The organism is Streptomyces sp. NPDC043861, assembly GCF_056435905.1.
In genome coordinates this window covers 24,037-79,669 of record NZ_JBWKDP010000006.1, presented here as the reverse complement: position 1 = coordinate 79,669, position 55,633 = coordinate 24,037, and the positions used below count along the sequence as shown (strand labels likewise).

Genomic DNA, 55,633 nt, shown 5'->3' with positions numbered 1-55,633 from the left:
CCGCAGTCGCCGGCACCTTCGGCATACTCGGCCTCACCGCGTGCGGCGCCGCCGACACCGGCAAGAGCAATGACATCGGCGGCAAGAAGACCGTCACCCTCACCGTCCCGTCCTGGGTCGGTGCCCAGGCCAATGTCGCCGTCGCCGAGCACATCCTGGAGAAGGAGCTCGGCTACACGGTCAAGGCCCAGCAGATGGGTGAGGTGCTGGCCTGGGACGCGCTGTCCAAGGGCGACGTCGACGCCGTCCTCGAGGACTGGGGTCACCCCAAGGAGGAGAAGCAGTACGTCGAGACGAAGAAGACCGTCGTCAAGGGCGGCGAGCTCGGCGTCACCGGCCACATCGGCTGGTACGTGCCGAAGTACTTCGCGGACGCGCACCCCGATGTCACCGACTGGAAGAACCTCAACAAGTACGCCAAGGACTTCAGAACCGCGGAGAGCGGTGACAAGGGTGAGCTGCTGGAGGGCTCGCCCGACTACGTCACCAACGACGACGCGATCATCAGCAATCTGAAGCTGGATCTGAAGACGAACTACGCCGGCTCCGAGGCGGCCCAGATCACGGCGATCAAGAAGTACGCGAAGGAGAAGAAGCCCTTCCTCACGTACTGGTGGACCCCGCAGTGGCTGAACAACGAGATCGACATGGTCGAGGTCAAGCTCCCCGAGTACAAGGAGGGCTGCGACGCCGACCCGAAGAAGGTCGCCTGCGCCTACCCGCAGACCCCGCTGCAGAAGTACTTCAACGCGGACTTCGCGAAGGACGGGGGCGAGGCCGCCGAGTTCCTGAAGAACTTCAAGTGGACGACCGAGCAGCAGAACGAGGTCGCGCTGATGATCGCCGACCAGAAGCTGTCGCCGGAGGCGGCGGCGGAGAAGTGGGTGAAGGCCAACGAGTCGACGTGGAAGGCGTGGCTGCCGAAGAAGTAGCCGGGGGCCTTTCGGCCACCCCGACTTCCCCCGTTCACTCGGCCGGGGTCTGTGGGCCCGGCGTGCGGCCCTCTGAACTCCGAGCCCTGCGCGGCGCCCGGCGTGGCGTCCCCGGTGCCCACCGTGCCCGGGGCGCGGGGACGTGTTCGACGGGGCGGCGCACACGTTCGCCCGTCCGGCGTCCGATGACGGGCAGGCGGGTGGCCGGCAGGTGGCGGTTCGTCCTCCCGCCCGCCGGTGCTGCCGCGACGCAGCGTGGCCCGCTGCCCGGTCCCGGCTCTGCTCGCTTCACGAGGAGCAGGACCGGGACCGGTCCCGTTGGGCGGCCGGGGTGGCCGGGTGGCGTCGCGGCCGGCCATGACGACGGGACACTCCGGGGCACCTCACCCGAGCCGCGAGACGGTTCCGGGGCCGTACGTGCGCGGGGCACCCCGTGGCCCCGGACCCGTACGGGGTCAGGTGTGCAGGGTGGCCGCGATGTCGCGGACCGCGTCGAGGGTGCGCAGAAGAAGGCCCGGCCCGAAGGTGATCCGGGTGGCGCCGAGGCGGCCGAGCTCGGCGACGGACGGGGCGCCCGCGAACTTCCCCGCGTTGACCGGCCCCGGAACGGCCTCGCGGAGCCGGGGCAGGGCCTCCGGCGGGGCGCCGATCGGGTAGACGCAGTCCGCGCCCGCGGCGACGTACAGCAGGGCCCGCTCGACCGCCGCCGCGGGATCGGTCACTCCGCGGATGAACGTGTCCACGCGAGCGTTGAGGAACAGTGCATCGCCCGCATCCGCACGTATCTCCGCGAGCCGGTCGGCCTGCCGACGCGGGTCGACGAGCGCTTTGCCCGGGCCCGAGTCCTCCAGGTTGATGCCGACCGCCCCGGTGCCGAGGACCCGCTCCACCAGCTCTGCCGAGGAGAGCCCGTAGCCCGCCTCGACATCCGCCGAAACGGGGACGTCAACGGCACGGACGATGCGTGCGACCGCCGCGAACATCTCCTCCGCCGGGGTCTCGCCGTCCTTGTGCCCGAGGGACGCCGCCACGCCCGCACTGGGCGTCGCGAGCGCGGGGAAGCCCGCGTCGGCGAACACCCGGGCGCTCGCCGCGTCCCATGGGCCGGGCAGGACCAGCGGGTCCTCGGGGGCCCTGTCGTGGTGCAGGGCGCGGAATTGGTTCACCGACACAGTACCGACCCCTCAGTGCCTGAACTGACCGGGCGTGTAGTGGCCCGGAGCCATCCGTGTCGAGACGGCGAACCGGTTCCATGCGTTGATGACCGTGATCGCCGCGATCAGCTGTGCGAGCTCCTCCTCCTCGAAGTGCCGAGCAGCCCTCTCGTACACCTCGTCCGGGACGAATCCGTTCGTCAGCACCGTGATCGCCTCGGTCAGTTCGATCGCCGCGGTCTCCTTCGGCGTGTAGAAGTGCCGCGACTCCTCCCAGGCGCTCAGCTGGATGATCCGCTCGACGGACTCACCCGCCGCCAGTGCGTCCTTGGTGTGCATGTCGAGGCAGAAGGCACAGTGGTTGAGCTGCGAGGCGCGGATCTTGACGAGTTCGAGCAGTACGGGGTCGAGGCCCTGCCCCGCCGCCGAGTCCAGTGCCAGCATGGCCTTGTAGACCTCGGGGGCCAGCTTCGCCAGCTCCATGCGCGGGGTGTGCTCGTGGTGGAACTCCGTGGTCGTCATGATGATCACCGTACGAGCCCCATGGCGCATCTGTATGGTCCATTTCCATGACGGATGACTGGGCCACTTCCGATACCGACCCCGAGGCCGCCCACGGCTCCCGAGCGGACTCCGAAGCCGGCGCCGAGGCTTCTCCCGCAGGTGCTTCGCGCGCCGCATCCGGGTCCCCGCTCGGCGCGGACTTCCATCTCGAGCTGCGTGGTTCCGGGCTTCGCACGGGCCTGATGGACGCGCTGCGCGAGGCCGTGCGCACCGGGCGCCTGGCGCCCGGCACCCGACTGCCCTCGTCCCGTGTGCTTGCCGCCGATCTGGGCCTCGCACGCAACACGGTCGCCGACGCCTACGCCGAACTCGTCGCGGAGGGCTGGCTCACGGCCCGGCAGGGCTCGGGCACCAGGGTCGCCCGCCGTGCCACCCCCAGCCGTCGCAGGGCCGCCGCCGCGCCACGGACGAGTCCGCCGCAACGCAGGCCCGCGTACAGCCTGATGGCCGGCTCGCCCGATCTTGCGTCCTTCCCCCGCGCCGAGTGGCTCAAGGCGGCCCGCCGAGCGCTGACGGCCGCCCCGCACGAGGCCTTCGGCTACACCGACACACTCGGGCGCATCGAACTGCGCACCGTCCTCGCCGAATATCTCGCACGGGCGCGCGGGGTCTATGCGGAGCCCGACCGGATCGTCGTCTGCTCCGGGTACGTCCACGGGCTGATGCTTCTCGCGAAGGTGCTGCGGCAGCGACGGGTGCGGGAAGTCGCCGTGGAGGCGTACGGGCTCGATCTCCACTGGAAGCGGCTCAGTGACGCGGGGCTGCGGCTGCCCGCGCTGCCCTTCGACGAACGCGGGACGCGGACCGAGGAGCTGGCCGGGCTGAAGGGCGTCGGCGCGGTGCTGCTCACGCCGGCGCACCAGTTCCCCATGGGCGTGGCGCTGCACCCGGACCGGCGGACCGCCGCCGTCGACTGGGCCCGGCGTACGGGAGGGCTGATCCTGGAGGACGACTACGACGGGGAGTTCCGCTACGACCGCCAGCCGGTCGGCGCGCTCCAGGGCCTCGACCCGGATCGGGTCGTCCATCTCGGTACGGCCAGCAAGTCCCTGGCGCCCGGGCTGCGGCTCGGCTGGATGGTCCTGCCGGAGAGCCTGGTCGCGGAGGTGGCCGCGGCGAAGGGCGAGGCGGACTGGGCGTCGGGCACGCCGGACCAGCTGACGCTCGCGGAGTTCATCGAGTCCGGTGCGTACGACCGTCATGTACGGGCGATGCGACTGCGCTACCGACGGCGTCGCGACCAGCTCGTCGAGGCCCTCGCGGAACGTGCCCCCGGCATCCGGGTCAGCGGCATCGCCGCCGGGATGCACGCGGTCCTCGAACTGCCCCCGGGCACGGAGCGCTCGGTCGTCCGGGCAGCGGCCCGGCAGGGCCTCGCGATCGAGGGCCTCTCCCGCTACCACCACCCCCGCACACCGGTCGCCCGGGATGCGCTGGTCGTCGGTTACGGCACCCCGTCGGACAGCGCCTGGCAGGGCACGCTGGACGCGCTGTGCCGGGTTCTGCCGTGAACCGGGACGCTGCCCCGGCTGCGGCTGCGGCTGCGGCTGCGACCGTGGCCGCGATGGCTACCCCGGAGCGGGCGGGCCACCGGGCACATCCTCCGGAGGGACGGGGCCCGGTTCCGCCGGGGCCGGGATCTCGCCGAAGCGGGCCAGCACCAGCGCCCCGGCCACCGAGATCACAAAGCCGGTGACCGCGAGCCAGGCGAGGCCCTCGCGCGTGCGGTCGCCGAGCCAGACGACACCGACGGCCGACGGGAGCAGGGTCTCCGTGAGGACCAGCCCGGCCGTGGCCGTGGTCACCGAGCCGTGGGCGAAGGCCGAGGTGAGCAGCAGGAAGGCCGCGGCCCCGCCCAGCAGCAGGGCGTACAGCGCCGGGTTCGTGAAGTCCACCGAGTCCAGCAGCCGGACCGCCACCTCGGGCACTCCGAAGCCGATACCCGCGCCCAGGCCCAGCACGAGCGCCCGGGAGCGCCCCGGCAGCCGGCCCGCTGCGGCGCCGATCAGCAGCACGCCGACCGCCGTACCCAGCAGCACCCATTTCAGTGCGGGCGGCGGGGTCTGGGAGCCCTCCGGCCCCGAGGCCAGCCCCAGCATCCCGAGGCCCGCGCAGACCACTGCGACCGCGGTCCATTCGATGCGGGTCAGCCGTACCGACAGCACCCGGGTCGCGGCCACCGCCGTCACCGCCAGGCTCGCCGCGAGTGCCGCACCCACGGCATAGATCGGGATCAGTCGCAGTGCCACGATCTGCAGTGCGAATCCGATCCCGTCCAGGGCGAGTCCCAGGATGTACCGCCACTGCCGCACCGCCCGCAGGAGCAGTGCGGTGTCGACCCCGGAGGCAGGGCCCGGCTCGACGACGGCACGGGCGGCGACTGCCTGGAAGACCGTGGCCAGGCCGTAGCAGACCGCCGAAGCAATTGCGCAGAACATCCCAAAGAACACAAAGCGACTCTAGTTGGGGAGGGTTCGTGGACCGGGCTTACGGACGGGCGGGGCCGCCATCTAATGTGTGCGGCGGTTCGTCGACTGGCTCGACATGCACAAGGACGGGGAGGCCGGGAAGATGGTGCGGCGCAGGCTGAGGTCGGGCGCGGTGGTGCTCGGCGGCATGGGGGTGCTGGCGGCGACACTGACGTCCTGTGGCTCGGAGCCCGACGAGCGGTGCATAGACCCCGTGACGGAAGAGGTACTGCCCGACTACGAGTGCGAGGACGACGACGGCCACGGCCGCTACTACTACGGCGGAAGCGTCCACGGCAACGGCAAGGTCTCCGGCGGCAGCTTCAACAAGGCGGCCGTCGACAGCGGAGGCTTCGGTTCCTCCCGCACCGGCGGCGGCTGAGCCACAGGGGCACGTACTGATGAAACGTCACACCATTGACCCGCGTCCCGGCTGGCAGGAGATCGTCGAGGAGCAGGGGCTCATCTATCCGCTCACCCGGTACCCGGACGGTTCCCTGCGGCCGTACTGGGACGAGAGCGCCTACTACGAGTTCTCGCTGCCCGAGGTCGAGGCGCTGGAGGAGGTGGTCGAGGAGCTGCACACCATGTGTCTGGCCGCGGCCGCGCACATCGTGGAGCACGACCGCTTCGCGGACCTCGGCATCACCGACCCCCGGCTCGCCGGACGCGTCGCGGAGTCCTGGCGGCGTCGGGCCGAACTGCCGTCGATCTACGGGCGGTTCGATCTGCGCTACGACGGCACGGGCCCGGCCAAGATGCTGGAGTACAACGCGGACACCCCCACGTCGCTCGTCGAGGCGGCCAGCCCGCAGTGGTTCTGGATGGAGGAGCGCTTTCCCGGCGCCGACCAGTGGAACTCCCTCCATGAACGGCTCGTCGATGCCTGGAAGCGGCAGGCACCGCTCCTGCCGCCGGGGCCGGTCCACTTCGTGCACTCCGACGGTGACCTGCTCGGCGAGGACCTGATGACGGTCGCCTATCTGCGGGAGACCGCACAGCAGGCCGGCCTCGCCACCGAGGCGCTCTCGGTCGAGCGGATCGGCTGGGACCGGTTGTCGAGGCGTTTCGTGGACGACCGGCTGCGCTTCATCCGCAGCTGTTTCAAGCTGTACCCGTGGGAGTGGCTGACCACCGACCGCTTCGGCCCGCATGTCCTCGACACCCTGGACAACGGCGGCGGCACCGGAACCACCTGCTGGATCGAGCCCGCCTGGAAGATGCTGCTGTCCAACAAGGCGCTGCTCGCCGTCCTGTGGGAGCTGTATCCGGGGCACCCGAATCTGCTCCCCACCTATCTCGACGGGCCGCGTGAACTCGCCGAGCGGAACGGCTACGTGGCCAAGCCGCTGCTGGGCCGCGAGGGTGAGGGCGTCACCGTCCATGAGCCCGGCGGGCAACCGGTGGTGCGGGAAGAGCCGTGCTGCTACCAGGAGTTGGCATCGCTGCCCGACTTCGACGGCAACCGCGTCGTGCTCGGTGCCTGGGTCGTCGAGAACGAGGCTGCGGGGCTCGGCATCCGGGAGTCGTCCGGCCTGATCACGGACGAATACGCCCGCTTCCTCCCGCACGTGATTCTCTGACCGCTCGTCTGACCGCTCTTCGAGCCCTGCGCCCGTGGCCGCACAGGCTGAAGACTCACGTGAGTGCCGTGACCGGAAGGTCCACCGGCCCGTGACGCCCTGCCAGGGCGGCGGGCCACGCCCGGCGGGATCCGCCCGCGGCGCCCGGGCACGGCCGCTGTGCCGTGGTCCGCTGGGCCATGGCGCCGTGCCCCGGTGCGCCGGGTCCCCCGCGGACCCGGCGCACCGCGACGGGTCACTCGCCGGCCAGCACCCCGCGCAGCTGGTCGAGGCCCCAGTCCAGGTCCTCCTTGCTGATCACCAGCGGAGGCGCGATCCGGATCGTCGAACCGTGTGTGTCCTTCACCAGAACACCACGGTCCATCAGCTTCTCGGAGATCTCCCGGCCCGTGCCGTGCGACGGAACGATGTCGACCCCGGCCCACAGCCCACGCCCACGCACTGCCTCCACGGCACCGCCGCCGACCAGCAGATTCAGTTCATGGTGCAGATGCTCGCCCAGCTCGGTGGCGCGCTGCTGGAACTCGCCGGTGCGGAGCATTCCGATGACCTCGAGCGCCACGGCACAGGCCAGCGGATTGCCGCCGAACGTCGAGCCGTGCTCACCGGGCCGGTAGACCCCGAGCACCTCGTTCGAGGAGACGACCGCCGACACCGGCACGACGCCGCCGCCCAGCGCCTTGCCCAGGAGATACATGTCCGGGACGACGCCTTCGTGCTCGCAGGCGAAGGTGCGGCCGGTGCGGCCCAGACCGGACTGGATCTCGTCCGCGATGAACAGCACATTCTGCTCGCGGGTCAGCTCCCGCACCCCGGCGAGATAGCCGTCCGGCGGTACCAGGACCCCCGCCTCGCCCTGGATCGGCTCCAACATCACGGCCACCGTGTTCGCACTGACCGCCCGGTGCAGGGCGGTGAGATCGCCGTACGGGACGATCTCGAAACCCGGCGTGTAGGGGCCGAAGTCGGCACGGGCCTCCGGGTCGGTCGAGAAGCTGATGACCGTAGTCGTCCGGCCGTGGAAGTTGTTCGCCGCGACGACGATCTTCGCCTGTCCCGGCGGAACGCCCTTGACCTTGTATCCCCATTTCCGTGCCGTTTTCACGGCGGTCTCCACCGCCTCCGCCCCGGTGTTCATGGGGAGCACCATCTCCATGCCGCACAGCTCCGCGAGCTGGGTGCAGAAGTCGGCGAACCGGTCGTGGTGGAACGCCCGGGACGTCAGCGTCACCCGCTCCAGCTGGGCCTTGGCGGCGTCGATCAGCCGCCGGTTGCCATGGCCGAAGTTGAGCGCCGAGTACCCGGCGAGCATGTCGAGGTAGCGCCGCCCCTCGACGTCCGTCATCCACGCGCCGTCGGCCGAGGCGATGACGATGGGCAGCGGGTGGTAGTTGTGGGCGCTGTGCGCCTCTGCGGAGGCGATCGCTCTGTCCGTAGCAGACACGGGTTCTCCGTTCGTCCTGCGGCTTGGTCGTCGGACCGGGGCCGGGATGAGGGCCCGGACCGGGGCCTGGGCGGTGGCTCCTTTCTATCGTCGCTCGGCCGTCGGGTGAAGAAACATCGGGCTTCGGACCCGATTCACCGCAGACCTTTCCGTTTCCCCGTAGTTTCGGAACCCGCGACCGGCCCCCGGGGCTGCTGCGAGTAGGGTTGAGGGCACGCACGGCGACTGGCGTACGCGGAAAGGACCGCGGGGAAGCCGTGCGCGGCAGAACGACGAGGTGCCGCTCGCCTGGGCACCCCGGGACCGTGAATCCCACCGACTGCCTGCCCGGAGGACGCCATGACTCTCCCCGCTCAGCACAACCACCCCGCCCTCACCGCGACCGATCCCGAGCTGGCCGCGCTCGTCGGTGCCGAGGAGCGGCTGCAGGCCGACACACTGAGGCTGATCCCCAGCGAGAACTACGTCTCGCAGGCGGTCCTCGAAGCCTCCGGCACCGTCCTGCAGAACAAGTACAGCGAGGGCTACCCCGGGCGCCGCTACTACGAGGGCCAGCAGAACATCGACCAGGTCGAGCTGCTCGCCATCGCCCGTGCCAAGCAGCTCTTCGGCGTCGAGCACGCCAACGTCCAGCCCTACTCCGGCTCCCCGGCGAACCTCGCCGTCTACCTGGCCTTCGCCGAGCCCGGTGACACCGTGATGGGCATGGCCCTCCCGATGGGCGGCCACCTCACCCATGGGTGGGGCGTCTCGGCAACCGGCAAGTGGTTCCGCGGCGTGCAGTACGGCGTTCGTCAGGACACCGGCCTCATCGACTTCGACGAGGTGCGCGAACTGGCGCTCAAGGAGCGGCCCAAGGTCATCTTCTGTGGTGGCACGGCTCTTCCCCGCACCATCGACTTCGCCGCCTTCGGGGAGATCGCCCGCGAGGCAGGCGCCGTGCTGGTCGCCGACGTCGCACATATCGCGGGTCTGATCGCGGGCGGCGCCCACCCGTCGCCGGTGCCGCACGCGGACGTGATCTCCACGACCACGCACAAGACGCTGAGGGGGCCGCGCGGAGCGATGCTCATGTCCCGCGAGGAGCACGCCAAGGCCATCGACAAGGCGGTCTTCCCCGGTCTGCAGGGCGGTCCGCACAACCAGACCACGGCGGCGATCGCCGTGGCCCTGCACGAGGCCGCCCGGCCCTCCTTCCGTGACTACGCCCACGCGGTCGTCGCCAACGCCAAGGCACTTGCCGAGGAGTTGCTCGCCCGGGGCTTCGACCTGGTCTCCGGCGGTACCGACAACCACCTGATCCTGATGGACCTCACGCCCAAGACCGTCCCGGGCAAGGTCGCGGCCAAGGCGCTGGACCGTGCCGGGATCGTGGTCAACTACAACACCGTTCCCTACGACCCCCGGAAGCCCTTCGACCCCTCCGGTGTCCGGATCGGCACCCCCTCCCTCACTTCCCGGGGCCTTGGTACGCAGCACATGTCCACGGTCGCCGACTGGATCGACCGGGGTGTCACCGCCGCCGGGACGGGCGACGAGGATGCCCTGGCCGTCATCCGCGCCGAGGTCGCGGACCTGATGGCCTCCTTCCCGGCGCCCGGCCTTCCGGCGTAGCCGGAAGGCGCGACGACGGCTCGACCGGTCTCCGGAGGGGAAAGTGCCCCCTCCCCGTCGTGCGGGCTCTTCCGTTCGGCCCTGGCGGGCCCGGGGAGACCCCTGCACCGGAGGCCGCGAGCTTCCCGGCAACGGTCACAGCACTAGGCATCCAGCAGCTGCTGGCGCGGCCCGGTCTCCCGGTCTTCGCCGCGTCCGCCGAACGGCGGACGCGGCAGCCGGGCCGCGAGCGGGCGCAGGGCCAGCCCCAGGACGGTCCCGGCCACGAGACCGGGTATCGCCCACCACCATGCGACGGGACCGCCGGCCTCCCCGGCTGCCCCGGCGGCCGGTGAATCCCCCGACACCTCTGCGGATTCCGCGCTGCCCGCACCGGACGGCTCCCGAGAGCCGCCGTGGACGTCCTGCCCGCCGGTCTTCCTGCCCATGACGCCGACCTTCTTCAGCAGCGCGGTCAGCTCCGCCGGCTTGTCGGCCTTGTGCCACAGGCCCTCGTACGACGTCGGCAGTCCGACTGCCGTGTGGATCCAGACCGTGCTCGCGTCGTCCGACGGATGGATCTCGTCCACCCGCCAGGGACTGATGTCGTGCGCCATCCAGGTCACATTGATCTGCCGCAGTCCCGTCACCGAATCCAGGGACGGAGGCCGGTCCGTGTCACCGGACGAGCCTTGGCCCAGCAGATCCGTGAGGGCCTGGTACTCCTGAGCGGAGTAGTAGTAAGCAGCTGCCTCGCTGCTCTCCGGAGAGACGATCAGCACACTCGTGGGACCCCCGGCCACCGCTCCGGGGGCGAGGAACAGTCCCGCACCCAGAGACATGGTCAGCAGCCCCGTCACGGCGGCGAGCCGTCGTAGCAGTCGCATCGGTCGCATGCTTCCCCCTGCCCAGCCGACGCCCGGTGCGGACCGTCCGCACCGTCCCGCGTCACTTCTGGTACACCGCCCGAGCCGGTCCGGTTCCCGTTCCGCGGGCGGGGATTTCAGGGGGTCGATTCCGCGATGCTCCGCGCCCGGTCCAGGTCGGCCACGCCCTCCAGCCGCAGCGTCGTCCGCTGGTCCGCCGACATCCACAGCAGGGTCGGACCTGCCGTGCGCCTCGACTCGGTCCACTGCTCTCCGGTCTCACCTGTGAGCGGGAACCGCAGCACATGCGGCCGGGCGAACCACAGGCCGTTCCGGCCGCCGGACAGCTCCAGCCACTCCGGGTGGACCCGCACCTGCTTGGCGAACCCGGGGTCCAGCCGTGCCGGGAACTCGTCGAGCCGGAGCGTCCCCGACCGCTCGTACCAGCAGAGACTGATCACCCGGCGCCCGCCGGACGCCACGCCCACGGAAACAGCGTCCGGCTCGCCCAGTCGCTCCGGGACCCGGGCGCCGAAGCCGGCCAGGTGCCCGGCCTCCGCCAAGGGCACCGGCGATGCGCACGAGGGCACGGCGGCCCTGGGCGGGGGCGTCGCCGAGGGGTCGTACCGCACCTGGACACCGCCGAAGCCGAACCAGTCCGCGACGGTCGCCCGCACCGGGGGAGTGAGTACCAGCACGATCAGGACACCGGACAGCGTGACGCCCAGCGCGCGCCGGCGCCGGCGCACCCAGCCCCCCAGCCTGCGCGTCCGCCCGGCGACCGGCACCGGAGCCGGCACCGACTCGGCCACTATCCGGGCCAGCACCCGCTCGGCCATCGTCTCGCCGTCGACATCCGGGACCGGCAGCCGCTGTCCCAGCCTCCGCAGCTCCTCCGGCAGCCCCCCGGACGGCTCGCGCTCAGCCATGCTCGTCACCTCCCTCCTCCGGGCCTTCCGGCAGCAGACGTCCCAGCTTTTTCAGCGCTCGGTTCAGCCGCGACTTGACCGTCCCCCTCGGCCAGCCCAGCGCCTGTGCCGTCTCCGTCTCGTCCAGTTCCAGCAGATAGCGGTGGACCACCACCTGCCGCTGCTCCTCGCCCAGTTCGTCCAGGGCGGCCAGCAGAGCGGCCCGGCGTTCCTCCGCCACGGCCGCTGCCGCAGGCTCGGCGGAATCCGGTATCAGCGGCTCGGCCGCCCCCAGCAGCATCGCCTCCCGTCCGGCGAGGCTGCGCAGACGGACTGCCGACCGCACTGTGTTCTTTGTCTCATTTGCGACGATCCGTAGGAGCCAGGGCCGGAATGCCGAGCCGTCCCGGAACCGGTCCAGCGACCGATAGGCCTTGAAGAAGGCGGACTGCACCACGTCCTCGGCGTCCGCCCCGGCACCACAGGTCACCGCCGCGCGCAGCGCCACCTTTGTGTACGCACGCACCAGCTCCGCATACGCCTCGGGCTCCCCGGCACGTACGCGCGCGATCACCGCGGCCTCGTCGACGACGGTCAGAGTGCGGCCCCCCTCCAGGGTCCCCTTCCGCATGCTCACACCCTTGGTACACCGCCCACCGCCGATCGGTTCCCCCCTGAACCCCCTTGAACTTCCCGGGAACTCCCTCGGAACTCCCTCGAACCGGACGGGAACTCCCGTGTCCTTCCGGAGATCGGTTCCCGTCCTGTCGGCGGTACCTGAGAGAATGCTGAGCATGGCCTCTGACAGTCCCCGTGTGCTCTCCGGAATCCAGCCCACCGCAGGCTCGTTCCACCTCGGCAACTACCTCGGAGCGGTCCGCCAGTGGGTCGCGCTGCAGGAGACGCACGACGCCTTCTACATGGTGGTGGACCTGCATGCGATCACCGTCCCGCAGGACCCGGCCGAGCTGCGGGCCAATACCCGCCTCGCCGCCGCCCAGCTGCTCGCCGCGGGCCTCGACCCCGAGCGGTGCACGCTGTTCGTCCAGAGCCATGTGCCCGAGCACGCCCAGCTCGGCTGGGTCATGAACTGCCTCACCGGCTTCGGCGAGGCCTCGCGGATGACCCAGTTCAAGGACAAGTCCGCCAAGCAGGGCGCCGACCGTGCCACGGTCGGCCTCTTCACCTACCCGATCCTCCAGGTCGCCGACATCCTGCTGTACCAGGCCAACGAGGTACCGGTCGGCGAGGACCAGCGCCAGCACATCGAGCTGACGCGCGATCTCGCCGAGCGCTTCAACGGCCGGTACGGGCAGACGTTCACGGTCCCCTCGGCGTACATCCTCAAGGAGACGGCGAAGATCTACGACCTCCAGGACCCGTCCAGCAAGATGAGCAAGTCGACGGCCAACCCCAAGGGCCTGATCAACCTGCTCGACGAGCCGAAGGCGACGGCGAAGAAGGTCAAGAGCGCGGTCACCGACACGGACACGGTGATCCGCTTCGACGCCGAGAACAAGCCGGGCGTCAGCAACCTGCTCACCATCATGTCCACCCTCACCGGTACGGCTGTCGCGGATCTGGAGCGGAACTACGAGGGCAAGGGCTACGGTGCGCTGAAGACCGACCTCGCCGAGGTCATGGTGGACTTCGTCACGCCGTTCAAGGCCCGGACACAGGGATACTTGGACGACCCGGAGACGCTCGACTCCATCCTCGCCAAGGGAGCGGAGAAGGCCCGGGCCGTTGCCGCCGAGACCCTCGCGCAGACCTACGACAGGGTGGGCTTCCTGCCCGCCAAGCACTGAGTCCAAGGACTCTGGCGGGATGCCCGCCGCAGCCGTCACACTGGCGGCTGCGCGGACATTCCGGCCCGGGGGCCGGACGCGGCTCCCGGGACGCGGGGACCCGCAGCAGGAACGCACCACAACGCCAGATCATCGAGAACCGTCATCGAGAACCCGGATAGGAGAACGACGTGGGGACCGTAACGCTCGGCGTTTCGATCGCGGTCCCGGAGCCCTACGGCAGCCTGCTCCAGGAGCGGCGCGCGGGCTTCGGGGATCCCGCCGCGCACGGCATCCCCACGCACGTCACTCTTGTTCCGCCCACCGAGGCCGACGCCTCGGCCCTTCCGTCCGTCGAGGCGCATCTCGCCCGCGTGGCAGCGACGAGCAGGCCGTTCCCGATGCGTCTGTCGGGAACCGGCACCTTCCGTCCCGTCTCGCCCGTCGTCTTCGTCAAGGTCGTCGAGGGTGCCTCGGCCTGCACCAGGCTCCAGCAGCGGGTCCGGGACAGGTCGGGGCCACTGGTCAGGGAGCTGCAGTTCCCGTACCACCCGCATGTGACCGTCGCCCATGGCATCGCGGACGAGGCGATGGACCGGGCGTACGAAGAACTGTCCGGGTACGAGGCGGAGTGGACCTGCACCTCGTTCGCGCTCTACGAGCAGGGCCCGGACGAGGTGTGGCGCAAGCTCCATGAGTACGCCTTCGGCGGCGGAACGACGCTGCCCAACGTGCCCGCTCAGGGGACGTCGGTCGACGAACCGGCCACCACGCCTCGCTAGCCCTTCCACGACACGCTCGGGCTTCCGGGGCCCGGGAAGCGCGGAACCGGGGCTCCGGCCCCCGTCCCGCCCGCGCCCGGCGCATCCGTTCCGGGCGTCCGGTCACACGGGCAGCCGGCGGAAGACCGCTCGCGGTACGTGCCGCAGCACCGACATCACCACACGTAGCGGGCCGGGCACCCAGACCGTCTCCGAGCGCCGTCGCAGCCCCGTCTCGATCGCCAGAGCGACCTCCTCCGGGGTGGTGGCCAGTGGAGCCTCAGGCAGACCCGCCGTCATCCTCGACCGCACGAAGCCCGGCCTGACCACCATCACGTGCGCACCAGTCCCGTACAGGGCGTCGCCCAGCCCTTGGGCGAAGGCGTCCAGACCCGCCTTCGACGACCCGTAGATGAAATTGGCCCGCCGCGCCCGCTCGCCCGCGACCGAGGACAGCACCACGAGCGAGCCATGGCCCTGGGTCTGCAGGGCGCCCGCGCAGATCAGTCCCGACGAGACCGCTCCGGTGTAGTTGGTCTGGGCGACCCGGACCGCCGAGAGTGGCTCGGCCTCGTCCCGCGCCTGGTCGCCGAGGATCCCGAAGGCGAGCAGCACCATGTCGATGTCGCCCTCGGCGAAGATCTTCCCCAGCACCTCTTCGTGCCCGGCGGGATCGAGTGCGTCGAAGGGGACGGTGCGCACCTCCGCACCCAGACCGCGCAGCGAGGCCGCAGCCGACTCCAGTGCGGGGGACGCGCGCCCGGCCAGCCAGACCTTTCGGGTGCGGCGGACCACCAGCCGGCGTGCGGTGGCGAGGCCGATCTCGGACGTACCGCCGAGGACCAGCAGGGACTGGGGGAGGCCGAAGGCGTCCTTCATCGGGAGTGCTCCTTCATCGTCGGAGTTCGTGTCGTCGTGCGGGCGGCCGGAGGGACGCGTCCGCGGTCAGAGGCGAAGACGGCGGGCCAGGTCCGACATGAACACCCCGCGCGGGTCGAGTTCGGCGCGCAGGGCCCGGAAACGGTCCAGCCCGGGATACATCGAGGCCAGCAGTTCCGGCCGCAGCCGCGAGTCCTTGGCCAGGTACACCCGCCCCCCGGCCGCGGCCACCTGCTCGTCCAGGTCGTCGAGGAAACGGCCGAGCCCCGGCAGTCCGGCCGGGATGTCGAGGGCGAGCGTCCAGCCGGGCACCGGGAACGACAGCCAGCCCGGATCGCCGCTGCCGAACCGCTTGAGCACGGCCAGGAACGAAGGACAGCCGTGCCCGGCGATCCGCCGCACCATGCCGCGCAGTGCCTCCTCCTGTCCGTACCCGACCACGAACTGGTACTGGACGAAGCCGCTCCGTCCGTAGATCCGGTTCCAGTGCGGCAGTCCGTCGAGCGGATGGAAGAACGTGCCGATCCTCTGGAGCTCACCGGTGCGTGAGCGAGGCGCCCTGCGGTACCAGAGCGCGTTGAAGAGGGACACCGACGTCCGGCCGAGCAGCCTTTCGGCCACCAGGTCCGGAGCGTGGCCCACGAAGCCGGGAGCCGACGGGAGCCGACCGGGACGGAACCCCAGGGGCCGGCGCCGAGCGCGCGGCGGAAGTGCGTCCAGGGGCGCGTGCTCCCCGCGGGTGAGGACCGAGCGTCCGGTCGCGGCCCCGCGCGCGAGCAGATCGATCCAGGCCACGGAATAGCGGTAGCGGTCGTCGGTCGCGGTGAGCCGCGCCATCAAGTCGTCGAGGTCCGCGGCCCGTTCGGTGTCGACGGACATCAGGGAGGTCTCGACGGGGTGCAGCTGGAGCGTGGCCGAAAGGATCAGCCCGGTCAGGCCCATCCCGCCCGCGGTCGCGTCGAACAGATCGGTGCCGGGCAGGACCGTACGCACCTCACCGTCGGCGGTGAGCAGTTCCAGCGACCGCACATGGCGGGAGAACGAGCCGCAGACATGGTGGTTCTTGCCGTGGACGTCTGCGCCGATGGCCCCGCCCACCGTCACCTGGCGGGTTCCCGGTGTGACGGACACGAACCAGCCGAGCGGCAGCATCACCTTCATCAGCCGGTGCAGGCTCACACCCGCGTCGCACACCACGACGCCGGCCTCCGCGTCGACGGTGCGGATCCGGTCGAGGCCGGTCATGTCGAGGACGACGCCGCCCGCGTTCTGTGCGGCGTCACCGTAGGCACGGCCGAGGCCGCGTGCGATGGAGCCGCGTTGACCACAGGTGTGCACGACCGCCGCCGCCTCCTCGTAGGTACGGGGCCGGACGAGCAGCGCGGCCGAAGGGGCGGTGCGGCCCCAGCCGGTCACGGTCACGGGCAGATCGCCGGTCATGGCACGGCCGGGAGCGACACAGGAGTCGGCAGACATATGCGCGACGCTATCGCCACATATAGGTGAATTGCTCCAATGTCGGCTGACTCGCCGAAATGGGTGATTAAACGAGTGTCATCAAAGATTGCCGTGAATGAGAGCGTCCGGTTGAGAAGAGTCGCCCCTGGTCCAAGTGAAAGGGGTGGCAGATGCGATGCCTCGAGTGGGCGCACCGGGCAGTGGGCTCGGCGACGGGCCGCGCGGCCGGCGGTCCGGGCCGGACGACGGGTCGGGCGACGGGCCGCGCAACGCACCGGGCGGCACACTGGAAGCGCTTGGCGGATGCCGATCACCGGCTGCTCGCCGCCCTGCGCGACTGCGGACGGGAGCCGAAGGTGGCCACCGCCGCCCGGGCGCTCTCGCGCAGCGGCGAGCACGGCGCACTGTGGATCGCGACGGGTCTCCTGTGCGCGGCTGCCGACCGGGAGCGCTGCCGCGGCTGGCTGCACGGCACCGTGCTGATCGGCGTTGCCCATCTGGCCAGCATGGCCGTCAAGCTGGTGGTACGCCGTCCGCGGCCGCGGCTGCCCATGCGGGAACCGCTCGTGCGCACCGCTGGCCCGCACTCCTTTCCCAGCTCCCATGCCACTGCCGCGGCGGCCGCGACCGTCGCCTTCGGTGCGCTGCGCCCCGCCGGCCGCCGATTGGTGCCGCCTCTGGCCGCGGCGATGTGTGTGTCCCGGCTCGTCGTCGGCGTGCACTATCCGACCGATGTGGCCGCCGGCGCGCTCCTGGGTGGGCTGACGGCACGTCTGGGGAGGACATGGCTGCGGTCCCGGCCGGAGGCGGACGGTGCGCAGAGCAGGACCGCCGGCCGCGCCCTGCACAGGGCGGTGGGCAGGACCGCGCGCGGCGCCGCAGGTCCGGTCAAGGGCTCGGCCACGGGCCCGCTCGCGCGCAGGTCTGCGGGTGTGGTCAGCGCGGTCGTCGTGAACCGCTCCGGTGCCGGGGGCACTCGTGGCTGAGCGCAGCACCGCGGTCCTCGACCAGCCGGAGCGCCGCCCCGACGGCCCGCCGCCCACGCGTGCCCCCCGCCCCCTGAGGCTGTCCGCCGGGCTGATCAGGACCGCACGGCCGCGCCAGTGGATCAAGAACGTGCTGGTCGTGGCGGCCCCCGGGGCCGCCGGCGAACTGGCTTCCCGGCAGACCGCGGTCCAACTGGCCGTCGTGTTCACCCTTTTCACGGCGGCTGCCGCCGCCGTGTATCTGATCAATGACGCGCGGGACGCCGAGGCCGACCGGGCGCACCCGGTGAAGTGCCTGCGTCCGGTGGCCGCCGGAGAAGTGCCGGTGGCCGTCGCCTATGCCGCCGGTGCCTTCCTTGCCGTCGCCGCGACCACCGCGGCCGTGGTCCTGTGCAATGCGATGACGGCGGCGCTGCTGGCCGCGTACGTCACGATGCAGCTCGCGTACTGCGTCCGGCTCAAGCACGTCCTCGTTGTCGATCTTGCCGTCGTCACCACCGGGTTCCTGATGCGGGCCATGATCGGCGGGGTCGCCCTGTCCATCCCGCTCTCCCGTTGGTTCCTGATCACCACCGGTTTCGGCGCGTTGTTCATGGTGGCGGCCAAGCGCTATTCGGAAGCCGTGGAGATGGCGGGCGCGGGCGGCGCGACCCGGTCGCTGCTCACCGCCTACACCACCGGCTATCTGCGGTTCGTCTGGCAGTTGGCCGCTGGGGTGGCGGTGCTCGGTTACTGCCTCTGGGCCCTGGAGGGCGACGGCACCGCGGACGGCTCCTTGCTGCCCTGGCGTCAGATCTCGGTGATCGTGTTCATCCTCGCGGTGCTGCGGTACGCGGTGTTCGCGGACCGGGGGACGGCCGGTGCCCCGGAGGAGGTCGTCCTGCGCGATCGGCCGCTCGCCGTCATCGGACTGCTGTGGCTGTCGATGTACGTCATGGCCGTCATGGACCTGTGACGGATCGGGATCGGTCCGGCCGAGAAGGGGCAGGCGTACGACATGGACTGGCTGAGCCGACTTCCCGTCATCGGCCCGCTCGCGCAGCGGCTGATGAAGACCCACGCCTGGCGCTCGTACGAGACCCTCGAGCGGGTGCACTGGACGCGGCTGGCCGCCGCCATCACCTTCATCAGCTTTCTCGCACTCTTCCCGCTGATCACGGTGGGTGCCGCGGTCGGCGCGGCACTGCTCAGCAAGGACCAGCTGGCGAAGCTCGAGGAAAAGCTCTCCGATCAGGTGCCGGGTATCTCCGACCAGCTCGACATCGGGGCGCTGGTGGCCAACGCCGGAACGGTCGGGCTGGTCGCGGGTGCACTGCTGCTGCTCACCGGCATCGGCTGGGTCGGTTCGATGCGGGACTGCCTGCGCGCGGTCTGGGAGCTCGACGACGAGGACGAGGGCAACCCGGTCCTGCGCAAGGGCAAGGACACGGTCGTGCTGCTGGGACTGGGCGCGGTGGTGCTGGCGTCGTTCGCCGCCTCGGCCGTGGGGTCCAGTGCCGTCGGCTGGAGCGCGGACCGGCTCGGCATCGACCGTGGCGGGGCGAGCGGTGTGCTGCTCCAGATCTTCGCCATCGCCATCGCGGTCCTGGCCGACTTCCTGATGCTCCTCTATGTGCTGACGCTGCTGCCGGGAGTGCAGCCGCCCCGGCGCCGGCTCGTCGTTGCGGCGTTGCTCGGGGCGGTCGGCTTCGAACTGCTGAAGCTGCTGCTCAGCGGCTATATCTCGGGTGTCGCGACCAAGTCCATGTACGGCGCGTTCGGTGTGCCGGTCGCACTGCTGCTGTGGATCAATTTCACGTCGAAACTGCTGCTCTACAGCGCCGCGTGGACGGCGACGGGAAGCGCCGCCGCCCAGGGCGAAGAGCCTTCTAGCGACGGGGCAGACGGCGGACCAGATCCGGCAGCGGCCAGCGCCGGTTGACCAGGAACGCCGCACCCGCGAGCAGGACCAGCACACCGCCGGTGATGCCGAGTGCGACACCGACTCCGCTCGAGCCCTGGTGGGCGGCAGCGGATGCCTTCGCCGGTCCGTGCTGGTTGGCCTTGCCGTCCTTGCCGGGGCCGCTCGCCGCGCCGCCCGTCGGCTCGGAGCCGTTGGAGGGACCCGTGGGGGCGGACTTCGGGGCGACCAGTTCGCCGACCGGCTCCACCTTCCCGGCCGCCTCGAAGCCCCAGTCGAGGAGGCGCGCGGCCTCCTTGTAGACGGCCTGCGGCTCGTCCGACGACGGGTTCATGACGGTGACGAGCAGCACCCGGCCGTCCCGCTCCGCGACGCCGGTGAAGGTCGCGCCCGCGTGCGTGGTGTTGCCGTTCTTGACGCCCGCGATCCCCTCGTACGGCTCGATACCGAAGTCACCGGTGAGCAGCCGGTTGGTGTTCTGGATCTCGAACGTCTCGCGCTTCTTGCCCGGCTTCTGCTCGCCGGGGAAGTCGGCGCGGACGGTCGAGCAGTACTCCCTGAAGTCCTTCTTCTGCAGTCCGCTGCGGGCGATCAGGGTGAGGTCGTATGCGCTCGACACCTGGCCCGTCTCGTCGTAGCCGTCCGGCGTCACCACGTGGGTGTCGAGCGCCTGCAGTTCCTCGGCGTGGTCCTGCATGTCCTCGACGGTCTCCTCCACACCACCGTTCATCGCGGAGAGCACATGGACGGCGTCGTTGCCCGAGCGGAGGAACACGCCCAGCCAGAGATCGTGGACCGTGTAGTCCTGGTCCTCCTTGACCCCGACGAGGCTGCTGCCCTCGCCGACACCGGCGAGCTCGTCGGTGGTGACCGTGTGCTCCTCGTCCTTCGGCAGCTTGGGCAGCAGGGTGTCCGCGAAGAGCATCTTCAGGGTGGAGGCGGGCGGCAGGCGCCAGTGTGCGTTGTGGGCCGCGAGCACATCACCGTTCTCCGCGTCCGCGACGATCCAGGAGCGGCCCGTCACCTTCTTGGGGAGGACCGGGGCGCCGGAGCCGAGATCGACCTGGGTGCCTGGTTCGCCGAGCAGTTCGCCGCCGACCGTGGACATGACGGCCGGGGGCTTCGGTGCCTTGTCATCGGTCCTGAGGGTGCCGGCGGCCGTGGCCGTGGGGGTGGCGGCCATTGCGGGCGCAACGGTGAGGCCAGGCAGCAAAGCGGCAGCAGTGACCGTCAAAGCGGTCTTTTTCAAAGCAGACACGATCGAGAAAGTACATGGAGTTGTCAGCGAAACGGTCACCGGCGGGATGACCCGCCGCGAGCTCCGCCGGTACAGCCCATCGCCCGGACCCCGCCGCACCGGTATGGAGCACAGCGGTGATACTGAGTCCATGAAGCTCAGCCGCCCGGTCTCCTGGTTCCTGCTCGCGTTCGGGGTGTGGAGCTGGGTCATCTGGGTCACTTTCGTCAAGAACCTTTGGCAGGACGCCAGCGGGCTCGCCTTCGACGACGCGGGTGACCCGACTGCGTATTTCTGGGTCCATCTGCTGCTCGCCATCACGTCCTTTCTCCTGGGGACGGTGGTCGGGGTCATCGGGTTGCGTGGCGTACGCGCGTTGCGCCGCGAGCGCGAATAGAGGAACGGTGCCGTGCTGGTTGTCCTGTTGGTGATCGCTGTCGTCCTCGCCCTGCTCGGGGGCGTGCACTGGTACGTGTGGCGTCGTCTGGTCCGCGACACGACGCTCGCCGGGAGCGGGGTGCGCCGCATGGGCACGGTGGCGGTCGTGGTGCTGCCTTTGCTGTCGGTCGGCGCCCTGACCTCGGGGCGGGCGGGCGCGCCTTTCTGGCTCCAGCAGGTGCTGGCATGGCCGGGATATCTGTGGCTCGCCACGCTGCTGTACCTGACGCTGGCGCTGGTGGTCGCGGAAGCCGTCCGCCCGCTGCTGCGTCGGGCGCTGCCGCGTCGGGCTGCCGCACGGTCGGACACCGGTGCGGTCGCGATACCCGCGGAGAGTGCGCCGGTCATGCCGACGCCGACGCCGACGGTGGCCGTCGCCGGCGGTGGAGGGTCCGGCACGGACGCAGGTCCGGGCGGATCCCTGGCGACGGCCGACACCCCGGATACGGACGTCCGCACGGCCGACGACGACGGTGGCGACCCTGAAGTGCACACGGCCCTCCCTGCCGACGGGCGTCCGGAGTCCGCCCCGGGCGACATCTCCCGGCGGCTCTTCGTCGCTCGCGTCGCCGGCGGGGCCGCGGCCGCGGTCGCCGCCGGTACGGTGGGGTACGGGACATACGGCGTGATGCGCGGGCCCCGGGTCAAGAAGGTGACCGTGCCGCTCGCGAAACTCGCACGCGGGGCGCACGGCTACCGGATCGCCGTCGTCAGTGACATCCACCTCGGACCGGTTCTCGGCCGGGCCCACACCCAGCGGATCGTCGACACGATCAATGCCACGCAGCCCGATCTCGTCGCCGTCGTGGGCGACCTGGTCGACGGCAGCGTGGCCGATCTGGGCCGGGCCGCCGAGCCTCTTGCGCAGCTGAGGGCGCGGCACGGCTCGTACTTCGTGACCGGAAACCACGAGTACTTCTCGGGCGCCGACGCGTGGGTCGACCATGTGCGCGAGCTCGGACTCACTCCGCTCCGCAACGACCGTGTCGAGATCGCGGGCTTCGACCTCGCGGGCGTCGACGACGTCGCGGGGGAGAACGAGGGGCAGGGCCCCGACTTCGCCCGGGCCCTCGGTGACCGCGACCGGACCCGGGCCGCCGTGCTGCTCGCACATCAGCCGGTGGTGATCCATGACGCCGTACGCCACGGTGTGGACCTCCAGCTGTCCGGTCACACCCACGGCGGCCAGCTCTGGCCCGGGAACCTCATCGCCGACCTGGCCAATCCGACCCTCGCCGGCCTGGAGCGGTACGGCGACACCCAGCTCTATGTCTCGCGCGGCGCGGGCGCGTGGGGTCCGCCGGTGCGGGTCGGTGCGCCGTCCGACATCACCGTCGTGGAGCTGGCGTCCCGTCAGGCCTGACCGTCGTCACCGGAGGGTCCCGTGCGCTTGCGGTTCGCCGTGCCCCGGGGCCTGCCCGATGCGGCCATGCCCGCCGCCGTCGGCATGAAGTCGCTGAGCAACTCGTGCACTTCCTTGACCAGGGGGCGCAGCAGGCGGAAGCGGGAGAGGGAGATCGCGCGGGCCGTGACCGGAGCGAGCCGCTCGACCAGGCGGCGGCTGTTGGCGCAGCCCTCGGACCGGTCGTACACCCAGAACAGCACGAGCCCCATCTGCTGGAGCCACAGCAACCGCGGCAGCGGCTCCGCGAGTTCGGGATCGACCTTGACGTCGGCGCCCGCGATCACCCGGCGGTGGACCTCGATGGCCGCCTCCCGCGGCTCCTCGGACTCGGGGGAGAACGGGCTGAGCGGGCTGTCCGGGTCGGCGGCGTTCTTGAAGAACTGGGCGGCGAACTCGTGGTACGGCGCCGCGATGTCCAGCCAGCCCAGAAGGACCCCGCGGATACGTGCCGTGAGGTCCTTCTCGCCCCCGTCCAGGATGTCCGCGACCGCCGCCCGGTGCTGCTCGGCGATCCGGTCGTAGAAGCCCTGGACGAGGTGTTCCTTGGAGGCGAAGTAGTAGTACGCGTTGCCGACGGAGACGCCCGCCTCCTGGGCGATGGCCCGCATCGTCGTCCTGTCGTATCCGCGCTCCTGGAAGAGGCGGAGCGCGGTCTCGAGGATGAGGGTGCGGGTCTGCTCGCTCTTGGCGGGCTTGGCGGCGGGCTTGCCGCGCTTGTCTTCCTGGGGGTCGTTCGCGTCGGTCACGGTGCCCGAGCCTAACGGGGCGCGGCCGGCAGCTCGCACCGCCCGTCGTCGCAGGAAGCCGCCGTCGCCTCCCGGTACTTCGCGGCTGCCAGGACGGTCACCCGCGCAAAGGGCGCTCCCGCGGGTGTCGCCAGCCAGTGGGCCTTGGGCCTGTGGTCGGCCAGGGCCCAGAGGCAGACGATCCATGCGGCGGTGGACCGGTAGACCTGGCCCCGGTCCCCGACCACGGTGATCTCCCGGAGGGTGCTGTCGTGATCGAGGTCCGGGAAGCGCCGCCTGGCCTCCTGCGAAGCGGCCGGTACGAGGTCCAGCGGGACCAGTTGGCGCTGTCGCAGCAGCCAGTGCCGCAGATGGACGCAGAGCGAGCAGTTCGCGTCGTACAGCACGGTCAGACGACTCACCGGTACGCCGGTCATGCCGCTCAGGCCCCGGTGGCGGGCGCGGCCCAGGGCCCCTTGCCGGCGGGTCCGGTCCAGCCCTGCGGCGGGACGGGCGGGGTCTGCTCGCGCTCCATCACTCCGCGTCGGCGGATCTTGTTGAGGACGTAGACGTTGCCGAGGTGCATGATGCCGAGGACGAGGAGCACCACGCCGAGCTTGACCGAGAGCGCCTCGAAGAGCCCGCGGGCGGTGGTGACGGCGTCGTCCTGGCCCAGGTAGAGCGCGACGAAGCCGAGGTTGACGAGGTAGAAGCCCACCACCAGCAGGTGGTTGACGGCATCTGCCAGCTTTTCGTTCCCGCGCAGTACATCGGCGAGGAAGATCCGTCCGTTCCGGCTCAGCGTGCGGGCCACCCAGACGGTGAGTGCCACGCTGATCAGCAGGTAGACGGCGTACGCGACAACAGTGAGGTCCATTCCCCACCCTCCCTTGAACACGTTCAAAAGGTCTTGTCATGGACTGTAGACCTGTTCCTGAACGTGTTCAAGTCGTCGGGAAATCGAATGACGCCGCGGGGCCGGTGGGCCTAGGGTCGGACGGATGACAATTTCTTGTGATGTGGCGGGGGACGGCCCCGCGGTGGTGCTGCTGCACTCGTCCGTCGGCGACCGGCGTATGTGGGACGCCCAGTGGGGAGCCCTGGTGGACGCGGGTCACCGTGTCGTGCGCTGCGACTTCAGGGGATTCGGCGACACCCCGGCCGAGGCGGTGCTCCCGTACCGGGACGCGGACGATGTGCTCGCCCTGCTGGACACGCTCGGCATCGGCCGTGCCGCTCTCGTCGGGGCGTCCTTCGGCGGCCGTGTCGCCGTCGAGATCGCGGCCCGCCGCCCGGACCGGGTGAGCTCGCTCGTCCTGCTCTGCGCCGGGCTGCCCGGACATGAACCGGGGCCGGAGCTCGAGGAGTTCGATGCCCGGGAGGACGAACTGATCGAGGCGGGCGACCTCGACGGCGCCGTGGAGCTGAACGTGACCACCTGGCTGGGCCCCGAGGCGGACGAGCCGGTGCGTGAGCGTGTACGGGTCATGCAGCGCCATGCGTTCGAGGTGCAGCTGGCGGCGGACGAGGAGGCGGAGGCGGCCGGGACGGGGTCTCAGGACGAGGAGGAGCCCGCCGGGCCGCGCATCGACCTCGCGGCCGTGGAGGCGCCGTCTCTCGTCGTCACCGGCGCGCACGACCTGGAAGACTTCCGTGCCATGGGTGCCCGGCTGGCCGGGGTGATCCCCGGTGCCCGCGCCGTTGAACTCCCCTGGGCCGGTCATCTGCCGTCCCTGGAACGCCCGGCCGAGGTGACGCACCTCGTCGAGGGCTTCCTCCGCGAGCACGCCCCCGTCGAGCGGGCCTGAGGGGCGAGGGCCTTCCCCGCCCTGCCCGCCCCTTTTGGCGCCGGGGCCTCGTACGGCTGGACGGCGGCTGCCTGTGTTCGCGGCCGTCGTCCCGCCCCTGTCCGCACCGGTGCGCGAACCGCGGGCGGTGTCGTCCGTGGAGTGGAAAGTCGCGGTGTCGTCCCGAGGGCCGGCGCGGGACGGCGACCCCACTGGCAGCGGCCCTCCGGGGGCAACGCCGCCGTCAGCCGCGGACGCGGCGGACCCGGTCCGTCCCCGTCACCGACATCACCAGCGAGTACAGCGATGTGGTCGCGGTGATGAACAGCCGGTTGTTCTTGGGGCCGCCGAACGCGAGGTTGGAGACGGGCTCCGGCACGAGCAGTCGGCCCAGAAGGGTGCCGTCCGGGTCGTAGCAGTGCACGCTGTCGCGGAGCGCGGCCGCCCACAGACGCCCCTGGTCGTCGAAACGGATGTTGTCGAAGCTGCTCCGCGCCGCCTCCGCGAAGACCTTGCCGTCCGACAGCGTGCCGTCGTCGCGCACATCGAGGACGCGGATGTGCCCGGCGCGGCTGTCCGACACGTACAACTGCCGCTCATCGAGGGAGAAGACCAGTCCGTTGGGCCCGGAAAAGCCGTCCGCGGCCAAGCGGACCTCTCCGGTCCCCGGATCGATCCGGTAGACGTTGCACGCGCCGATCTCGCTCTCCGCGCGGTGTCCTTCGTAGTCGCTGGTGATGCCGAAGTCGGGGTCGGAGAACCAGACCGAGCCGTCGGAGCGCACCACCGCGTCGTTCGGCGAGTTGAGCCTCTTTCCGCCGAACCGGTCCGCCAGGACTGTGAGGGAGCCGTCGTGCTCGGTGCGGGTGACGCGCCGGTTGCCCTGCTCGCAGCTGATCAGGCGGCCCTCGCGGTCCAGCGTGTTGCCGTTGCTGTGGCCTGCGGGGGTGCGGAACACACCGACGGTGCCGGTCGGCTCGTCCCAGCGCAGCATGCGGTCGTTGGGGATGTCGCTCCAGATCAGCTGGCGCCAGGCGGGGAGATAGACGGGCCCTTCCGCCCATCGGCAGTCACCGAAAAGCTGCTCCAGCCGGCTGTCGCCGTTGGTGCACCGTCCGGTCCGGAACCGCTCGTCCAGGATCTCGTACCGTCCATCTTCGATTTCGCCTGACACAGTCCACTCCTAGTTCTTATTTACCGAATGTCATTCGGAGTGATCTGAGTATGACAGAACGGGATATGGTTATGGCATGGCTGTGGACAACCTGGACGAGACCGACCGTGCGCTGCTCGCACTGATGCAGCAGGACGCCGGGCAGGCCTACGCGGTGCTGGGCAAGGCGGTCGGTCTCTCGGCAGGCGCCGCCCACGAACGCGTCCGCAAGCTGCGGGATCGCGGGATCATCCGGCGTACGACGGTCGAGGTCGACCCGGCGGCCATCGGCCTCGGTGTGCTGGCCTTCGTCATGGTCGAGTCGTCGGCCTGGATGGGGGACTCGGCGGAGGCGTTCGCGGCGATACCGGAGATCGAGGAGGCCCACATCATCGCGGGCAGCGCATCGGTCCTCGTGAAGGTGCGCACGGCGACCACCGAACGGCTCCAGGACGTCCTACGGCGGCTGTATGCGATCGACGGGGTGAGCGGCACCCAGGCGACGGTCTCCCTGGAGACCTTCTTCGAACGCCCGCCCGCACCCTGAAGCGTGTTGCGGTGCCGCCCGGCCCGGTGTCCGAGGTCTCGTCCGGTCCGTGCCGCCGAGCCGGTGCCGGGTGCTCCGGCAGTCGTTGGGCACGAGCCCGACGACATGTACCGGCTGTGTGAACTCGCGGTAGGCCCCGGCGTACTGGTCGCACGGGTCACGGAGCCGGCATACCCGGCTCCGCAACTCGGGGAGCAGGCACCGCAGTTCCACCTGGTCCGGTGCTGCCGGCCTGGGGATCGCCGCCATCGGCCGCGGACCGCCGGCCGTCCTCCGCTCCCCGCCGCCCGGACCGGCTCAGGAGCTCAGCGACCGCGCGTAGTTGATCTGGCCCATGACCCAGTGGATGGTGTCCGGGCGGGTCGCCGGGATCATCGTCATGTGGTGGCGGCCCCCGCTGCTGACGGTGATCTGGATGTAGCCGGTCATCCTCTTCTCCTTCATCAGGAGGAAGAACAGGCCCACCAGGCACAGCAGCGAGAACACGACCGCCAGGACGACGGCATGCGTGGGGACGTACTCCTCGGTCCGCGACATGTCCATCGCGTTCCACACCGCGCCCTTCAGTGGCAGCGTCCCATTGGGCGTGACGATCGAGTCCTGGAGGATCGTGATGTCGCCGAGCACCAGCAGCGGAACCCCGGCTCCGCCCAGAGGTGCCAGCGGACCCTGCGGATACCCGTAGCCGTTGGCGGAGCCGTACGGGTGGGCAGGGCCCCACTGGTAGTCGCCGTTGTCCAGATAGGGGTTCGGGTTCGGCTCGGTCATCGGTCCCCGCTTTCGTCCGGCTCGTCCGGAAAGGCCGCACGACGAAGGCCCGCTTCCGGTACGGCGAGCGTACAGAAACGGGCCCCTGTCGGTGCGTTGACCCGACGGACAGTCGCCGCCGGGTCGGCGCGGGTGACTCAGAAGCGGCGGGTGATCAGCGCGCGCTTGACCTCCTGGATCGCCTTCGTGACCTCGATGCCACGCGGGCAGGCGTCCGTGCAGTTGAAGGTCGTGCGGCAACGCCACACGCCGTCCTTGTCGTTGAGGATCTCCAGGCGCTGCTCGCCCGCCTCGTCGCGCGAGTCGAAGATGAAGCGGTGCGCATTGACGATCGCGGCCGGCCCGAAGTACTGCCCGTCGTTCCAGAACACCGGGCAGGACGACGTGCACGCGGCGCACAGGATGCACTTGGTGGTGTCGTCGAACCGCTCGCGGTCCTCGGCCGACTGGAGCCGCTCACGCGTGGGCTCGTTGCCGGTGGTCACCAGGAACGGCATGACGTCCCGGTAGGCCTGGAAGAACGGCTCCATGTCCACGACCAGGTCCTTGAGGACCGTGAGGCCCTTTATGGCCTCGACCGTGATGGGCTTCTCCGGGTTGATGTCCTTGATCAGCGTCTTGCAGGCGAGCCTGTTCTTGCCGTTGATCCGCATCGCGTCGGAGCCGCAGATGCCGTGCGCGCAGGAGCGCCGGAAGGTCAGCGAGCCGTCGACGTCCCACTTGATCTTGTGGAGACCGTCGAGCACGCGCTCCTTCGGGTCGATCTCGATCTGGAAGTCCTGCCACTCGGCCTCGGCCGAGACCTCGGGGTTGAAGCGGCGGATCCGGAAGGTGACCGTGATGTACGGGGAAGAGGCGGCCTCCGCCTCCACCTTGTCCATGGTCGGGGTAGCCATCAGTACTTACGCTCCATCGGCTGGTAGCGGGTCTGGACGACGGGCTTGTAGTCGAGACGGACGGTCTCGGAGCCGTCGGCGCCGACCTCGCGGTACGCCATGGTGTGGCGCATGAAGTTGACGTCGTCGCGGTTCGGGAAGTCCTCGCGGTAGTGACCGCCGCGGGACTCCTTGCGGGCCAGCGCGGAGACGGCCATGACCTCGGCCAGGTCGAGCAGGTTGCCCAGCTCGATGGCCTCCAGCAGGTCCGTGTTGAACCGCTTGCCCTTGTCCTGGATGGACACGTTGCGGTAGCGCTCGCGAAGCTCGGCGATCTTCTCGACCGCCGTCTTGATCGTCTGCTCGGTGCGGAACACCATCACGTTGGCGTCCATGGTCTCCTGCAGCTCCTTGCGGAGCACGGCGACCCGCTCCGAGCCGGTGGAGTTGCGCAGCCGCTCGACCTGCTCCTCGACGAGGGACGCCGGGTTCTCCGGCAGGTCGACGTAGTCGGCCTTCGCCGAGTACTCGGCCGCGGCGATACCGGCGCGCTTGCCGAACACGTTGATGTCGAGCAGCGAGTTGGTGCCGAGGCGGTTGGCTCCGTGCACCGACACGCACGCGACCTCGCCCGCGGCGTACAGACCCGGGACGACGGTGGTGTTGTCGCTGAGGACCTCACCCTCGACGTTGGTCGGGATGCCGCCCATGGCGTAGTGCGCGGTCGGCTGGATCGGGATCGGGTCCGTGTAGGGCTCGATGCCGAGGTACGTGCGCGCGAACTCGGTGATGTCAGGGAGCTTGGCGTCCAGCTGCTCGGGCGGCAGGTGGGTGAGGTCCAGGAAGACGTGGTCGCCCTCGGGACCGCAGCCGCGGCCCTCGCGGATCTCCGTGTAGATGGAGCGCGAGACGACGTCGCGCGAGGCGAGGTCCTTCATGACGGGGGCGTACTTCTCCATGAAGCGCTCGCCGTCCTTGTTGCGCAGGATGCCGCCCTCACCGCGGGCGCCCTCCGTGAGGAGGATGCCCATGCGCCAGATGCCCGTCGGGTGGAACTGGAAGAACTCCATGTCCTCCAGCGGCAGACCGCGCCGGTAGCAGGCGGCCTGGCCGTCACCCGTGAGGGTGTGCGCGTTGGAGGTCACCTTGAAGAACTTGCCGGTGCCGCCCGACGCGTAGATGACCGCCTTCGCCTGGAAGACGTGGATCTCGCCGGTGGCCAGTTCGTAGGCGACCACACCGGCCGACTTGCGGACGCCGTCGACCTCGGTGATCAGCTGGTCCAGGACGTAGAACTCGTTGAAGAACTCCACGCCCTCCTTGACGCAGTTCTGGTACAGCGTCTGGAGGATCATGTGGCCGGTGCGGTCCGCGGCGTAGCACGACCGGCGGACCGGGGCCTCGCCGTGGTTGCGGGAGTGGCCGCCGAAGCGGCGCTGGTCGATGGTGCCGTCCGGGGTCCGGTTGAACGGCAGGCCCATCTTCTCCAGGTCGAGGACGGCGTCGATGGCCTCCTTCGCCAGGATCTCGGCGGCGTCCTGGTCGACCAGGTAGTCACCGCCCTTGACCGTGTCGAAGGTGTGCCACTCCCAGTTGTCCTCCTCCACGTTCGCCAGCGCGGCGGCCATGCCGCCCTGCGCGGCGCCCGTGTGGGAGCGGGTGGGGTAGAGCTTCGTCAGCACGGCGGTGCGGCTGCGCTTCGTCGCCTCGATGGCGGCGCGCATACCGGCACCACCTGCGCCGACGATGACGGTGTCGTACTTGTGGATCTTCATCAGTGTTTCGCCTCAGCCCCGTGCCTAGCGGATGTTCGGGTCGAAGGTGAAGATCACCAGCGTGCCCAGAAGGATGGTGAACACCGTGGCGGTGTACAGCAGGCCCTTGAGCCACAGGCGCGTGCCCGGCCGCTCCGCGTAGTCGTTGATGACGGTACGGAGGCCGTTGGCGCCGTGCAGCATGGCCAGCCACAGCATCAGCAGGTCCCAGATCTGCCAGAACGGGGACGCCCAGCGGCCGGCCACGAAGGCGAAGCCGATCTTGGAGACGCCGCCGTCGAGCACGAGCTGGATCAGCAGGTGGCCGATGACGAGGACGACGAGGACGACACCGGACAGGCGCATGAAGAGCCACGCGGCCATCTCGAAGTTGCCGCGGGTCGACTTCGGGGTCTTCGCGGTGCGCTTGCGCGGCGCCTCGATGACGGGAGCCGGGTTGTCGGCGTCGTACAGTCCGACGCCCTCGACGGCCCCGATCGCGGAAGAGGTCTCAGCAGACATGTGTGACGTCAGCTCCCGAACAGTTCACGTGCGGCGTGGCCGAGGACGGGGTAGATGGCGCCCGCCATCAGCACGACCCAGATGCCCATGACGGTCCAGAGCATCTGCTTCTGGTAGCGCGGGCCCTTGGACCAGAAATCGACGGCGATGACACGAAGGCCGTTGAGCGCGTGGAAGAGGATGGCGGCCACGAGGCCGTACTCCAGCAGCGCGACGAGCGGCGTCTTGTACGTGGCGACGACCTCGTCGTACGCCTCGGGCGAGACGCGGACGAGAGCGGTGTCCAGCACGTGTACGAACAGGAAGAAGAAGATGAGGACGCCGGTGACTCGATGAGCCACCCAGGACCACATACCTTCCCGGCCGCGGTACAGCGTTCCAGCCGGCACGGAAAAACCCTCCGGGAGCGGGGATTGGAGCCGGCCGCCAGCGTTCTACCAAAAGTGACAGCTCTGTCGGTCTGGCCCGGCCGGGTACGGTCCACCGGCCCCGGCCATCGTAGCGACGAGTTGTCGGTTCCCTCGCCCGGGGTCGTTATGTGTGATCAAACAGGCACGGACGGGCTATCAGGACGGGTTCCACGGCGGCTGGAACCGCTGCTTTCCGGGTGATTGGCCACCATGTGCGCCAGCCGGGTGCGGGCGAGTCGGCGCAGCTCGTCGGCGGCGACGACCCGCTCATCGTCCGGATCGTTGCCGAGTCGTGAGCGGATCGCGGCCAGCACCTGGTCGGGCTGCTCATCGGGGCGGAAGCCGTCGAGGCAGATCACGAAGGCATGGCCGAATCTGCTCTCGTACGCGGCCTGCGCGGCGCTCAGCGCAGTGTGGGCGCTGGCCGGTGCACTCGGGTGCAGTGCCGAGGGCGACTCGTCGGCGAGGGCGTCGTCCAGATCGGCGGGTGCGAGGTCGTAGCCGGCCTCGTCGGCGGCGGCGAGGAGGACATGCAGATCCGGGTACGGCCGGTGGGCGACGATGCGCCGGCACCATCGGCGGCTGCCGCAGCAGGCGAGCAGGGCCGCCTCGGCTGCGCCGGCGGGGGCGGTGTTGAACCGCTCGAGGCCGGGCAGGGGCGCAGGACGGGAGGGCCCGGCCGGGGCCGGGATCCGCAAGAGGCCGGTGTGCGATTCGCTGGACAGCGTGTGCTCCTCGGCTCCTCGGCTGCTCCACCCGGGCACGGAGGTGCCTGGGAATGGTGGGGTGGGTGAGCCACAAAGCTATCCATCTGCGGCGGAAGCTGTCCGGCTGTTGCACGATTTTCACCCGGACGGGAAGGTTCAGGCGCGCATGATAGACGATCCCGCCCGACTTCACCCGGTTCATCTTGATTAGTCATACTTCACCGGGAAGAGGAGGCTGATGGGATGACATGGCAGTGCAGGAGCGCACGGCTCGCGGGTTCGGTGACGGCGGCCGCTGCGGCGCTGACCACCCTGGTGTCCTGCTCGTCGGGCGGCTCGGGCGGCGGCACGTCGACGGGCGCCCGCGGCGACGCGCAGCCACCGGCGGCCGTCACCCCGTCGCCGACACCGACGCCCACGAAGAGCTACCCGCTCTCCACGGTGCCCCGCACCATCCCCTCCGTACGGACGCACGAGGCCGCGCGCGGACCCGGCTGGAAGCCCGGGCCCGGCAGCGCCGTCGTCGTGGCCAAGGGCAGCGAGACCCTCGCCGACGAGGCCCGGCTGCTGTCCCGGGAGCTGAAGACCGGCGTACGCAACAGCGGCCCGGTGCGGGCCGGTGACATCGAGCTGGCACTGGGCTCCGCGCAGCCCGACGCCCCTGAGTCGTACACCATCACGACCCGGGGCAACCGTGTCCGGATCACCGGCCCCGACGAGGCCGGGGTCTTCTACGGCACCCGCACCCTCAAGCAGTCGCTGCGCTCGGGCGGTGTCATGCCCGAGGGCGTCGTACGCGACCGGCCCGACCGTCCGCAGCGCGGACTCAACCTGGACATCGCGCGCAAGCACTACACCGCGGGCTGGATCGAGGCCAGGCTGCGCGAGATGGCCGACCTCAAGCTCAACACGCTCGGGCTGCACTTCTCGGACGACCAGGGCTTCCGCATAGCCTCCGACTCCCATCCCGAGGTCGTCTCCGCACAGCACCTCAGCAAGGCCGAGGTGCGCCGGATCATCGCGCTGGCGCAGAGCCTGCACATCACGATCGTGCCCGAGATCGACTCGCCGGGGCATCTGGGCGCGGTCATGCGGGCCCATCCACAGCTCCAGCTGCGCAATGTCGACGGTGTGCCCCGGCAGGGCGCCATCGACATATCCAAGCCCGAGTCGGCACAGATCGTCGACGATCTGCTGCGGGAGTACGCGGCGCTCTTCCCCGGCGCGTGGTTCCACGTGGGCGCCGACGAGTACCAGGCGCTGACCGTGAGGAATCCCGCGGCCTCGTATCCCCAGCTCGCCCGGGCGGCCGTGCAGAAGTACGGACCCGACGCCGGCGTGCAGGACCTGGCGACCGGCTGGCTGAACGACCGGGCGGCGGTGGTGCGCGCGGCGGAGAAGAAGCCGAAGGCCTGGAACGACGGGTTCTTCCGTGGTGGAGTCACCTCCGCGGACAAGGACATCGAGGTCGAGTACTGGACCGGCAAGGAGATCGGGGCACGGCCGCCGCAGGAGTATCTGGCGGAAGGCCGCAAGGTGGTCAACCTCAACGACGAGTACCTCTACTACGTGCTCGGCCAGCCCAACCAGTTCACCTACCCCACGGGCCGCCGCATCTACGAGCAGTGGAACCCGCTCGTCCTGCGCGGCACATCGGCGGTCCCCGCACGCTACTCGGACCAGATACTCGGCGGCCGGCTCGCCATATGGAGCGACCTCGCCCAGGCCCAGACCCAGGACCAGGTGGCGGCGGGCGTCCGGATGCCGCTGCGGGCGGTCTCCCAGAAGCTGTGGACACCGGGACAGCCACCCCTGGACTGGGCGGCGTTCATGGCTCTGGCGAACCGGCTGGGCTGAACCGCCGCTGCCCCGCGGAACCCGCTGGACGGCGATCGCCCGTGCCACGTATCGTCCGCGGGCGGCCGAGGGCGGCCGTGTCGTGCGGCCCCGGGGGGAAGTAAGGGGCGCACTCGACCGGTTCGTTCATGGGGGATCCTCGACCGTGCTCTGCTCCAACTGCTCCCTGCACAAGGCCACGACCGGCGAGGGGCTCTGCGACGGCTGTGCCGTCGCGGCCGGCAACACCGCGCCACCGCCGGCCGCGCCGCCGGTGTCGACATCCGGGCCGCGGCCGGTGCTGCGTTCGCCCGTGGGCCTCTCCCGTGCCGTCCTCGCCCTGCTCGGTGTCGTCGTGCTCGCCGATCTGTCGAGCATCGCCGCGGCCACCCATGTGCGCGGGCTGATGGACGACCTGACGGCGCACACGGAGGACGAGCTCGACCGGGCCGATCTGTGGATGGCGGGTTCCGGATTCGCCTACTCGGTCGCCCTGCTCCTGACGGCCGTCCTCTTCGTCATCTGGTTCCACCGCGTGCGCATCAACGCCGGAGTCCTCAGGCCCGATCTGCAGCGGCGCGGGCCCGGCTGGGCGATCGGCGGCTGGTTCATCCCGGTCGCGAACCTCTGGATCCCCCGCGGGATCGCGGGCGATGTCTGGGACGCGAGCCGGCCGGCGTCCGGTGGACGGGGTTCGTCGCATGCGTTCCTCAATGCCTGGTGGACGATGTGGGTGGTCGCGCTGCTGATCGACCGGGTCGCGGCCAGGGCGTACGACAAGGCCGAGGACCCCGAGGCGATCCGCATGGCCGCGGGGCAGCTGATGTTCTGCAACCTCGTCGATCTCGCGGCGGCGCTGCTGGCGATGGTGGTCGTCCGGAGGCTGACGGCGATGCAGCACGCCAAGGCCACGGGCGAGCCGGTACCGGCCGCCGTGTGAGCCCAGCCCCGGCGCGGCACGGCTCACAGCTGCTCCGGGCCTGCGCCGCAGCACCTTCGACGGGGCAGTCGTGGACGCCTCGCTCGGTGCGTGGCGGCCGGCCGTTCCGGGAGTGCCGCGCCCGGCACCGTGAGTCTGCCGGTGACCGTTGCCCGCACGACCGCTGCCCGCACGCCGTGGAGCCCGCACCGACGGGGTGTCGCTGATCCGCGAAGGTGTCGCCGGACGCGTTGGTACGGACGGCCCTGACCGTGACCGGCTCCGTGGGCGGCGGGCCGTCCGGCCGTGGACGGCCCTTCGGGCGCAGCCGTCCACCCCGCGGCAGGGGCCGCCGGGCCGAGGGTCGGTGGTCGGTGGTCGGTGGTCCGGTGGGCGGCGGGCCGTCGAAACGGGAGTGAGCACGAGGTGAGGGGCAGGGACACCGCCCCCTCCATCGTGCTCCCCGTGCCACCCGTGATCGCCGACGGACGTGAGGCCGGCCGGACGGGCGGGAGTGCGCACGGCCCGGTGGCCGGAGTTCTCGGGCGGAACCTTTCCCGTGTTTTCTCGACTGAGCTCCCCACAAGCCCTGTTGAATGTGCGCAGAATGTAACGGAGCTGTGGTGCAAGTGTGTTGCACGTGAACGGTGTGGCGCGGTGCAACGCGCCACCCATCACGCTGGAGTCGGGAGCGGAGCTGAGCAGGGGGCAGGCATGGGCTTCTGGGGCTATTTTCTCGTGGGCAGGGGCGAGCGGCCGCTGGCCGAGCAGGACGCACTCGGGCATGTACGGGGCGGGCTTGTGCCGCACCGGCCGCGTCCTGGCGGCTGGCAGGTGTGGCGGGCTCCGAGTGAGCCCGACCTGGGTGACATGACGGCTCTGGCCCGGTCGGCCGGTGCGCCGGTGCTCTTCGGCTTCGTCATGGACAGCGCCTGTGTGGCGGTGGAGGGGGCGGCGCCGGGCAGTGGCGCCTGGTACGCCTGTCTGGCCAGGGAGAACATGGCCGGATTTCTCGCCGCCAGTGGCACGGCTCTCGATGACCTCTACCCCTCCGCCGAGGATGCGGCACAGCGGGCCTCCGAGTGGGCGGCCGAGGCCGGGACGGCGGCGGAAGCCGGGGCGCTGCAGGAGATCCTGCGAGCGCCACGGCCCGAGCCGCTGGCCGCCACTGCCGAGGAGCTCTTCTTCGGCTTTCTCCACCGGCTGGGCATTCCGGACGAGTTGGGTGATTCGGATGACGTCCGGTGACGATTTTGAGCCATCCGGCGCAGTAAGGAACAACTGCGTCCGCACTGTCGGGAGGCGTCGATGAGCCTGGTGGAACTGATCGCTGAGGCGGATGAGCGGAGCCTGGCCGCGAGCGGTCTGGCCTGCCTCGACCGCTGCCTGCCCCTGCTCGTCGACGAAACGGATGTGCTGCGCCCGCTCTGGGCGGGTATCGCCGACGGCGAGGACGGCTGGGCGGGGCGCCTCGCGACCACCAGGGCCACGCTCGACGACACGCCCGTCGCCGACGAGGCGGCCGCTCCGGTGCGGAAGATGATCGGCGCCGCTCCTTCGGAATGGGCCACCGCGCCGCTGGCCGAATGGGCCACGGCCTGCTCGGCCCTGGCGCTCCGGCTCCACCAGGAACTCGACCCCTCGCGTGGCACGGAGGGCCCGCTGGTCGCCGGCGAGCAGCGCCGCCAGGTCCAGATCCTCGAGGTCCTGTCGGCCACCCCGGGCGGTGCGGGTCTGCGCAGGGCCCTGGACCTCTCGGTGGAAGGCCGGCGTGTGCTCCGGGCGGCTCTCTCCCGCCGGGCGAGGGCCGCGCAGGACCAGGACGCCGGCCGGGCTCCGTCCGGGCGTCCCTGACCGGGGGCGACCGCCGCCCCGGCAGGCGCTGCGTGGCCGGCCGACGAGAAGGCCGATGACGCCCGTGAAGGGACCGTCGCGCTCCTCGTGACCGGCGGGCGGAGCGAACGCTCCGCCGGAACGGGCCCGGTCTCCGCCCGGCCGCTCGGGCCGGACGGAGATAGGGCGGTCACAGCAGCAGGCACGGACGAGGACCTAGGGTCTTTCGTCCGGGTCGGGCTGGATCAGTGGCCGGGGCGCGCGAGCCCGGCAAGATCCGAACGAGAGGCCCTAGACGTCCGCGGGCTCCACGCCGTCCGGGCCGCCCCTCGCGATGACCACCCCGCCGGCGACGACGTCGTCGTACCCGTCACCGTCGGTGTCGCGCGTGGTGAACGACGGGACGGCTCCCCAGTGGCCGTCGAGCGTCGGTGCGCCCGTGGTGGTGAGTCCGTGGGCCGAGCCGTGGAAGGTGTCGATCCCGTGGCCGGTCAGGACGACGAGGTCGGCGTACCCGTCCCCGTTGAGGTCACCGGAGGCCACCGCCTGGCCTCCCGCGCCGTGCAGCACCGCGGGCGAGCCGGTGTCCAGACCGCTCGCGGTGCCGTGCAGCAGCACGAGCGGCATGGCACCCGCCGCGGTGCGGTGGACGACCACGGCGTCCGGGAACCCGTCCGCGTCGAAGTCGCCCGTCGTGACGTCGACGAGGCCCGAGAGCAGCCCACCGGCCAGGCCGGCGCCGGGGTGGGCGTCCGGTGTCACGCCCGGTTCCGGGGCGGCTCCGGCGGCGACGGCCCCGGCGAGAGTACGGATCTCCGGCAGATCGGCATACAGGCTGTCGCCCGGGCAGTCGGTCGCCGAGCCGTCCCGGTGTCCTGAGATCCGCTTGAGCCTGACTCTGTCCCCGGCCTGGAAGTTCCCGTTGTCCGCGCCCACGGTGAGAACGACGGAACCCGCCGGATCATGTCCGTAGAGCCCGAGCTTCCAGGCCGCCACCGAGGCGATCGCCTTCTTCACGGCCGGGACCGCCTTGGCCGTCATGTAGTCGCCGAGGACCGAGATGCTGCTCGTGTCGACATTGAGGCCGTAGGTGTGCGCGCCCTGGATCGGCCGGTCGATACCGCCCGCGCGGCCCTCGAAGACCCTGCCGCACTTGTCGACGAGGAAGTGGTAGCCGATGTCGTTCCAGCCCTGGCTCTGCACGTGGTAGCGGAAGATGGCCCGGATGATCGAGGGCGACTGGGCGCACGTGTAGTTGTTCGTCCCCGCGGTGTGGTGGACGAAGAGCGCCTTGGTGCTCCTGTTGTAGCGGGGCGGGTCCTTGACGAGCGATTCGTCGGCGCCCCACCCCGCACGTGAGATGACGGGCGGCGCGCCCGCGGGTGCCTGGGCGAGGGACGGCGCGGGCGTGGCCGGAGCTTCCTGGGGCGGTACCGGACCGGACGGGGACGACGGCGACGGGGGAGTCGTCGGGGTCGCGGACACGGACACGTCGTCGCCGGCGCCCGGGTCGATCAGCTCGACGCGCAGCCCGTCCGGCAGGGTCTCGCCCCTGGCCCGCAGCTGGACCCCGTCGGACGGTCCGGTCCACAGGGGGGAGGTCCCGCCGCGCAGCGCGTTCCCGGCCTGCTCGCGTCCCGATTCGGGGGCGCGGACGTCGGCGTCGAGCACACGCCATCCGGACCAGACGCCGGTACGGCTGTCCCGGGTCCGGACCTCGGCGGTGCCGTTCAGTTGCTCGGCGGGGTCGTCCCAGGTCAGACCCATCATGCTGAACGGCTGTGTCGTGCGGGCGGGGAGCAGCCGGAGCGCCGGGTCGTCGCCCGCGGGCACGGGCAGGCTGTGAACGTCGCCCCCCTGTTCGGCAGGGACGGGAGCGGGCACAGCGGGTGCCGCAGGCCCTGCGAGCGAGAACCCCATGGCGACGGCAGCGGCGAGCACGGTATTACGGGAGCACCTCATGGCGCGGCTGGTCATGGGGCGCGAGCATAGGGAAATGCAGGGCGGTCCGAGGACGCGACCCGGCCCGCACAGTCGTTGATCGCCCGAAATGAGGAAGTGATTGACGGGCCATCGGGGTGACGCCCGCTCAGACGATGTTGGTACGGTCCGGGCATGGCCGATGATCACGTGCCGACGCGCACGCCCGTCACTGCCGATGATGTGCAGCACGCCGTGCGGCTCGCGCTGACGACGCTCCGGGCCGGGCTGGGTGCCGACTGGGAGGCCAAGGCCGGGCCCTTGGAGTGGACGTGCTGGGAGACGGCGGAGCATCTCGCCGACGACCTCTTCGCGTACGCCGCGCAACTGGGCCCGGAAGCCCCTCCGCTGGATGCCGAGGTCCCGTTCGACTGGGTGTTCCGACGTGAGGGCGGCCCCGCGAACGTCACCTTCGCGGACCGGGGCACGGGACCGGCGGGGCTGCTGCTGGTGCTCGAGGCCTGCGGTGCGATGCTCACGGCGATGGTCCGGACGGCACCGCCCGATGTGCGGTCGTTCCACGGCTTCGGGGTCTCCGACCCCGAGGGTTTCGCCGGTATGGGTGTGGTCGAGACGCTCGTGCACACCCATGACATGGCCGAGGGGCTCGGCGTCTCCTGGACACCGCCCGCGGGTCTCTGCGACCGCGTCCTCACCCGTCTTTTCCCGGACGCGCCGACCGACACCGACCGCTGGGCCACCCTGCTGTGGGCGACGGGACGCGGCGAACTGCCCGGGCGGGGGCGGCTGGAGTCCTGGCGCTGGCACGGCGCGGTTCCCGACTGAACGGTCCTGATCCCGCGCAGGCGGCCGGGCGCCCCGGACGGGATCCCGGCCGCGGCCCTCATGGCGGCAACCCTGGTCTGCCCGTCAGCGCCAGGCCTCCCGGGCCATGGCGAGGCCGGGTGCGAGGCGCACGGGACGCGCAGTTGCCCACGGGCTCGCAGGCGGGCCCAGGACGCACCGGTGCGCCGGCGGCCGACGCCGCCCGTTGTCGTATGTGTGTCTCACCACCCCGGAGCGGCAGGACGAACCGCCCGGTGCGGAGCCCGCGGGCGGTGGCCGGAGGGTGTGGCAGGCCATGGTGAGTGCGCATACGCGGCCGGGAAGCGGCAGAAGGGACCGGGGCAGGCGCCCGGTTGGAGTTCACCGGGCGACTCCGGGTACGAGCGGAAGGAGGCTCCTGCAGCGGAGCCGGGGAAAAGGGCTCCAACCGTGGAGCCGACCGTTGTTGACGAGCCGTCAGGCCTCCGCGCCTGGAGCGGAGGGGGACGCGCCACGTGGGGCAGAAAGGACGACCGGGGCCGCCACCCCCCACAGGAGAGGCCCCGGTCGTCGTCCGCCGGGGCCGCTGGGCGGCCCCGTACTACCTTCAGCGCCGGGGATGCGTTTTCTGTCACACGTATGGCTCCAGCAGAATGTTGCAGGTTGTACAAGACATGGACGTACGCAGCGGTAGGCACGTAGCGTGCTCCTGCGCGATGGGGCGCGCGGTAGGTGTGACCAGCCGCGATGACGAACGGGTAGTGGGAGTGCTGGGGGACGACGCGGAGCTGACCACCGCGGTGCTCGCGGCTCAGGACGGGGACGAAGACGCGTTCCGGACTGTGTACCGCGCGGTGCATCCGCGACTGCTCGGCTACATACGCACGCTGGTCGGTGAAGCGGACGCCGAGGATGTGGCGTCCGAGTCCTGGCTGCAGATAGCGCGGGACCTGGAGAGGTTCAGCGGGGACGCCGACCGGTTCCGAGGCTGGGCGGCGAGGATCGCCCGCAACCGTGCTCTGGATCACATACGGATGCGCGGCCGACGGCCTGCGATCGGTGGTGACGAGACGGAACTCACAGGGAAGCCCGCCGAGTCCGACACCGCCGGAGAAGCCATGGAGGCCCTCGCCACCGGCAGGACGATGGAGCTGATCGCCCAACTGCCGCAGGACCAGGCGGAGGCCGTGGTCCTCCGGGTGGTCGTCGGCCTCGATGCGAAGACTGCCGCGAAGGCGCTGGGGAAGCGGCCGGGCGCGGTTCGTACCGCTGCGCACCGAGGGCTGAGGCGGCTGGCGGAGCTGATCGGAGCGGACCCCGGCGATCACGGTGACGATGCTGCTCACGGCGGTCTCGGCGGCCTCGGTGACCACAGTGCTCACGGCGGCGCGGAGGGCGCCGGACACGGTTCCGAGCTCGGCGGAGTACCCCCGCAGCGCACCCCTCGCCACGGTGCTGCGCGGTCAGCCGGTGTGACGCATTCGCCTCTGCGGACGCAGAAGGACATGTGATGGCCGACGAGCGGTACGAATGGCTCGACCGGGTGGCCGCGGAGCGATTGCTTCGGGGCGAACCGGTCGAGACCGTCGGCGTTGACGCGCGTAGCGATGCGCATCGGCTCGCCGAGGTGCTGGACGCCGCCCGTGTGCACGAGGCGGGGACCGAGCCGCTGCGCGGCGAGGAGGCTGCGCTCGCGGCGTTCCGCAAGGCGCGCGACGGCGGGGCGGCGGAGCTGCTTCCGGCCGTTCAACTCGCGGCACCCGCCAACCGGCCGGCTCGCTGGAGCCGGCCCATGCGCTGGGGACTGGCAGCCTCGCTGGCCGGATTTGCCGTGGGCGGTGTGGCCGTCGCGGCCGGTGCCGGTGTGCTGCCGGCCCCCTTCGGCGACGACCGTGCCCCGATGCCCGCGTCTTCCGTCTCGGGAGCCGTCACGCCCGGACCGGTCGTCTCCGAATCGCCGGCGGGCGGTGTCGACGTGACGGCGCCGGTCGCGCCTCCGTCCGGCGATGGCCCCGCGAAGCCCCCGCCCTTCTCGGGCACCACCGAGCCCACCGGCGGGGCCGGTCTCGGGGAGGAGACCCCGGGCGGCAACGACAGGGGCAGCGGCACGGACAAGTCCGGGGACAGGGATCGTTACGGGAAGGGCGACTGGTACAGCAGAACCGTCGACGCCTGCCGTGACTACCGCAGCGGGAGCCTCGACGAGGAGCGCAAGCGCCGACTGGAGGACGCGGCCAAGGGCCCGGAGCAGCTCAAGCGATTCTGCGACCGGGTGCTCTCCGGTGGCGGGCAGTCGGACGACGGCCGGGACCACGACGGCGACGGCGGAAGTGCCGATGGCGGAAGCGGCGACGGCGGGGACGACAGCGGCAGCGGCAAGGGCGACGACGACGGCGACGGGGCTCCCGACGCCGCCGGCGGGCTCCCGGCTCTTTCGATGGACCTTTCCGCGCCCGCCCCTGCACACCCGGTCGCCTTGCCGCCCCTGTACGTCCCGGGCCTGCCGATCACCGTATGACGCCGCCGCCCGGCCGTTCACATGTCCGGGCCCGCCCGTGACCTGCCTCGCGGTCCCCGTGTGAGGTAGCCCCTTGCGCCTCCGAGGCCACGCCCGGCGCTCCTCGGACGACGCCGCCGCGCGGCGGTCCCGTGTGCCCGCGCCGCTCCTCTGCCGGGGCCTGGCCGCCCTTGGGCTGTGACGGCCGGAGCCGGGTACGCGGGTTCCCCGTGCCCGCCTCGGCTGTGCCCCCGCGCGGGGCGGTGGTCGACCTCGGGTCGCCGCCGGCGGCCGGGTCAGGGCGCCCGCCCCTTCCGTGCCGACCCTGCCGGCTCTCGTGCGCCGCCGCCGCACAGGCAGCGCCGGTGTCCGGGCAGCGGGGGCGTCGTCGGGCGCCTCGGCTTTGTTCCCTCTCCCCGCCCACCGTGGCCGCAGTCCGTCACGCCTCCCGCACACCCCTCGTGACCTGCGGGTTCAGCAACGCCGGAAAAACTTTCGGCCAGGTGTGACGTTTTTCGACGCGACGACGCAGTAGTAAGTGCCGACTGGTCATCGGCCGCGCCTGAGCCGGGGTTCCCCCCGTACCTACGGCTCGGCGCATATGGCGCGGGCGGGACACGTTCCCCCGGTCCCGCCCGCGCCCATCAACTTTCCTGGCGTCACCAGTGGACGACGACCTTGTCGCCGGCCTTCACCTGGTCGAAGACCGCCGCGATCTTCGTCTTGTCCCGGACATTGACGCATCCGTGCGAAGCGCCGCTGTAGCCGCGGGCCGCGAAGTCCGACGAGTAGTGGACGGCCTGGCCGCCGCTGAAGAACATCGCGTAGGGCATCGACGTGTGGTAGATCGTCGACGTCCACTTCTTGGCCTTCCAGTCCACTTTGAAGGTTCCTTCGCGGGTCGGCGTGTTCTCCGAGCCGAAGCGGACATCCATCGCCGCGACGACCGTGCCGTCGATCATCCAGGCGAGCGTCCTGCTCTCCTTGCTGATGCACAGCACACGGCCCTTCAGACAGCGAGGGTCGGGCTTGTCCAGCGCGTTGGTGGTGGCCGGTCGCAGCTCGTCGGCGGTCGGCTTGCGGGTCGCTCCGGTCAGGCTCGTCCAGGTGGTCCCGTCGACCGTGCCGGTCGCGGTCAGCCCGTGCTTCTTCTGGAAGCCGCTGACGGCCTCCGCGGTCATCGAACCGTAGAAGGCCGTGGGTGCGCGGTGGAAGAGGCCGAGCTGGCGCAGCCGTGCCTGCAGCTCGCGTACCTGCTCGTTCTCCGTGCCCTCCTTCAGCAGCACCTGGGGCGTCGCCGAGGCGGACCCGGAGGCCGACGAGGACGGCGCCGCCCCGCTCGGCTTGGAGTCCGTAACCGGATCGGCCGAAGAGGCGAGCGGCTTCGCCGGCTTCCCGCTCGCGGACGGCTTTGTCGCAGCGCCGCCGCCCCCCGCGGTCTGGGCGCTGCAGCCTGCGGCCAGGGCGACCGCGATCACGGTCATCAGTGTTCTGTGCAGGACGGACGTGCGGTGCATAGGAGCCCCCCGGGACGGTCGTGTGTGAGTAGGGATGCTTTCCGACCGTGCTCGGTTGCGGACAGGGGAGCATGCTGTGAGGAAAGTCCCAAGCGTGCGGCGCTCCACCCGCCGGACGCCCGTCACTACGTTCCGCCGCAACAGTCGCAGCATGTTGAACCGGTCGGTGGCTCCGGTGGTCGGCCGGTGGTTCGGTCGGCAGTTCAGCCAACGAATCAGAAGCTCAAGGGACACCTTTCAGCAGCAGCTCCAGCGGGAGGCACAGCACATGGCGCGCGAGTCGGAGTCGGGACTGCCCATCCAACCGGTCTACGGGCCGGAGTCCCTGGAGGGGTGGGATCCGGCCGAGAAGCTGGGTGAGCCCGGTGCGTACCCCTTTACGCGCGGTGTCTACCCGTCGATGTACACCGGTCGTCCGTGGACGATGCGCCAGTACGCCGGCTTCGGCACCGCGGCCGAGTCCAACGCCCGTTACCGGCAGCTGATCGCGAACGGCACGATGGGCCTGTCCGTCGCCTTCGACCTGCCGACCCAGATGGGCCACGACAGCGATGCGCCGATCGCCCACGGCGAGGTCGGCAAGGTCGGGGTCGCGATCGACTCCCTCGACGACATGCGCGTCCTGTTCGGCGGAATCCCGTTGGACAAGGTCTCCACATCGATGACGATCAACGCTCCGGCCGCTCTTCTGCTGCTCCTCTACGAGCTTGTGGCCGAGGAGCAGGGGGTCCGGGCGGACCAGCTGACCGGCACCGTCCAGAACGACGTGCTCAAGGAGTACATCGCCCGGGGCACCTACATCTTCCCGCCCAAGCCCTCACTGCGGCTGATCGCCGACATCTTCCGGTACTGCAGGGCCGAGATGCCGAAGTGGAACACGATCTCGATCTCCGGCTATCACATGGCCGAGGCCGGGGCGTCGCCCGCGCAGGAGATCGCCTTCACCCTTGCGGACGGTATCGAGTACGTCCGGACGGCGGTGGCTGCGGGGATGGATGTGGACGAGTTCGCGCCCCGGCTGTCCTTCTTCTTCGTGGCGCGTACGACGATCCTGGAGGAGGTCGCCAAGTTCCGCGCCGCGCGTCGTATCTGGGCGCGGGTGATGCGGGACGAGTTCGGCGCCCAGGACCCCAAGTCGCTGATGCTGCGCTTCCACACCCAGACCGCGGGCGTGCAGCTGACCGCTCAGCAGCCCGAGGTGAACCTGGTCCGTGTCGCCGTCCAGGGGCTCGCGGCCGTACTCGGCGGCACCCAGTCGCTGCACACCAACTCCTTCGACGAGGCCATCGCCCTGCCGACGGACAAGTCGGCGCGTCTCGCACTGCGCACCCAGCAGGTGCTTGCCTACGAGACCGATGTCACGGCCACGGTGGACCCGTTCGCCGGCTCGTACGTCGTGGAGAGGATGACCGACGACGTGGAGGCCGCGGCGCTGGAGCTGATGGCGAAGGTCGAGGAGCTGGGCGGCGCGGTCAGCGCGATCGAGCGCGGCTTCCAGAAGGACGAGATCGAGCGCAGCGCCTACCGGATCGCGCAGGAGACGGACAGCGGCGAGCGGGTCGTCGTCGGCGTCAACCGCTTCGCCCTCGAGGAGGAGGAGCCCTACGAGCCGCTGCGTGTCGACCCGGCCATCGAGGCACAGCAGGCGGAGCGCCTGGCCAAGCTGCGCGCCGAGCGGGACCGGACCGCCGTCGACTCCGCTCTCGACGAGCTGAGGAAGGCCGCGCGAGGAACCGCGAATGTGCTCTACCCGATGAAGGACGCGCTGCGGGCGCGGGCCACGGTGGGCGAGGTGTGCAACGCGTTGCGCGAGGTGTGGGGGACGTACGTCCCCTCCTCCTCCTTCTGACGGCCCGCCGGGCTCCGCCGGAAGGGCACGGCCAGAAGGGATCGGCCGGGGGGTTTCCGTCATACGAAACGCAAGGGCGGAGTGTCGCACTCGTGTGCGAGACTCCGCCTCATGCTGGGTGTGACCGATCTTCCGACCTATCTCGTGGGCCTTGTGCTCATCGTGCTGCTGCCGGGGCCGAACTCGCTGTACGTGCTCTCGGTCGCCGCGCGTCGTGGTGTGCGCGCGGGCTACACGGCGGCGGCCGGTGTGTGGTGCGGGGACACGCTTCTGATGACGCTGTCCGCTGCCGGAGTCGCCTCGCTGCTCCAGGCCAATGCCGTGCTCTTCGGGATCGTGAAGTTCGCCGGCGCGGGCTATCTGACCTGGTTGGCGATCGGGATGATGCGGGCGGCCTGGGGCATGTGGCGCACCCGGCACGAAGGCACCTCCGACGGTGCTGCCGAGGCCCCGGGCCGGGCGGCGGGGGAGCGGCCGTTCCGGCGTGCCCTGGTGGTCAGCCTCTTCAATCCGAAGGCGATTCTCTTCTTCGTCGCCTTCTTCGTGCAGTTCGTGGATCCGGGCTACGCCCACCCGGCGGTCTCCTTCCTCGTTCTCGGCGCCTTCGCCCAGCTCGCGAGCTTCCTCTACCTCACCCTGCTGATCTTCACGGGCACACATCTGGCGTCCGCCTTCCGCCGCCGCAAGCGACTCGCGGCGGGCGCCACTTCCGCTGCCGGGACGCTGTTCCTCGGCTTTGCGGTGAAGCTCTCGCTCAGCAGCGCGTGACTCGCGCCAGCCAGTCGCCCAGCCCCGTCGTGTCCTCTCCCGCCCAGCCGACGTAGCCGTCGGGGCGGACCAGGAAGAGGCCTTTGCCGTAGGCCTCGCAGGGCCCGGTCCGCAGTACCCGGACGACGCCGGGGAGCTGCCGTGGCGGTTCCGCGTCCGTACCCACGGCCAGGAGGGTGAAGTGCGGGCCGCGGAAGGCGTCGAGGATGCGGGTGCCGTCCGCGAGCCGCCCGTCCGGTGCGCGGTCGCCCGCCGTCAGGGCCCCCGCGGCACCGGTGGCGAGCGGTCCGCCGTGGTAGCCGAGGCCCAGTTGACGGGTCTCGCTGCCGCGTCGTGATTCGCCCCGGTGGATCCGGGTGGACAGGCCGAGGACGTGTGCCGCGACGGGCCTTCGCTCCTCCTCGTAGGTGTCGAGCAGCGACTCGGGCGCGCCGTGGCGCAGCACCTGGCCCAGCTTCCAGCCCAGGTTGTACGCGTCCTGGACGCTGGTGTTCAGGCCCTGGCCGCCGGCGGGGGAGTGGACGTGGGCGGCGTCGCCTGCCAGGAAGATCCTGCCGTCGCGGAAACGGTCGGCGAGGGCGGCGCGCGGCCGGAAGTCCGATGCCCAGCGCACCTCGGTGACCTGGTCCGCCGTCAGATGCGTGCGGGCGGCAACCAGTGCGCGTACGCCCTCGGGCGTGGTGTCCGGTGAGCCCTCCTTGATCTGGGCGACGAGCTGGAAGTCCTCGGTGCCGGGCAGTGGGCAGACGGCCAGGTAGCCGGCGTCCCCGCCGCCGAACATGTGCCAGCCGTCCCGGTCGAGCTCCGGTATGCGGATGTCCGCGACCAGCATCGGGATGGGGTCGACGTTCTCACCCTGCATACCGATGCCGAGGGCTGTGCGGATCGTGCTGCGGCCGCCGTCGGCGGCCACCGCGTACCGCGCGCGGACGACCTCACCCGTCGCGAGGTGTGCCGTGACGCCGTCGGCGTCCTGCGCGATCGCCGTCACCTCCCGGCCGAACGCGGCATCGCCGCCGAGCTCGCGGAGCCTGGCGAGCAGGATCTCCTGCGTGCGCCACTGCGGCAGCAGCCAGGGCTCGCCGTACGGTGCGGCCTCCGTCGGTTCCGCCCGGTCGAACATGTCGTGCTCGCCGAGCCGCTCGCCGTTCTGCCAGACGAGGCCCATCGGTGCCCGCCCGCCCGCGGCCAGGACCGCGTCGACCACCCCGAGGTCGTGGAAAACCTCCATCGTGCGGGGCTGGAGCCCTTTGCCCCGGGACCCGGTGAACAGGCCGTCGGCCTTCTCGACGACGAGAGCGCCGACACCCCGGCGGGTCAGGTCCACGGCGAGGGTGAGTCCCGTGGGACCGGCGCCGATGACGAGTACGTCGGTTTCCTTAACGTTGTTAAGTGCCATGACAGGAGCGTGCCCTTAACGGCGTTAAACTGTCAAGGTGGGACCTACGAAGATCGACCGTGCCCGAGTCGCCGACACCGCCCTGCGCCTGCTGAACGAGGTGGGACTGGAGGGCCTGACGCTGCGCGCCATCGCCAAGGAGCTGGACGTCAAAGCGCCCGCGCTGTACTGGCATTTCAAGGACAAACAGGCGCTGCTCGACGAGATGGCGACGGAAATGCTCCGGCGGATGGTGGCCGACATGACCGCGTCGCTGTCCCCGGACTGGCGAGAGAGCCTCGCCGGTGCGATGCGCGGACTGCGCGCGCACCTGCTGCGCTATCGCGACGGTGCGAAGGTCTACAGCGGTACGCACTTCACCGACACGAGCCATGCGGCGCCACTGGAGGCCCACATGCGCACCCTCATCGCCGACGGCTTCACCGCGGCGGAGGCCGCGCGCGCCTGGTTCACCGTCTACAGCTACACGATCGGCTATGTGATCGAGGAGCAGGCGATGGGCCCGGACCCGGCCACGGGAGCCGAGGGTTACGACCTCGGGGCCCGCGCCGAAAGGCTCTCGGAGTATCCGCTCGCGGCCGAGGTGGGATTCGAGATCTTCGCCCATCACCAGGAGGGCTTCGAATCGGGACTGGCGGCGGTGGTGGCGGGGATCGGTCAGGTGCTGCGGGGAACGGACCGTCCGGCGTGAGGCCGCCGGGTCGCCGGGTTGCCGGACGGGCGGTGAGGGGCCCGTCCGGCGACGCGGAGCGGAGCGGGCTCAGCCCAGCGCCGCCCTCTTGAGCCGGCGGGCCCTGCGCACCACGCGCCGTACGGCGGCATTGCGCGGCACCGGGATCCCGCCCGGCAGGCCGAGGACCGTCAGCCGGCGCCGTTTGAAGTAGTGCCAGGTGCGGGTCGACAGATGCGCCGCCAGATAACTCTGCGCCGCCTCCCGCAGATCGGGCCGGAGCCTCGGCTGCATGGCGAAGCCGACCGCCCGCACCAGCCCGGACAACTCCTCGTCCGCCGCGCCCGCGGGCCCGGCGGCCCCCTCCGCCAGATCCGGGACCAGCGCGTCGACGATCGTGACCGGTATGCGGTTGCTGTTCTGGTACGGGGCGAGCCGGTCGAGCAGCGCCCGGGTGCCGGTCCTGGCGACCGGGATGCCGTAGAACGTGCTCGCCGTCAGCAGCGCGGTCGAGAAACAGCCCACCACCAGAGAGGGCTTCAACTCCTGGAACAGCACCTCGGCGAGCAACGGCCGTTCCAGCACCGTCAGTTCCGCGCCCAATTGCTGCGCCTCACGCGCCAGCGCACGTGACCGGGCGGCCGGCGCCACCGGGTGCGGCTTGAAGACGAGGCGCCGGTGTCCGCGCGCGATCGCGCCCCGGACCATCCGCAGATGCAGGGCCTCTTCCTCGTCGGCGGTGAGGATGTTCAGGGCGGCGAGGTACTGCCCGAGCAGCAGGGCGGGCGGCTCCTCGTCCGCGGCGGCGGGGAGCTCCGGCAACTCGCCGGAACCCTCGGCCAGTTCCTCGACCACCTTGGTGAAGGCCGCCACCGGCACCTGACACGGCTCTGCCCCGAACTCCGCGAGCAGCAGCGGCTCCAGCCCCGGCACCAGGTCCAGGTGGAGCAGCCGCCGTACCCGCTCGCCGACCAGTGGGTCGATCTTGTTGCGCGTGGGGCCGTAACTCATCAGGCCGTCCGCGTACACATCGATCCGCGCATCCGGGAACAGCTGAGCGATCGCCAGCGCCGGGTTGACCTGGATGGATTCCAGAGCGAGCTCGATCCGGTCGTCGCCGATCCCCCACAGCGTCCGCAGGAGACGCTCCCACACCGGGACGTCCTCCGGCCGGGGCGCCCAGCCTGCCGGGTGGAGGGGCTCGATCGCCTCGTTCCAGGACAGCACCTCGTCGAAGCGGCCGCGCAGGCGTGCGAAGCCGGGCATCTCGTCCACGGCCGGAGTGGTCTCGGGGACCGCCGCGTTGTTGCCGACCAGCAGCAGCCGTCGGTCCGCGGGCTCGAAGCAGCCGCTGTCGAGCGCGGCCGCCAGCGTCGCGGCGCCGTACAGCGTGGAGGCGAAGAAGATCTGCGTCGTGCGCTTCGTGTGCATCAGGCGGCCGCCCCGGCGGAGGCAGCGGCCAGGGGAGTCGCTGCGGCGCCCAGGGCCCGACGGCGAACCCTGCGCAGCCGGGAGGCCCGTTCGGCATCCATCGAGCGGAGTGCGTCCTTCAGAATGTCCGGGGGCATACGGCGCAGCGCAGCCGCACTCATCGAACGCAATTTCCTGGCCACGGCCGGTTCGTACCTCTCCATCGAAACCAGGTGGTGGGAAATGACGGCGCAGTAGGTTCGTACGGCTTTGGGGAGCAGCCGGTCGGAATCCGGATCCTTTGCCGTTTCCTCGAGCACCTGGTCGAAAGCCCTGATGAAATCGAGCTGCCGGACATCTCCGATCTGCGTCAGGGACGAGGCGATTCCGCGCCGGTAGAAGATCCCGAGCAGGCCCACCGCTGCGAAGGATTCCGTTTCGCGGTGCAGCCGCCAGATCCACGGCCGGTCCTCGGCCGTCCGCAGCCCGTCGGTGAAGTGCAGCAGTCCACGGTCGAGGAGCTCGCGGCGGTAGATGCCGGCCCATGCCATCGGGTAGTCGACGGAGGTGGTGCGGTCGACGGGCAGGATCGTGTCGCGCGGCCGCAGCACTTCGTTCCTGCGCCCCACCGGTACCCGGAACACCTTGCGGTCGCGGCCGGTGCACTGGACATGGTCGGTGCGCACGAAATCGACGCCCAGCCCCTCGATGGCGCTCACCAGCTGCTCGTAGTAGCCGGGGGCCAGCCAGTCGTCGCCGTCGAGGAAGGTGATGTACTCGCCGCGCGCGGCGGCCAGGCCGGTGTTCCGGGCAGTGGCCAGTCCGCCGTTCCGTTCGTGCCCGATCAGGACGGCTCCGGGAATCCGGTGCCGGGCGCGTTCCAGGACCTCCCGGGTCCCGTCCTGCGAGCAGTCGTCGACGAGCAGGAATTCGAAGTCCTCGCGCGCGTTCGCATGCAGGCTTCTGAGGGTGTCGGGCGCGTATGACTGCACGTTGTAGAACGGCACGATGACGGAGAGCTTGACCACTCACCGGACACTAGGCGGCGGCCCGGCATTCACCTTGACGCCGGGACGGACAGCGGGTGAACAGGGTGCGGCGGAATTGTTAACCGGTCCGGCCCATAGGCTTTTTCGCGAGCCGTCGGCCCGCTGTTAACCATTTGTTGCTGCCCAGTTGGGCCGCCGACCGGAATGCCTTTCTAACGTCCTCGGCGTGCCATCAAGTACCAGCGAAGCGCTGCGCGTCGCCGTGCTCGCCGACTCCGACACCCGATGGAAGTGGGGTGCGCTGACGGCGCGCCGGCTCACCGCGCCGGAGCCCGCGGACGATCCCGCGAAGGGCACGGCCCTCACCGGATTCCTGCTCCGGGGCCGCGCCACCCCCACCACCCGCCAGCTCGCCGAGGTCGGGGTCACCGCGGATGCTCTGCGCGAGGTGACCGGCGCCGAATTCCTCCGGGCCGTCCAGGACGAGGGCTACGACGTCGTCGTCCTCGCCCTGGTCGGCGGCGCCGTGCAGGCGATGCTGCACGGTCTGGCCGCGCTGCGGCTGCCGCGCCGGCCCGTGCTCGTCACCGGCTATGTGGGGGTGGTCTACGAGAAACTGGCCGACGGTCTTCTGCTGCGGCACGGCGCGGACATCGTGCTCGCCAACTCCCGTCATGACGCGGACCGCTTCCGCGCGGTGTACGAGGGCGTCGGCGCCGAATCCTCCTCCGTGACGGAAGCGGCACTGCCCTTCCTCGGCGGAGCGCCGTACCAGCGGCAGGACGGCCGCGACACCATCGTCTTCGCAGCCCAGCCGTCCGTGCCGGAGAGCCGCGCGGACCGTGTGTATCTGCTGCGCAGGCTCGTCGAGCACGCCCGGCTCCACCCCGGCCGCGAGGTTCTGCTGAAGCTCCGCTCCAAGCCCGGTGAGCACACCACGCACCTGGAGGAGCTTCCGTACCAGAGGCTGGCGGACCGGCTCCCCGGCGGACTGCCGCCCAACTTCCGCCTTGTGTACGGCCACATGGGCGAGGTGCTCGACCGCACCGATCTGCTGGTGACCGTTTCCTCGACGGCCGCGCTGGAGGCGCTCCACCGCCGTGTCCCCACGGCCGTGCTCAGTGACCTCGGGGTGCGTGAGTCGCTCGGCAACCACCACTTCCTCGGCTCCGGCCTGCTGACCTCCTGGGACGCCCTCGACGACGGCCACCGGCCGGCTCCGTGCGAGGACTGGCTGGCCGGGCAGGGCGTCGCCGCGGACGGAAGCTATGGGACGGCCTTCGACGAGGCACGGGAGCGGGTCGCCGGGCTGCTGAGCCGTCCTGTGCTCCCCCCGGTCACCCCCTACTACACGACGTCCACCGCGCCCGGCTATCTGCCCGGGATCCTCGCCCGCCACCACCTCGCCCCGGACGGCACCCCGCTGCCCGGCGCGGCCCGGGCGACGGAGCCCACCGGCGTGCGCCGACTGCTGCGCGACGCGGTCCGGGGGGCGGCACGCGGCGCGTACCGCCACGGCGTGCAGCGCGTCGCGCCACTCATCCGCCGCCTGGGCGCACTGTGAACCCCCCGAAGGAGCCCTCCGCCGTGGCCACCGTCCTCGCCGTCATCCCCGCCCGGGGCGGCTCCAAAGGCGTCCCCGCCAAGAACCTGGCGCAGGTCGGCGGAGTGCCGCTCGTCGCCCGCGCCGTGCGTGCCTGCCTCGGCGCGGGGCTCGTCACCCATGTCCTCGTCTCCACGGACGACGCCGCGATCGCGGACGCGGCCCGCGCGGCCGGCGATGCCCTCGGCGCAGCCGACAGGGTGCACTGTGTGCGGCGCCCGCCGGAGATCGCGGGCGACACCGCGACCAGCGAGTCCGCGGTGATCCATGCGATGGACGCCCACGAGGCGATCCACGGCCGCCCGGCCGATGCGGTGCTGCTCGTCCAGTGCACCAGTCCCTTCCTCACCAGCGAGGACATCGACGGGGTCGCCTCGGCGGTCGTCGAGGAAGGCGCCGACACGGCGGTCACGGTCGCGCCCTTCCACGCCTTCGTCTGGCGCCGCGCCACGCGGGCCACGGTCCCGGCCACGAAGGGTGCCGTCGGCAAGGACGGCACCGCCGCCGCGGCCCGGGACGGCGAGGGTGTCAACCACGACAAGTCGTACCGCCCGCGCCGCCAGGACCGGCCCGAGGACTTCCTGGAGACCGGTGCGGCGTACGCGATGGACGCGAAGGGCTTCCGCGTCCACGGCCACCGCTTCTTCGGCCGGACCGTGCTCGTCGAGACCGACCCCGCACGGGTGCTGGAGATCGACGATCCGCACGACCTGGCCCGCGCCCGCGCACTCGCGCCCCTGCTCGACCCCGCGCCCCTGCCCACCCAGGCGGATGTCGACGCCGTCGTCATCGACTTCGACGGCACCCAGACCGACGACCGGGTCCTCATCGACGCCGACGGCCGCGAATTCGTCGCCGTGCACCGCGGGGACGGACTGGGCATCGCCGCACTCCGCCGGGCCGGGCTGAAGCTGCTGATCCTGTCCACCGAGCAGAACCCCGTGGTCGCCGCGCGCGCCCGGAAACTCGGCATCCCCGTTCTGCACGGCATCGACCGCAAGGACCTCGCGCTCAAGGAGTGGTGCGAGGAGCACGCGGTCGCGCCCGAGCGGGTCCTCTACGCCGGAAACGACGTCAACGACCTCCCGTGCTTCGGGCTCGTCGGCTGGCCCGTTGCCGTCGCGAGCGCGCACGACTGCGTGCGTGCCGCCGCCCGCGCCGTCACCACCACCCCGGGTGGCGCCGGCGCGATCCGTGAGATCGCCTCCTGGCTCCTCGGTCCCACCCTCAACACCCCGACCCCGTAAGGAACCCCACATGAACTCCCGTCTGCGCACCCTCGGCAGCAAGACCGCGGGCCCCGGTCACCCCGTCTACGTCACCGGCGAGATCGGCATCAACCACAACGGCGACCTGAACAATGCGTTCGCGCTGATCGACGCAGCCGCGGACGCCGGCTGCGACGCGGTCAAGTTCCAGAAGCGCACCCCGGAGATCTGCACCCCGCGCGACCAGTGGGACATCGAGCGGGACACTCCCTGGGGCCGGATGACGTACATCGACTACCGCCACCGTGTGGAGTTCGGCGAGGACGAGTACCGCGCCATCGACGAGCACTGCAGGAAGCGCGGCATCGACTGGTTCGCCTCCCCGTGGGACACCGAGGCGGTCGCCTTCCTGGAGAAGTTCGACGTCCCGGCCCACAAGGTCGCCTCCGCCTCCCTCACGGACGACGAGCTGCTGCGTGCCCTTCGCGCCACCGGTAGGACGGTCATCCTCTCCACCGGCATGTCGACGCCGAAGCAGATCCGTCACGCCGTCGAGGTCCTCGGCAGCGACAACATCCTGCTCTGCCACGCCACTTCGACCTACCCGGCCAAGGCCGGTGAGCTCAACCTGCGAGTGATCAACACCCTGAGGCAGGAGTACCCGAACGTGCCGATCGGCTACTCCGGCCACGAGACCGGACTGCAGACCACCCTCGCCGCCGTCGCACTCGGCGCCGCGTTCGTCGAGCGCCACATCACCCTCGACCGCGCGATGTGGGGTTCCGACCAGGCCGCCTCCGTCGAGCCGGGCGGTCTCCAGCGCCTCGTGCGGGACATCCGCACCATCGAGTCCGCCCTGGGCGACGGGGTCAAGAAGGTGTACGAATCCGAGCTCGCCCCGATGAAGAAGCTCCGCCGCGTGGCGGGCGTCGTCGCCGAGCAGGCCGAGCAGGCTCCCACGACCGAGCAGGCCGCGCCGGCCGAGCAGGCCGAGCAGGCCGAGCAGGCCGAGCAGGCCGAAGCGGTCGCGGTCTGACGCCATGGACCTCGCCTTCGTCGAGAGCCCGGTCCAGCTGCTGAACGTCCTGGAGTGGGCCGACATCAGCCCCGCCGGCCCACTGCCGTGCATCCCGGCCCAGCCGTCGGGCCCGGTCACGGCCGTGGGCGGGCGGCCGCGACGGGAGCTGACCGTGGTGGTCCTGTCGCCCACCGACCCCATGTCGCGCGGACAGCTGCGCCGCATGGCCGAGCTCGCCCGCGACGAAGGCTTCACGGTCCGCTGGCAGGAGGCGCGCGCCGGTGCCGGCGCGCCCCTGCGAACCATCAGGGAGCTGGCCCCGCTGCTGCGCAGGTCCCGACGGGTCGTCATAGGTGATCCGTTCTCCCGCTATGTGCAGCTGCTGCTGACGCTGGTGAGGACGAAGGATCTGACGGTCGTCGACGACGGCACGGCCACCATGGAGTACGTCTCCCAAGTGGCCAGGGGCGAGCGTCTGGTGCGCTGGCACCGGCGCGGGCGGCGGGGAGCGCGTGAGCTGGTGCTCGCGCCGGTCTCCGCCGCCGCGCGCCGCAGGCTCTCCCCGTCGGACTCCCGCGAGGTGGAGGTCTTCACCTCGATGCCCGTCGCAGCCCCGGCCGGGATCACGGTGACCGCCAACACCTTTGCGTGGACCCGGTCGCGGTTCGGCCCGCCGCGCCTCACCCGGGGAGCCGATCTGGTCGGCACCTCCCTGGTCGAGACGGGCGTGGTCGACCCCGTGCAGTACGAGGAAGCGGTCGCCGCGCTCGCCACCGAGCACGGTGCGACCCGCTACTTCGCGCACCGTCGCGAGAGCCCCGACAAGCTGCACAGGCTCGCCGTGCGCACCGGACTGGAGATCGTCCGGCCCGATCTGCCGCTGGAACTGATCGCGCGGCGTGGCCCGACGGGCCGCACGGTGCTCAGCTTTCCGTCCACCGTCGTGCACACCCTGCCGCTCGCCCTCGCGGGTACGGGGATCAAGGTCGCGGTGTGCGACATCGCGCCGGAGTGGCTCAGGGACTCCGCATCGCCGCGGGCCCAGGGATTCCTGGCGGGGGTCACCGGTACGGCCCGGGGAGTCCAGCGGATCGCGGCCCCCGCGTGAGGGCTGCCCCGCCGTCCCCGGCGGCGCACGACCACAGCCACGGCGCTCCCCGGCCACCGCCGGGAGGTCCCCCACGCCCTGCTGCCGAATGCACGAATGTGCCCGCTGCGGTGCGGCGACCTTCCCGGGGGTGCCCCGAACGCCAGGCGGTCCTTGCCCCGGCCACCGCCGGGAGGTCCCCCACGCCGTGCTGCCGAATGCACGAATGTGCCCGCTGAGGGGGGCGACCTTCCCGGAGGTGCCCCGAACGCCAGGCGGTCCTTCCCCCCCGGCCGGCCCGGGGAGACCCCATGCATCAGACGCCGTGCGCCGATCCACCAGGGATGACGGGACAGCCCTCGGCGGTGCGGCGACCGGACGGGTTTGCCGGCCACGGCCCCCGCGCCGTGCCTCGCCGTGTCGTCGGACCCGCCCGAGTGTGTCCTGGCCGAGTGCGTCCCGCCCGAGCGGCTCCCGTTCGGGGGCGGTCCTCAGCCTTTGCGCCCACCGCTGCGGACGCCGCGTGCTTCCCGGCAGGCTCTTCCGGTCGCCGTGCCTCGTCGTGTCGTCGGTCCTGCCCGAGTGTGTCCTGGCCGAGTGCGTCCCGCCCGAGCGGCTCCCGTTCGGGGGCGGTCCTCAGCCTTTGCGCCCACCGCTGCGGACGCCGCGTGCTT

Annotated in this window: 53 protein-coding genes and 1 riboswitch (1 of these 54 cut by a window edge); of the genes, 28 read left to right on the top strand and 25 right to left on the bottom strand. The window is 71.0% G+C overall.

Features of this window, described 5'->3' with window-relative positions; genetic code table 11:
* Positions 1-932 carry the 3' portion of an ABC transporter substrate-binding protein gene (locus tag AC068D_RS16160; RefSeq protein WP_478823664.1) on the top strand. The gene continues 31 nt to the left of window position 1, outside the view, so only the last 932 of its 963 coding nucleotides appear in the window; the start codon falls outside the window, past its left edge; the stop codon is at positions 930-932.
* A 455-nt stretch (positions 933-1,387) separates the two neighbouring features.
* On the opposite strand, the gene AC068D_RS16155 is transcribed toward AC068D_RS16160, so the two are convergent.
* Together AC068D_RS16155 and AC068D_RS16150 are read right to left on the bottom strand one after the other, a co-directional pair.
* Positions 1,388-2,104, bottom strand: coding sequence for an isocitrate lyase/PEP mutase family protein (locus AC068D_RS16155; protein ID WP_478823663.1), 717 nt, complete (start codon positions 2,102-2,104; stop codon positions 1,388-1,390).
* Positions 2,105-2,116: 12 nt separating this feature from the next.
* Positions 2,117-2,608, bottom strand: a complete 492-nt coding sequence (locus tag AC068D_RS16150) for a carboxymuconolactone decarboxylase family protein (RefSeq protein ID WP_478823662.1) — start codon at positions 2,606-2,608, stop codon at positions 2,117-2,119.
* Positions 2,609-2,655: 47 nt separating this feature from the next.
* Between AC068D_RS16150 and pdxR the strand changes: the two genes are divergently transcribed.
* Entirely contained in the window at positions 2,656-4,161 is a 1,506-nt protein-coding gene (gene pdxR, locus AC068D_RS16145) for a MocR-like pyridoxine biosynthesis transcription factor PdxR (protein WP_478823661.1), read from the top strand.
* Positions 4,162-4,218: 57 nt separating this feature from the next.
* Here pdxR and AC068D_RS16140 read toward each other — a convergent pair whose 3' ends face one another.
* Positions 4,219-5,088 carry a DMT family protein gene (locus tag AC068D_RS16140; protein WP_478823920.1) on the bottom strand — a complete coding sequence of 290 codons (870 nt, stop codon included), beginning with the start codon at positions 5,086-5,088 and terminating at the stop codon, positions 4,219-4,221.
* A gap of 133 nt (positions 5,089-5,221) precedes the next feature.
* Between AC068D_RS16140 and AC068D_RS16135 the strand changes: the two genes are divergently transcribed.
* Positions 5,222-5,500, top strand: a complete 279-nt coding sequence (locus AC068D_RS16135; RefSeq protein ID WP_478823919.1) for a hypothetical protein — start codon at positions 5,222-5,224, stop codon at positions 5,498-5,500.
* Between the two features lie 19 nt (positions 5,501-5,519).
* Entirely contained in the window at positions 5,520-6,701 is a 1,182-nt protein-coding gene (locus AC068D_RS16130; protein WP_478823660.1) for a glutathionylspermidine synthase family protein, read from the top strand.
* Between the two features lie 235 nt (positions 6,702-6,936).
* Here AC068D_RS16130 and rocD read toward each other — a convergent pair whose 3' ends face one another.
* The gene (gene rocD, locus AC068D_RS16125; RefSeq protein WP_478823659.1) at positions 6,937-8,145 is read right to left on the bottom strand and encodes an ornithine--oxo-acid transaminase; all 1,209 of its coding nucleotides are present in this window, start codon (positions 8,143-8,145) and stop codon (positions 6,937-6,939) included.
* 211 nt (positions 8,146-8,356) lie between these two features.
* Positions 8,357-8,446, top strand: a riboswitch (ZMP/ZTP riboswitch).
* Between the two features lie 38 nt (positions 8,447-8,484).
* Here rocD and AC068D_RS16120 point away from each other — a divergent pair.
* Positions 8,485-9,759: a serine hydroxymethyltransferase gene (locus tag AC068D_RS16120; protein ID WP_478823658.1), complete on the top strand. Its 1,275-nt coding sequence runs from the start codon at positions 8,485-8,487 to the stop codon at positions 9,757-9,759.
* Between the two features lie 143 nt (positions 9,760-9,902).
* On the opposite strand, the gene AC068D_RS16115 is transcribed toward AC068D_RS16120, so the two are convergent.
* The 3 genes from AC068D_RS16115 to AC068D_RS16105 all read right to left on the bottom strand — a co-directional run bounded on the left by AC068D_RS16115 (position 9,903) and on the right by AC068D_RS16105 (position 12,143).
* Entirely contained in the window at positions 9,903-10,625 is a 723-nt protein-coding gene (locus AC068D_RS16115; RefSeq protein ID WP_478823657.1) for a hypothetical protein, read from the bottom strand.
* 116 nt (positions 10,626-10,741) lie between these two features.
* Positions 10,742-11,533 (bottom strand): hypothetical protein, encoded by a 792-nt coding sequence (locus AC068D_RS16110; RefSeq protein ID WP_478823656.1) that lies wholly within the window; start codon positions 11,531-11,533, stop codon positions 10,742-10,744.
* Positions 11,526-12,143: an RNA polymerase sigma factor gene (locus tag AC068D_RS16105; RefSeq protein WP_478823655.1), complete on the bottom strand. Its 618-nt coding sequence runs from the start codon at positions 12,141-12,143 to the stop codon at positions 11,526-11,528. Before AC068D_RS16105 ends, AC068D_RS16110 begins: the two co-directional genes overlap by 8 nt.
* A gap of 163 nt (positions 12,144-12,306) precedes the next feature.
* On the opposite strand from AC068D_RS16105, the gene trpS reads away from it, so the two are divergent.
* On the top strand, positions 12,307-13,320 hold the full coding sequence (trpS, locus tag AC068D_RS16100; RefSeq protein WP_478823654.1) for a tryptophan--tRNA ligase: 1,014 nt from the start codon (positions 12,307-12,309) through the stop codon (positions 13,318-13,320).
* Positions 13,321-13,490: 170 nt separating this feature from the next.
* Positions 13,491-14,081 carry a 2'-5' RNA ligase family protein gene (locus AC068D_RS16095; protein WP_478823653.1) on the top strand — a complete coding sequence of 197 codons (591 nt, stop codon included), beginning with the start codon at positions 13,491-13,493 and terminating at the stop codon, positions 14,079-14,081.
* Between the two features lie 102 nt (positions 14,082-14,183).
* On the opposite strand, the gene AC068D_RS16090 is transcribed toward AC068D_RS16095, so the two are convergent.
* Both AC068D_RS16090 and AC068D_RS16085 read right to left on the bottom strand, forming a co-directional pair.
* The gene (locus AC068D_RS16090; protein WP_478823652.1) at positions 14,184-14,939 is read right to left on the bottom strand and encodes a decaprenylphospho-beta-D-erythro-pentofuranosid-2-ulose 2-reductase; all 756 of its coding nucleotides are present in this window, start codon (positions 14,937-14,939) and stop codon (positions 14,184-14,186) included.
* Between the two features lie 66 nt (positions 14,940-15,005).
* Entirely contained in the window at positions 15,006-16,415 is a 1,410-nt protein-coding gene (locus AC068D_RS16085; RefSeq protein WP_478823651.1) for an FAD-binding oxidoreductase, read from the bottom strand.
* A gap of 278 nt (positions 16,416-16,693) precedes the next feature.
* Here AC068D_RS16085 and AC068D_RS16080 point away from each other — a divergent pair, with 278 nt between their 5' ends.
* Genes AC068D_RS16080 through AC068D_RS16070 form a run of 3 tightly spaced genes read left to right on the top strand, consistent with a single transcriptional unit; the run spans position 16,694 to position 19,304 of the window.
* On the top strand, positions 16,694-17,383 hold the full coding sequence (locus AC068D_RS16080; RefSeq protein ID WP_478823650.1) for a phosphatase PAP2 family protein: 690 nt from the start codon (positions 16,694-16,696) through the stop codon (positions 17,381-17,383).
* Complete coding sequence (locus AC068D_RS16075; protein WP_478823649.1) at positions 17,376-18,338, top strand: decaprenyl-phosphate phosphoribosyltransferase; 963 nt, start codon at positions 17,376-17,378, stop codon at positions 18,336-18,338. The genes AC068D_RS16080 and AC068D_RS16075 overlap by 8 nt, the downstream gene beginning before the upstream one ends.
* 42 nt (positions 18,339-18,380) lie before the next feature.
* The gene (locus AC068D_RS16070; protein ID WP_478823648.1) at positions 18,381-19,304 is read left to right on the top strand and encodes a YihY/virulence factor BrkB family protein; all 924 of its coding nucleotides are present in this window, start codon (positions 18,381-18,383) and stop codon (positions 19,302-19,304) included.
* Here AC068D_RS16070 and AC068D_RS16065 read toward each other — a convergent pair.
* A complete protein-coding gene (locus AC068D_RS16065; protein WP_478823647.1) occupies positions 19,252-20,541 on the bottom strand; it encodes a D-alanyl-D-alanine carboxypeptidase family protein in 1,290 nt (429 codons plus the stop codon). The genes AC068D_RS16070 and AC068D_RS16065 overlap by 53 nt on opposite strands.
* A gap of 130 nt (positions 20,542-20,671) precedes the next feature.
* Between AC068D_RS16065 and AC068D_RS16060 the strand changes: the two genes are divergently transcribed.
* Together AC068D_RS16060 and AC068D_RS16055 are read left to right on the top strand one after the other, a co-directional pair.
* Positions 20,672-20,917: an SCO4848 family membrane protein gene (locus AC068D_RS16060; RefSeq protein ID WP_478823646.1), complete on the top strand. Its 246-nt coding sequence runs from the start codon at positions 20,672-20,674 to the stop codon at positions 20,915-20,917.
* A 12-nt stretch (positions 20,918-20,929) separates the two neighbouring features.
* Positions 20,930-22,321, top strand: a complete 1,392-nt coding sequence (locus AC068D_RS16055; RefSeq protein ID WP_478823645.1) for a metallophosphoesterase — start codon at positions 20,930-20,932, stop codon at positions 22,319-22,321.
* Here AC068D_RS16055 and AC068D_RS16050 read toward each other — a convergent pair.
* The 3 genes from AC068D_RS16050 to AC068D_RS16040 are packed head-to-tail and all read right to left on the bottom strand — an operon-like array spanning position 22,312 to position 23,965.
* A complete protein-coding gene (locus AC068D_RS16050) occupies positions 22,312-23,109 on the bottom strand; it encodes a TetR family transcriptional regulator (RefSeq protein WP_478823644.1) in 798 nt (265 codons plus the stop codon). The two genes, AC068D_RS16055 and AC068D_RS16050, sit on opposite strands and share 10 nt — an antisense overlap.
* Before the next feature lie 11 nt (positions 23,110-23,120).
* Positions 23,121-23,525 carry a thiol-disulfide oxidoreductase DCC family protein gene (locus AC068D_RS16045; RefSeq protein ID WP_478823643.1) on the bottom strand — a complete coding sequence of 135 codons (405 nt, stop codon included), beginning with the start codon at positions 23,523-23,525 and terminating at the stop codon, positions 23,121-23,123.
* A 5-nt stretch (positions 23,526-23,530) separates the two neighbouring features.
* On the bottom strand, positions 23,531-23,965 hold the full coding sequence (locus AC068D_RS16040; RefSeq protein WP_478823642.1) for a hypothetical protein: 435 nt from the start codon (positions 23,963-23,965) through the stop codon (positions 23,531-23,533).
* 124 nt (positions 23,966-24,089) lie between these two features.
* Here AC068D_RS16040 and AC068D_RS16035 point away from each other — a divergent pair, with 124 nt between their 5' ends.
* Complete coding sequence (locus AC068D_RS16035; protein ID WP_478823641.1) at positions 24,090-24,896, top strand: alpha/beta fold hydrolase; 807 nt, start codon at positions 24,090-24,092, stop codon at positions 24,894-24,896.
* A gap of 223 nt (positions 24,897-25,119) precedes the next feature.
* On the opposite strand, the gene AC068D_RS16030 is transcribed toward AC068D_RS16035, so the two are convergent.
* Entirely contained in the window at positions 25,120-26,049 is a 930-nt protein-coding gene (locus tag AC068D_RS16030; protein WP_478823640.1) for an SMP-30/gluconolactonase/LRE family protein, read from the bottom strand.
* A gap of 91 nt (positions 26,050-26,140) precedes the next feature.
* Between AC068D_RS16030 and AC068D_RS16025 the strand changes: the two genes are divergently transcribed.
* Entirely contained in the window at positions 26,141-26,575 is a 435-nt protein-coding gene (locus AC068D_RS16025) for an Lrp/AsnC family transcriptional regulator (RefSeq protein WP_478823918.1), read from the top strand.
* 297 nt (positions 26,576-26,872) lie between these two features.
* Here AC068D_RS16025 and AC068D_RS16020 read toward each other — a convergent pair whose 3' ends face one another.
* The 6 genes from AC068D_RS16020 to AC068D_RS15995 all read right to left on the bottom strand — a co-directional run bounded on the left by AC068D_RS16020 (position 26,873) and on the right by AC068D_RS15995 (position 31,602).
* Positions 26,873-27,343: a hypothetical protein gene (locus AC068D_RS16020; RefSeq protein ID WP_478823639.1), complete on the bottom strand. Its 471-nt coding sequence runs from the start codon at positions 27,341-27,343 to the stop codon at positions 26,873-26,875.
* A gap of 137 nt (positions 27,344-27,480) precedes the next feature.
* Entirely contained in the window at positions 27,481-28,239 is a 759-nt protein-coding gene (locus tag AC068D_RS16015) for a succinate dehydrogenase iron-sulfur subunit (protein ID WP_478823638.1), read from the bottom strand.
* Complete coding sequence (sdhA, locus tag AC068D_RS16010) at positions 28,239-29,993, bottom strand: succinate dehydrogenase flavoprotein subunit (RefSeq protein ID WP_478823637.1); 1,755 nt, start codon at positions 29,991-29,993, stop codon at positions 28,239-28,241. Before sdhA ends, AC068D_RS16015 begins: the two co-directional genes overlap by 1 nt.
* Before the next feature lie 24 nt (positions 29,994-30,017).
* Positions 30,018-30,494, bottom strand: a complete 477-nt coding sequence (locus AC068D_RS16005; protein WP_478823636.1) for a succinate dehydrogenase hydrophobic membrane anchor subunit — start codon at positions 30,492-30,494, stop codon at positions 30,018-30,020.
* An 8-nt stretch (positions 30,495-30,502) separates the two neighbouring features.
* Positions 30,503-30,883, bottom strand: a complete 381-nt coding sequence (sdhC, locus tag AC068D_RS16000) for a succinate dehydrogenase, cytochrome b556 subunit (RefSeq protein ID WP_338677131.1) — start codon at positions 30,881-30,883, stop codon at positions 30,503-30,505.
* Positions 30,884-31,038: 155 nt separating this feature from the next.
* Positions 31,039-31,602 (bottom strand): 2-oxo-4-hydroxy-4-carboxy-5-ureidoimidazoline decarboxylase, encoded by a 564-nt coding sequence (locus AC068D_RS15995; protein ID WP_478823635.1) that lies wholly within the window; start codon positions 31,600-31,602, stop codon positions 31,039-31,041.
* Positions 31,603-31,854: 252 nt separating this feature from the next.
* Here AC068D_RS15995 and AC068D_RS15990 point away from each other — a divergent pair, with 252 nt between their 5' ends.
* The 4 genes from AC068D_RS15990 (at position 31,855) to AC068D_RS15975 (ending at position 36,220) form a co-directional block, all read left to right on the top strand.
* Positions 31,855-33,468 carry a beta-N-acetylhexosaminidase gene (locus AC068D_RS15990; RefSeq protein WP_478823634.1) on the top strand — a complete coding sequence of 538 codons (1,614 nt, stop codon included), beginning with the start codon at positions 31,855-31,857 and terminating at the stop codon, positions 33,466-33,468.
* A gap of 145 nt (positions 33,469-33,613) precedes the next feature.
* A complete protein-coding gene (locus tag AC068D_RS15985; RefSeq protein WP_478823633.1) occupies positions 33,614-34,387 on the top strand; it encodes a DUF4328 domain-containing protein in 774 nt (257 codons plus the stop codon).
* A 693-nt stretch (positions 34,388-35,080) separates the two neighbouring features.
* Positions 35,081-35,614, top strand: a complete 534-nt coding sequence (locus AC068D_RS15980; RefSeq protein ID WP_478823632.1) for a hypothetical protein — start codon at positions 35,081-35,083, stop codon at positions 35,612-35,614.
* Positions 35,615-35,674: 60 nt separating this feature from the next.
* Positions 35,675-36,220: a hypothetical protein gene (locus tag AC068D_RS15975; protein WP_478823631.1), complete on the top strand. Its 546-nt coding sequence runs from the start codon at positions 35,675-35,677 to the stop codon at positions 36,218-36,220.
* A 270-nt stretch (positions 36,221-36,490) separates the two neighbouring features.
* Here AC068D_RS15975 and AC068D_RS15970 read toward each other — a convergent pair whose 3' ends face one another.
* A complete protein-coding gene (locus AC068D_RS15970) occupies positions 36,491-38,176 on the bottom strand; it encodes an FG-GAP-like repeat-containing protein (protein WP_478823630.1) in 1,686 nt (561 codons plus the stop codon).
* 138 nt (positions 38,177-38,314) lie between these two features.
* Here AC068D_RS15970 and AC068D_RS15965 point away from each other — a divergent pair, with 138 nt between their 5' ends.
* The 3 genes from AC068D_RS15965 to AC068D_RS15955 all read left to right on the top strand — a co-directional run bounded on the left by AC068D_RS15965 (position 38,315) and on the right by AC068D_RS15955 (position 41,462).
* On the top strand, positions 38,315-38,965 hold the full coding sequence (locus AC068D_RS15965) for a hypothetical protein (RefSeq protein WP_478823629.1): 651 nt from the start codon (positions 38,315-38,317) through the stop codon (positions 38,963-38,965).
* 746 nt (positions 38,966-39,711) lie between these two features.
* On the top strand, positions 39,712-40,455 hold the full coding sequence (locus tag AC068D_RS15960) for an RNA polymerase sigma factor (protein WP_478823917.1): 744 nt from the start codon (positions 39,712-39,714) through the stop codon (positions 40,453-40,455).
* A complete protein-coding gene (locus AC068D_RS15955) occupies positions 40,455-41,462 on the top strand; it encodes a hypothetical protein (protein ID WP_478823628.1) in 1,008 nt (335 codons plus the stop codon). The genes AC068D_RS15960 and AC068D_RS15955 overlap by 1 nt, the downstream gene beginning before the upstream one ends.
* A gap of 638 nt (positions 41,463-42,100) precedes the next feature.
* Here the strand turns inward: AC068D_RS15955 and AC068D_RS15950 are convergent.
* Entirely contained in the window at positions 42,101-42,925 is an 825-nt protein-coding gene (locus AC068D_RS15950; RefSeq protein WP_478823627.1) for a L,D-transpeptidase family protein, read from the bottom strand.
* A gap of 301 nt (positions 42,926-43,226) precedes the next feature.
* Between AC068D_RS15950 and AC068D_RS15945 the strand changes: the two genes are divergently transcribed.
* Both AC068D_RS15945 and leuE read left to right on the top strand, forming a co-directional pair.
* Positions 43,227-44,807, top strand: a complete 1,581-nt coding sequence (locus AC068D_RS15945; RefSeq protein WP_478823626.1) for an acyl-CoA mutase large subunit family protein — start codon at positions 43,227-43,229, stop codon at positions 44,805-44,807.
* A 111-nt stretch (positions 44,808-44,918) separates the two neighbouring features.
* Positions 44,919-45,575 carry a leucine efflux protein LeuE gene (gene leuE, locus AC068D_RS15940; protein WP_478823625.1) on the top strand — a complete coding sequence of 219 codons (657 nt, stop codon included), beginning with the start codon at positions 44,919-44,921 and terminating at the stop codon, positions 45,573-45,575.
* Here leuE and AC068D_RS15935 read toward each other — a convergent pair.
* Positions 45,562-46,974, bottom strand: coding sequence for an FAD-dependent monooxygenase (locus tag AC068D_RS15935; RefSeq protein ID WP_478823624.1), 1,413 nt, complete (start codon positions 46,972-46,974; stop codon positions 45,562-45,564). The genes leuE and AC068D_RS15935 overlap by 14 nt on opposite strands.
* Positions 46,975-47,011: 37 nt before the next feature.
* Between AC068D_RS15935 and AC068D_RS15930 the strand changes: the two genes are divergently transcribed.
* A complete protein-coding gene (locus tag AC068D_RS15930; protein ID WP_478823623.1) occupies positions 47,012-47,665 on the top strand; it encodes a TetR/AcrR family transcriptional regulator C-terminal domain-containing protein in 654 nt (217 codons plus the stop codon).
* 69 nt (positions 47,666-47,734) lie between these two features.
* On the opposite strand, the gene AC068D_RS15925 is transcribed toward AC068D_RS15930, so the two are convergent.
* Positions 47,735-49,075, bottom strand: coding sequence for an alpha-2,8-polysialyltransferase family protein (locus AC068D_RS15925; protein ID WP_478823622.1), 1,341 nt, complete (start codon positions 49,073-49,075; stop codon positions 47,735-47,737).
* Positions 49,075-50,082, bottom strand: coding sequence for a glycosyltransferase family 2 protein (locus AC068D_RS15920; RefSeq protein WP_478823621.1), 1,008 nt, complete (start codon positions 50,080-50,082; stop codon positions 49,075-49,077). Before AC068D_RS15920 ends, AC068D_RS15925 begins: the two co-directional genes overlap by 1 nt.
* Positions 50,083-50,305: 223 nt before the next feature.
* Here AC068D_RS15920 and AC068D_RS15915 point away from each other — a divergent pair, with 223 nt between their 5' ends.
* The 4 genes from AC068D_RS15915 to AC068D_RS15900 are packed head-to-tail and all read left to right on the top strand — an operon-like array spanning position 50,306 to position 54,980.
* Entirely contained in the window at positions 50,306-51,607 is a 1,302-nt protein-coding gene (locus AC068D_RS15915) for a DUF6716 putative glycosyltransferase (protein WP_478823916.1), read from the top strand.
* A 23-nt stretch (positions 51,608-51,630) separates the two neighbouring features.
* Positions 51,631-52,893: a cytidylyltransferase domain-containing protein gene (locus AC068D_RS15910; RefSeq protein WP_478823620.1), complete on the top strand. Its 1,263-nt coding sequence runs from the start codon at positions 51,631-51,633 to the stop codon at positions 52,891-52,893.
* A gap of 10 nt (positions 52,894-52,903) precedes the next feature.
* Positions 52,904-53,890: an N-acetylneuraminate synthase family protein gene (locus tag AC068D_RS15905; RefSeq protein WP_478823619.1), complete on the top strand. Its 987-nt coding sequence runs from the start codon at positions 52,904-52,906 to the stop codon at positions 53,888-53,890.
* A gap of 4 nt (positions 53,891-53,894) precedes the next feature.
* Entirely contained in the window at positions 53,895-54,980 is a 1,086-nt protein-coding gene (locus AC068D_RS15900; RefSeq protein ID WP_478823618.1) for a hypothetical protein, read from the top strand.
* Positions 54,981-55,633: the final 653 nt, after the last annotated feature.

Bases quoted from the DNA above. Each gene is read 5' to 3' on its own strand.
- AC068D_RS16060 (WP_478823646.1), top strand. From the start codon at position 20,672: ATGAAGCTCAGCCGCCCGGTCTCCTGGTTCCTGCTCGCGTTCGGGGTG.
- AC068D_RS16015 (WP_478823638.1), bottom strand. From the start codon at position 28,239: ATGGCTACCCCGACCATGGACAAGGTGGAGGCGGAGGCCGCCTCTTCC.
- AC068D_RS16085 (WP_478823651.1), bottom strand. From the start codon at position 16,415: ATGTCTGCCGACTCCTGTGTCGCTCCCGGCCGTGCCATGACCGGCGAT.
- AC068D_RS15975 (WP_478823631.1), top strand. From the start codon at position 35,675: ATGAGCCTGGTGGAACTGATCGCTGAGGCGGATGAGCGGAGCCTGGCC.
- sdhA (WP_478823637.1), bottom strand. From the start codon at position 29,993: ATGAAGATCCACAAGTACGACACCGTCATCGTCGGCGCAGGTGGTGCC.
- trpS (WP_478823654.1), top strand. From the start codon at position 12,307: ATGGCCTCTGACAGTCCCCGTGTGCTCTCCGGAATCCAGCCCACCGCA.
- AC068D_RS16090 (WP_478823652.1), bottom strand. From the start codon at position 14,939: ATGAAGGACGCCTTCGGCCTCCCCCAGTCCCTGCTGGTCCTCGGCGGT.
- AC068D_RS16105 (WP_478823655.1), bottom strand. From the start codon at position 12,143: ATGCGGAAGGGGACCCTGGAGGGGGGCCGCACTCTGACCGTCGTCGAC.
- AC068D_RS15970 (WP_478823630.1), bottom strand. From the start codon at position 38,176: ATGACCAGCCGCGCCATGAGGTGCTCCCGTAATACCGTGCTCGCCGCT.
- AC068D_RS16005 (WP_478823636.1), bottom strand. From the start codon at position 30,494: ATGTCTGCTGAGACCTCTTCCGCGATCGGGGCCGTCGAGGGCGTCGGA.
- AC068D_RS15925 (WP_478823622.1), bottom strand. From the start codon at position 49,075: ATGCACACGAAGCGCACGACGCAGATCTTCTTCGCCTCCACGCTGTAC.
- AC068D_RS16020 (WP_478823639.1), bottom strand. From the start codon at position 27,343: ATGACCGAGCCGAACCCGAACCCCTATCTGGACAACGGCGACTACCAG.
- AC068D_RS16120 (WP_478823658.1), top strand. From the start codon at position 8,485: ATGACTCTCCCCGCTCAGCACAACCACCCCGCCCTCACCGCGACCGAT.
- AC068D_RS16035 (WP_478823641.1), top strand. From the start codon at position 24,090: ATGACAATTTCTTGTGATGTGGCGGGGGACGGCCCCGCGGTGGTGCTG.
- AC068D_RS15935 (WP_478823624.1), bottom strand. From the start codon at position 46,974: ATGGCACTTAACAACGTTAAGGAAACCGACGTACTCGTCATCGGCGCC.
- AC068D_RS16115 (WP_478823657.1), bottom strand. From the start codon at position 10,625: ATGCGACTGCTACGACGGCTCGCCGCCGTGACGGGGCTGCTGACCATG.
- AC068D_RS15955 (WP_478823628.1), top strand. From the start codon at position 40,455: ATGGCCGACGAGCGGTACGAATGGCTCGACCGGGTGGCCGCGGAGCGA.
- AC068D_RS15990 (WP_478823634.1), top strand. From the start codon at position 31,855: ATGACATGGCAGTGCAGGAGCGCACGGCTCGCGGGTTCGGTGACGGCG.
- AC068D_RS15950 (WP_478823627.1), bottom strand. From the start codon at position 42,925: ATGACCGTGATCGCGGTCGCCCTGGCCGCAGGCTGCAGCGCCCAGACC.
- AC068D_RS16110 (WP_478823656.1), bottom strand. From the start codon at position 11,533: ATGGCTGAGCGCGAGCCGTCCGGGGGGCTGCCGGAGGAGCTGCGGAGG.
- AC068D_RS16040 (WP_478823642.1), bottom strand. From the start codon at position 23,965: ATGGACCTCACTGTTGTCGCGTACGCCGTCTACCTGCTGATCAGCGTG.
- AC068D_RS16045 (WP_478823643.1), bottom strand. From the start codon at position 23,525: ATGACCGGCGTACCGGTGAGTCGTCTGACCGTGCTGTACGACGCGAAC.
- AC068D_RS16135 (WP_478823919.1), top strand. From the start codon at position 5,222: ATGGTGCGGCGCAGGCTGAGGTCGGGCGCGGTGGTGCTCGGCGGCATG.
- AC068D_RS16140 (WP_478823920.1), bottom strand. From the start codon at position 5,088: ATGTTCTGCGCAATTGCTTCGGCGGTCTGCTACGGCCTGGCCACGGTC.
- AC068D_RS15900 (WP_478823618.1), top strand. From the start codon at position 53,895: ATGGACCTCGCCTTCGTCGAGAGCCCGGTCCAGCTGCTGAACGTCCTG.
- AC068D_RS16150 (WP_478823662.1), bottom strand. From the start codon at position 2,608: ATGACGACCACGGAGTTCCACCACGAGCACACCCCGCGCATGGAGCTG.
- AC068D_RS15945 (WP_478823626.1), top strand. From the start codon at position 43,227: ATGGCGCGCGAGTCGGAGTCGGGACTGCCCATCCAACCGGTCTACGGG.
- AC068D_RS15980 (WP_478823632.1), top strand. From the start codon at position 35,081: ATGGGCTTCTGGGGCTATTTTCTCGTGGGCAGGGGCGAGCGGCCGCTG.
- leuE (WP_478823625.1), top strand. From the start codon at position 44,919: ATGCTGGGTGTGACCGATCTTCCGACCTATCTCGTGGGCCTTGTGCTC.
- AC068D_RS15965 (WP_478823629.1), top strand. From the start codon at position 38,315: ATGGCCGATGATCACGTGCCGACGCGCACGCCCGTCACTGCCGATGAT.
- AC068D_RS16130 (WP_478823660.1), top strand. From the start codon at position 5,520: ATGAAACGTCACACCATTGACCCGCGTCCCGGCTGGCAGGAGATCGTC.
- pdxR (WP_478823661.1), top strand. From the start codon at position 2,656: ATGACGGATGACTGGGCCACTTCCGATACCGACCCCGAGGCCGCCCAC.
- AC068D_RS16070 (WP_478823648.1), top strand. From the start codon at position 18,381: ATGGACTGGCTGAGCCGACTTCCCGTCATCGGCCCGCTCGCGCAGCGG.
- AC068D_RS15905 (WP_478823619.1), top strand. From the start codon at position 52,904: ATGAACTCCCGTCTGCGCACCCTCGGCAGCAAGACCGCGGGCCCCGGT.